The sequence below is a fragment of the Polaromonas sp. P4_H1 genome (assembly GCF_056400945.1).
In genome coordinates, this window is sequence record NZ_JBFUKG010000024.1 from 1 (window position 1) to 56,838 (window position 56,838).

Annotated in this window: 51 protein-coding genes and 1 pseudogene; 20 read left to right on the forward strand and 32 right to left on the reverse strand. The window is 62.8% G+C overall.

The window, feature by feature from the left end; translation table 11 throughout:
- Window positions 1–195: 195 nt before the first annotated feature.
- From AC1DS5_RS23135 to hutC, 10 genes are all read right to left on the reverse strand, one after another.
- On the reverse strand, window positions 196–477 hold the full coding sequence (locus AC1DS5_RS23135) for a hypothetical protein (RefSeq protein ID WP_477720600.1): 282 nt from the start codon (window positions 475–477) through the stop codon (window positions 196–198).
- Complete coding sequence (locus AC1DS5_RS23140) at window positions 474–2,864, reverse strand: heavy metal translocating P-type ATPase (RefSeq protein ID WP_477720601.1); 2,391 nt, start codon at window positions 2,862–2,864, stop codon at window positions 474–476. The genes AC1DS5_RS23135 and AC1DS5_RS23140 overlap by 4 nt, the downstream gene beginning before the upstream one ends.
- A gap of 245 nt (window positions 2,865–3,109) precedes the next feature.
- The gene (locus AC1DS5_RS23145; protein WP_477720602.1) at window positions 3,110–3,583 is read right to left on the reverse strand and encodes a hypothetical protein; all 474 of its coding nucleotides are present in this window, start codon (window positions 3,581–3,583) and stop codon (window positions 3,110–3,112) included.
- An 85-nt stretch (window positions 3,584–3,668) separates the two neighbouring features.
- The gene (locus tag AC1DS5_RS23150) at window positions 3,669–4,019 is read right to left on the reverse strand and encodes a chaperone modulator CbpM (protein ID WP_477720603.1); all 351 of its coding nucleotides are present in this window, start codon (window positions 4,017–4,019) and stop codon (window positions 3,669–3,671) included.
- Window positions 4,016–4,930, reverse strand: coding sequence for a DnaJ C-terminal domain-containing protein (locus AC1DS5_RS23155; RefSeq protein ID WP_477720604.1), 915 nt, complete (start codon window positions 4,928–4,930; stop codon window positions 4,016–4,018). Before AC1DS5_RS23155 ends, AC1DS5_RS23150 begins: the two co-directional genes overlap by 4 nt.
- A gap of 13 nt (window positions 4,931–4,943) precedes the next feature.
- Window positions 4,944–5,762 (reverse strand): helix-turn-helix domain-containing protein, encoded by an 819-nt coding sequence (locus AC1DS5_RS23160; protein WP_477720605.1) that lies wholly within the window; start codon window positions 5,760–5,762, stop codon window positions 4,944–4,946.
- A 24-nt stretch (window positions 5,763–5,786) separates the two neighbouring features.
- Window positions 5,787–6,176 carry a response regulator gene (locus AC1DS5_RS23165; protein ID WP_477720606.1) on the reverse strand — a complete coding sequence of 130 codons (390 nt, stop codon included), beginning with the start codon at window positions 6,174–6,176 and terminating at the stop codon, window positions 5,787–5,789.
- Between the two features lie 210 nt (window positions 6,177–6,386).
- Entirely contained in the window at window positions 6,387–7,226 is an 840-nt protein-coding gene (locus tag AC1DS5_RS23170) for a universal stress protein (RefSeq protein ID WP_477720607.1), read from the reverse strand.
- Window positions 7,227–7,448: 222 nt separating this feature from the next.
- Complete coding sequence (hutG, locus tag AC1DS5_RS23175) at window positions 7,449–8,306, reverse strand: N-formylglutamate deformylase (protein ID WP_477720608.1); 858 nt, start codon at window positions 8,304–8,306, stop codon at window positions 7,449–7,451.
- A 126-nt stretch (window positions 8,307–8,432) separates the two neighbouring features.
- Window positions 8,433–9,143 (reverse strand): histidine utilization repressor, encoded by a 711-nt coding sequence (gene hutC / locus AC1DS5_RS23180; RefSeq protein WP_477720609.1) that lies wholly within the window; start codon window positions 9,141–9,143, stop codon window positions 8,433–8,435.
- Between the two features lie 174 nt (window positions 9,144–9,317).
- Between hutC and hutU the strand changes: the two genes are divergently transcribed.
- From hutU to hutH, 5 genes are read left to right on the forward strand one after another with little or no spacing between them, the layout of a single operon-like run.
- On the forward strand, window positions 9,318–11,036 hold the full coding sequence (gene hutU, locus AC1DS5_RS23185) for a urocanate hydratase (protein ID WP_477720610.1): 1,719 nt from the start codon (window positions 9,318–9,320) through the stop codon (window positions 11,034–11,036).
- A gap of 3 nt (window positions 11,037–11,039) precedes the next feature.
- Entirely contained in the window at window positions 11,040–12,065 is a 1,026-nt protein-coding gene (locus tag AC1DS5_RS23190; RefSeq protein ID WP_477720611.1) for an ornithine cyclodeaminase family protein, read from the forward strand.
- 56 nt (window positions 12,066–12,121) lie between these two features.
- The gene (locus tag AC1DS5_RS23195; RefSeq protein ID WP_477720612.1) at window positions 12,122–12,958 is read left to right on the forward strand and encodes a phosphate/phosphite/phosphonate ABC transporter substrate-binding protein; all 837 of its coding nucleotides are present in this window, start codon (window positions 12,122–12,124) and stop codon (window positions 12,956–12,958) included.
- Window positions 12,958–13,968, forward strand: coding sequence for a Bug family tripartite tricarboxylate transporter substrate binding protein (locus AC1DS5_RS23200; protein WP_477720613.1), 1,011 nt, complete (start codon window positions 12,958–12,960; stop codon window positions 13,966–13,968). The genes AC1DS5_RS23195 and AC1DS5_RS23200 overlap by 1 nt, the downstream gene beginning before the upstream one ends.
- A gap of 59 nt (window positions 13,969–14,027) precedes the next feature.
- Window positions 14,028–15,662 (forward strand): histidine ammonia-lyase, encoded by a 1,635-nt coding sequence (gene hutH, locus AC1DS5_RS23205; protein WP_477720614.1) that lies wholly within the window; start codon window positions 14,028–14,030, stop codon window positions 15,660–15,662.
- 56 nt (window positions 15,663–15,718) lie between these two features.
- Here hutH and AC1DS5_RS23210 read toward each other — a convergent pair whose 3' ends face one another.
- Window positions 15,719–16,741 carry a YeiH family protein gene (locus AC1DS5_RS23210; protein WP_477720615.1) on the reverse strand — a complete coding sequence of 341 codons (1,023 nt, stop codon included), beginning with the start codon at window positions 16,739–16,741 and terminating at the stop codon, window positions 15,719–15,721.
- 305 nt (window positions 16,742–17,046) lie between these two features.
- On the opposite strand from AC1DS5_RS23210, the gene AC1DS5_RS23215 reads away from it, so the two are divergent.
- The 5 genes from AC1DS5_RS23215 to AC1DS5_RS23235 are packed head-to-tail and all read left to right on the forward strand — an operon-like array spanning window position 17,047 to window position 21,731.
- A complete protein-coding gene (locus tag AC1DS5_RS23215; RefSeq protein ID WP_477720616.1) occupies window positions 17,047–17,928 on the forward strand; it encodes a glycine betaine ABC transporter substrate-binding protein in 882 nt (293 codons plus the stop codon).
- Between the two features lie 41 nt (window positions 17,929–17,969).
- A complete protein-coding gene (locus AC1DS5_RS23220) occupies window positions 17,970–19,490 on the forward strand; it encodes an HAL/PAL/TAL family ammonia-lyase (RefSeq protein ID WP_477720617.1) in 1,521 nt (506 codons plus the stop codon).
- Window positions 19,491–19,497: 7 nt separating this feature from the next.
- Window positions 19,498–20,121: an ABC transporter permease gene (locus AC1DS5_RS23225; protein WP_011482108.1), complete on the forward strand. Its 624-nt coding sequence runs from the start codon at window positions 19,498–19,500 to the stop codon at window positions 20,119–20,121.
- Between the two features lie 15 nt (window positions 20,122–20,136).
- Entirely contained in the window at window positions 20,137–20,778 is a 642-nt protein-coding gene (locus AC1DS5_RS23230) for an ABC transporter permease (RefSeq protein ID WP_011482107.1), read from the forward strand.
- Window positions 20,775–21,731 (forward strand): ABC transporter ATP-binding protein, encoded by a 957-nt coding sequence (locus AC1DS5_RS23235; protein WP_477720618.1) that lies wholly within the window; start codon window positions 20,775–20,777, stop codon window positions 21,729–21,731. The genes AC1DS5_RS23230 and AC1DS5_RS23235 overlap by 4 nt, the downstream gene beginning before the upstream one ends.
- 232 nt (window positions 21,732–21,963) lie before the next feature.
- Here the strand turns inward: AC1DS5_RS23235 and AC1DS5_RS23240 are convergent, their stop codons facing one another.
- On the reverse strand, window positions 21,964–22,536 hold the full coding sequence (locus tag AC1DS5_RS23240; RefSeq protein ID WP_477720619.1) for a hypothetical protein: 573 nt from the start codon (window positions 22,534–22,536) through the stop codon (window positions 21,964–21,966).
- A 75-nt stretch (window positions 22,537–22,611) separates the two neighbouring features.
- Complete coding sequence (locus tag AC1DS5_RS23245; RefSeq protein ID WP_477720620.1) at window positions 22,612–22,833, reverse strand: CsbD family protein; 222 nt, start codon at window positions 22,831–22,833, stop codon at window positions 22,612–22,614.
- A gap of 258 nt (window positions 22,834–23,091) precedes the next feature.
- On the opposite strand from AC1DS5_RS23245, the gene AC1DS5_RS23250 reads away from it, so the two are divergent.
- Together AC1DS5_RS23250 and AC1DS5_RS23255 are read left to right on the forward strand one after the other, a co-directional pair.
- Window positions 23,092–23,508: a MarR family winged helix-turn-helix transcriptional regulator gene (locus AC1DS5_RS23250; protein WP_477720621.1), complete on the forward strand. Its 417-nt coding sequence runs from the start codon at window positions 23,092–23,094 to the stop codon at window positions 23,506–23,508.
- Between the two features lie 66 nt (window positions 23,509–23,574).
- Window positions 23,575–23,973: a tautomerase family protein gene (locus AC1DS5_RS23255; protein ID WP_477720622.1), complete on the forward strand. Its 399-nt coding sequence runs from the start codon at window positions 23,575–23,577 to the stop codon at window positions 23,971–23,973.
- A gap of 25 nt (window positions 23,974–23,998) precedes the next feature.
- Here AC1DS5_RS23255 and AC1DS5_RS23260 read toward each other — a convergent pair whose 3' ends face one another.
- Window positions 23,999–25,609 carry an ABC transporter permease gene (locus AC1DS5_RS23260; RefSeq protein ID WP_477720623.1) on the reverse strand — a complete coding sequence of 537 codons (1,611 nt, stop codon included), beginning with the start codon at window positions 25,607–25,609 and terminating at the stop codon, window positions 23,999–24,001.
- A 112-nt stretch (window positions 25,610–25,721) separates the two neighbouring features.
- Between AC1DS5_RS23260 and AC1DS5_RS23265 the strand changes: the two genes are divergently transcribed.
- Window positions 25,722–26,894, forward strand: coding sequence for an ABC transporter ATP-binding protein (locus tag AC1DS5_RS23265; protein WP_477720624.1), 1,173 nt, complete (start codon window positions 25,722–25,724; stop codon window positions 26,892–26,894).
- Here the strand turns inward: AC1DS5_RS23265 and AC1DS5_RS23270 are convergent.
- The 6 genes from AC1DS5_RS23270 to AC1DS5_RS23295 all read right to left on the reverse strand — a co-directional run bounded on the left by AC1DS5_RS23270 (window position 26,881) and on the right by AC1DS5_RS23295 (window position 31,615).
- Window positions 26,881–27,618: a lysophospholipid acyltransferase family protein gene (locus AC1DS5_RS23270; protein WP_477720625.1), complete on the reverse strand. Its 738-nt coding sequence runs from the start codon at window positions 27,616–27,618 to the stop codon at window positions 26,881–26,883. The genes AC1DS5_RS23265 and AC1DS5_RS23270 overlap by 14 nt on opposite strands.
- Before the next feature lie 18 nt (window positions 27,619–27,636).
- Window positions 27,637–28,935, reverse strand: a complete 1,299-nt coding sequence (locus AC1DS5_RS23275; RefSeq protein WP_477720626.1) for a dihydroorotase — start codon at window positions 28,933–28,935, stop codon at window positions 27,637–27,639.
- Window positions 28,936–29,122: 187 nt separating this feature from the next.
- Window positions 29,123–30,085: an aspartate carbamoyltransferase catalytic subunit gene (locus tag AC1DS5_RS23280; RefSeq protein ID WP_477720627.1), complete on the reverse strand. Its 963-nt coding sequence runs from the start codon at window positions 30,083–30,085 to the stop codon at window positions 29,123–29,125.
- A gap of 26 nt (window positions 30,086–30,111) precedes the next feature.
- Window positions 30,112–30,618, reverse strand: a complete 507-nt coding sequence (gene pyrR, locus AC1DS5_RS23285; protein WP_477720628.1) for a bifunctional pyr operon transcriptional regulator/uracil phosphoribosyltransferase PyrR — start codon at window positions 30,616–30,618, stop codon at window positions 30,112–30,114.
- Window positions 30,615–31,031: a Holliday junction resolvase RuvX gene (gene ruvX, locus AC1DS5_RS23290; protein WP_477720629.1), complete on the reverse strand. Its 417-nt coding sequence runs from the start codon at window positions 31,029–31,031 to the stop codon at window positions 30,615–30,617. Before ruvX ends, pyrR begins: the two co-directional genes overlap by 4 nt.
- Window positions 31,028–31,615, reverse strand: a complete 588-nt coding sequence (locus AC1DS5_RS23295) for a YqgE/AlgH family protein (RefSeq protein ID WP_477720630.1) — start codon at window positions 31,613–31,615, stop codon at window positions 31,028–31,030. Before AC1DS5_RS23295 ends, ruvX begins: the two co-directional genes overlap by 4 nt.
- Before the next feature lie 126 nt (window positions 31,616–31,741).
- On the opposite strand from AC1DS5_RS23295, the pseudogene AC1DS5_RS23300 reads away from it, so the two are divergent.
- Window positions 31,742–33,253, forward strand: a pseudogene (locus AC1DS5_RS23300) (cryptochrome/photolyase family protein).
- A 39-nt stretch (window positions 33,254–33,292) separates the two neighbouring features.
- Here the strand turns inward: AC1DS5_RS23300 and AC1DS5_RS23305 are convergent.
- From AC1DS5_RS23305 to AC1DS5_RS23330, 6 genes are all read right to left on the reverse strand, one after another.
- A complete protein-coding gene (locus tag AC1DS5_RS23305; RefSeq protein WP_477720631.1) occupies window positions 33,293–39,556 on the reverse strand; it encodes a hybrid sensor histidine kinase/response regulator in 6,264 nt (2,087 codons plus the stop codon).
- Window positions 39,557–39,624: 68 nt separating this feature from the next.
- Window positions 39,625–41,919 carry a methyl-accepting chemotaxis protein gene (locus AC1DS5_RS23310; RefSeq protein WP_477720632.1) on the reverse strand — a complete coding sequence of 765 codons (2,295 nt, stop codon included), beginning with the start codon at window positions 41,917–41,919 and terminating at the stop codon, window positions 39,625–39,627.
- Window positions 41,920–41,950: 31 nt separating this feature from the next.
- The gene (locus AC1DS5_RS23315) at window positions 41,951–42,481 is read right to left on the reverse strand and encodes a chemotaxis protein CheW (protein ID WP_477720633.1); all 531 of its coding nucleotides are present in this window, start codon (window positions 42,479–42,481) and stop codon (window positions 41,951–41,953) included.
- Between the two features lie 21 nt (window positions 42,482–42,502).
- The gene (locus tag AC1DS5_RS23320; protein ID WP_477720634.1) at window positions 42,503–42,868 is read right to left on the reverse strand and encodes a response regulator transcription factor; all 366 of its coding nucleotides are present in this window, start codon (window positions 42,866–42,868) and stop codon (window positions 42,503–42,505) included.
- Window positions 42,868–43,266, reverse strand: a complete 399-nt coding sequence (locus AC1DS5_RS23325) for a response regulator (protein ID WP_477720635.1) — start codon at window positions 43,264–43,266, stop codon at window positions 42,868–42,870. The genes AC1DS5_RS23320 and AC1DS5_RS23325 overlap by 1 nt, the downstream gene beginning before the upstream one ends.
- A gap of 81 nt (window positions 43,267–43,347) precedes the next feature.
- Window positions 43,348–43,521 carry a rubredoxin gene (locus AC1DS5_RS23330; RefSeq protein ID WP_477720636.1) on the reverse strand — a complete coding sequence of 58 codons (174 nt, stop codon included), beginning with the start codon at window positions 43,519–43,521 and terminating at the stop codon, window positions 43,348–43,350.
- A gap of 82 nt (window positions 43,522–43,603) precedes the next feature.
- Here AC1DS5_RS23330 and thiD point away from each other — a divergent pair, with 82 nt between their 5' ends.
- Together thiD and hemL are read left to right on the forward strand one after the other, a co-directional pair.
- A complete protein-coding gene (gene thiD, locus AC1DS5_RS23335) occupies window positions 43,604–44,569 on the forward strand; it encodes a bifunctional hydroxymethylpyrimidine kinase/phosphomethylpyrimidine kinase (RefSeq protein WP_477720637.1) in 966 nt (321 codons plus the stop codon).
- On the forward strand, window positions 44,550–45,878 hold the full coding sequence (gene hemL / locus AC1DS5_RS23340) for a glutamate-1-semialdehyde 2,1-aminomutase (protein WP_477720638.1): 1,329 nt from the start codon (window positions 44,550–44,552) through the stop codon (window positions 45,876–45,878). Before thiD ends, hemL begins: the two co-directional genes overlap by 20 nt.
- Window positions 45,879–45,969: 91 nt before the next feature.
- Here the strand turns inward: hemL and purH are convergent, their stop codons facing one another.
- Genes purH through dusB form a run of 3 tightly spaced genes read right to left on the reverse strand, consistent with a single transcriptional unit; the run spans window position 45,970 to window position 48,912 of the window.
- The gene (gene purH, locus AC1DS5_RS23345) at window positions 45,970–47,553 is read right to left on the reverse strand and encodes a bifunctional phosphoribosylaminoimidazolecarboxamide formyltransferase/IMP cyclohydrolase (RefSeq protein WP_477720639.1); all 1,584 of its coding nucleotides are present in this window, start codon (window positions 47,551–47,553) and stop codon (window positions 45,970–45,972) included.
- 55 nt (window positions 47,554–47,608) lie between these two features.
- A complete protein-coding gene (locus AC1DS5_RS23350; protein WP_011482085.1) occupies window positions 47,609–47,845 on the reverse strand; it encodes a Fis family transcriptional regulator in 237 nt (78 codons plus the stop codon).
- Window positions 47,842–48,912 carry a tRNA dihydrouridine synthase DusB gene (gene dusB / locus AC1DS5_RS23355; protein ID WP_477720640.1) on the reverse strand — a complete coding sequence of 357 codons (1,071 nt, stop codon included), beginning with the start codon at window positions 48,910–48,912 and terminating at the stop codon, window positions 47,842–47,844. Before dusB ends, AC1DS5_RS23350 begins: the two co-directional genes overlap by 4 nt.
- 169 nt (window positions 48,913–49,081) lie before the next feature.
- On the opposite strand from dusB, the gene AC1DS5_RS23360 reads away from it, so the two are divergent.
- Entirely contained in the window at window positions 49,082–49,564 is a 483-nt protein-coding gene (locus tag AC1DS5_RS23360; RefSeq protein WP_477720641.1) for a YqaA family protein, read from the forward strand.
- Between the two features lie 43 nt (window positions 49,565–49,607).
- Here the strand turns inward: AC1DS5_RS23360 and AC1DS5_RS23365 are convergent, their stop codons facing one another.
- The 3 genes from AC1DS5_RS23365 to AC1DS5_RS23375 all read right to left on the reverse strand — a co-directional run bounded on the left by AC1DS5_RS23365 (window position 49,608) and on the right by AC1DS5_RS23375 (window position 52,646).
- Window positions 49,608–50,354, reverse strand: a complete 747-nt coding sequence (locus AC1DS5_RS23365) for an rRNA pseudouridine synthase (protein ID WP_477720642.1) — start codon at window positions 50,352–50,354, stop codon at window positions 49,608–49,610.
- A gap of 133 nt (window positions 50,355–50,487) precedes the next feature.
- The gene (gene ychF / locus AC1DS5_RS23370) at window positions 50,488–51,579 is read right to left on the reverse strand and encodes a redox-regulated ATPase YchF (RefSeq protein ID WP_477720643.1); all 1,092 of its coding nucleotides are present in this window, start codon (window positions 51,577–51,579) and stop codon (window positions 50,488–50,490) included.
- Window positions 51,580–51,758: 179 nt separating this feature from the next.
- Complete coding sequence (locus AC1DS5_RS23375; RefSeq protein ID WP_477720664.1) at window positions 51,759–52,646, reverse strand: MOSC domain-containing protein; 888 nt, start codon at window positions 52,644–52,646, stop codon at window positions 51,759–51,761.
- Window positions 52,647–52,816: 170 nt separating this feature from the next.
- Here AC1DS5_RS23375 and AC1DS5_RS23380 point away from each other — a divergent pair, with 170 nt between their 5' ends.
- From AC1DS5_RS23380 to AC1DS5_RS23390, 3 genes are all read left to right on the forward strand, one after another.
- The gene (locus tag AC1DS5_RS23380; RefSeq protein WP_477720644.1) at window positions 52,817–53,938 is read left to right on the forward strand and encodes an FAD-dependent monooxygenase; all 1,122 of its coding nucleotides are present in this window, start codon (window positions 52,817–52,819) and stop codon (window positions 53,936–53,938) included.
- 47 nt (window positions 53,939–53,985) lie between these two features.
- Window positions 53,986–54,699, forward strand: a complete 714-nt coding sequence (locus tag AC1DS5_RS23385) for a DsbC family protein (RefSeq protein WP_477720645.1) — start codon at window positions 53,986–53,988, stop codon at window positions 54,697–54,699.
- A gap of 311 nt (window positions 54,700–55,010) precedes the next feature.
- Window positions 55,011–56,828: a M61 family metallopeptidase gene (locus tag AC1DS5_RS23390; RefSeq protein ID WP_477720646.1), complete on the forward strand. Its 1,818-nt coding sequence runs from the start codon at window positions 55,011–55,013 to the stop codon at window positions 56,826–56,828.
- Window positions 56,829–56,838 lie beyond the last annotated feature (10 nt).

Here is a 56,838-nt window from a genome sequence, read left to right on the forward strand (position 1 = left end):
CAACTCCGGACTCGTCAGAACGTTGAAGAATTCCACCGCCTGGGTCGATCTCGCCCGGCGTCCAATGCTGCTGCAACGTTGATGCAAGACGCTTTGGGCATTACGATCCATGGTGGCTGGCCTTTGGGAAGATGGTTTGGGTGCTTCGTAAACAACCATCCTATCGACCCTTTGGTCAGCCATCTCCCTTTGCTTTCAAGCACTTACGCACGTCGCCGAAGGCCAACCTGCCAAAGTAAGTGCCATTCCACTTAGGGCAATGCCCAGGACCCGTCCTTCCAGGCGTATCCATGAGCCGACAGCCTGGCCCTGCTGGCTGTCGGTCGCGATTTTCATCGCGGAGCCGGCCATCATCAGCGACGGCTTTTCCATGTGCGCGGCCAGCCGCCGGTGATCATCCAGAAAGGCAAACAGGTCCTGGGGGCTGGCCGGGATACCGGCCGTCGCCTCCCGATGGAACTGAAAGCGTGGACTCACAGCCGGCTCCGTCGCAGGCGCAGGGCGTTGCCGATCACCGACACCGAGCTGAAGCTCATAGCCAGCGCGGCGATCATCGGCGACAGCAGCCAGCCGGTCAGCGGGTACAGCACACCGGCCGCGATGGGAATGCCCGCCGCGTTGTACAGGAAGGCAAACATCAGGTTCTGCTTCATGTTGCCCACCGTGGCTTCCGACAGCGAACGCGCGATGGCGATCCCGCGCAAATCACCCTTGACCAGCGTGACCTGTGCGCTGTTCATCGCCACGTCAGTGCCGGTGCCCATGGCCACGCCAACATCCGCCTGGGCCAGCGCGGGCGCATCGTTGATACCGTCCCCGGCCATCGCCACCACGCGGCCTTCCTTCTGCAGGCGCTCCACCAGCCGTAATTTATCGGCCGGCTTGACCTCTCCATGCACCTCGTCAATGCCCAGGCGCGCGCCGACAGATTTGGCCGTGGTCAGGCCGTCGCCGGTCGCCATCACGATACGCAGGCCGGCCGCTTTCAATGTCACCAAAGCCTCGGGCGTGCTGGACTTGATCGGATCGGAAACAGCCAGCAAGCCGATCAGGCGTCCATCGGCGGCAAGGTGCATCACACTGGCGCCTTCCGCCCGCAGCGCTTCGGCCTGCCATACCAGGCTATCGACCGGAATGCCCATTTGCTGCATCAGGGTGGTATTGCCGAGCGCCATTTGACGCCCTGCCACCTGCCCGCGCACGCCGATTCCGGAGCCGGATTCAAAGTTATCCACCTTGTCCAGCGCCAGGCCACGCTCGCGGGCCGCAGCCACGATGGCGTCGGCCAGCGGGTGCTCGCTGCCCTGGTCCAGGCTCGCCGCGAGGCGCAGCACTTCTTCAGCATCCATTCCGGGGGCAGGGATTGCGCGGTCGAACCGCGGGCGTCCCTCGGTCAGGGTGCCGGTCTTGTCGATGATGAGCGTGTCGATCTTGCGCAGGTTCTCGATGGCCGCCGCATCGCGGAACAGCACGCCCCGCGTCGCGCCAAGACCCGTGGCCACCATGATGGACATCGGCGTGGCCAAACCCAGGGCGCATGGACAGGCGATGATCAACACCGCGACCGCGTTGATCAGGCCGTAGACCCAACGCGGCTCGGGCCCGAACAGCCCCCAGCCGAAGAACGTCAGCAGTGCAACCAGCACCACGGAGACCACGAAATAGCCCGCGACCACGTCGGCCATGCGCTGCATCGGGGCTTTGGAACGCTGGGCCTGCGCGACCATCTGGACGATTTGCGCCAGCATGGTGGCCGCGCCCACCCGCTCGGACCGCATCACCATGGCGCCACTGGTGTTGAGCGTTGCGCCTATGACCTTGTCACCCACGCGCTTGGTGACCGGCAGCGGCTCGCCGGTGAGCATGGACTCGTCCACCGAACTGCCGCCTTCGACCACCACGCCATCGACCGGCACTTTCTCGCCGGGCCGAATGCGCAGCAGGTCGCCGACATGGACGTGATTCAGCGGCACATCCTCCTCGCTGCCGTCGGCCCGGATGCGCCGGGCAGTCTTGGGTGCCAGGCCGAGCAGGGACCTGATCGCGGCCGAGGTTTGCGAGCGGGCCTTGAGCTCCAGCACCTGGCCCAGCAGCGTCAGCGAGATGATCACGGCAGCCGCTTCAAAGTACACGGCGACCCGCCCCATGGACATAAACGAGGCCGGAAACACCTGGGGTGCGACGGTCGCGACCACGCTGTAGACGAAGGCGGCACCGGTGCCCAGGCCGATCAGCGTCCACATGTTGGGGCTGCGATTCACCACCGATTGCCAGCCACGCTGAAAGAACGGCCAGCCGGCCCACAGCACGATGGGCAGAGACAGGACGAGCTCGACCCGGCTTTGCGTAGCCATGTCAAACCAGTTCAGCCTGTGGCCGAACATCGCCATCAGCGTCACGACCGCGGTCAGCGGCAGCGTCCACCAGAAGCGTCGCTGGAAATCGACGAGCTCCGCGTTCTCGCCCTCTTCGAGTTCGGGCAACAGGGGTTCGAGCGTCATGCCGCACTTGGGACAGTTGCCGGGATGGTCCTGACGTATCTCCGGGTGCATCGGGCAGGTGTAAATCGTGCCGGCGGGGGCCGGCGCCTCCTGTTCAGGCGCTGGCTCCGGGGCGACGAATCGAGCCGGGTCCGCACTGAATTTGTTCTTGCAGTGTGCGCTGCAGAAGTAATAGAGCCGTCCATCATGCTCGTGCCAATGGGTGGAGTGCGCAGTGACGGGCATGCCGCAAACCGGGTCTTTCAGGGGTGTTACCCCGGCGGACCCCGCCCCATGCGCATGCGGCACAACAGCTTGCCTGCTCCCTGCCGTTTCAGGACGCATGGGTTCCGGCGAACGCAAGGATTGCGGGTGAGGATTCATGTCAATGCCCGAAATTCATCACATCGCCTGCCAGGTATCCTGATCCAGGATTGTTTTTCGTATTCCTCGGCGCTGATGTCGCCGTTCGCCAGGCGACGGCGCAACACCTCGTAGGGTGTCTTACGCGGCTCCTGGCGTTCGGAAGCAGGCCGATGGTATAGCGCGAATTCCAGAAGCTCGTGATGGCCAATGCAATGCCTGCGCGAAGGGGTGGCAGAGGAGCCTGGCTCATGGTGGCCACGCCTTCATTTGGCGGCCGGCGCAGGCAGGCGATCCATCATCATCTGCATCATGGACTGCATCATGTCCATACGCTTTTCCATCATCTGCTGGCGCTCGTTCATGGTGCCCGCCATGGGTTTCCCGCCCGGCATGCCACCCATGGAGCCCATGCCTGGGCCGCCCATCATGTCCATCGTCGCCATGCCCTCCTGCATGGTCTTCATATGCCCGGCCATCAGCGCGTCGCGCTCTTCCGGCGTTTTCGCGCTGGCCATTTTTTCGTGCATCTCGCGCATGGCTTTCATCTGGCGGTCCATGGCGGCCATGCGATCGGCACCGGCCGGCCCGGCTGCGGGACCTGCCTGCGCCGCAGACGGCTGGTCGGCCACCGCAATGTCCGGGTGATGGTGCGCGTGTTCCGCAGCGGTGTGGGCCCTGGAGCCGACGCAGACTGCAGCCAGGGCGATGCCCAGTACGGTTTGACGAAGGGGTGACATGGTTAACTCCAATCGTGAAAGTCAAGGTGAACAGGCATCAGCCCCTGGGTGGCGACAGGCCGGCAGGCCGGCCCGGCGCTCAATTTCAGGTGTCTGCGCCCTCGCCGGCGTACCGTTCGTGCCCGGGCAACTGGGCCTGCAGCGACCGCACCTGGCGCTCCAGTGCCTCGATGCGATTGAGGTAACCGAAGAGCAGCGCCACGGTGAACAGGTCCAGGTCGAAGTCCATACGCAGCCTGCCGACGCTACGCAGCGGCATGACGTATTCGGCGCTGAAGAGACGCTCCACCCGGTGCTGCTCCAGCGGCCGCAGTGCGCCGTACTCCACCAGTTCGTCCAGTTCAGCCGCACTCAGACCGCAGGCCCGGGACAAGTCGGAGATCGTCACGGTTTCGCGGGCGTCCAGCCAGGTGTATTCAAGCGACTGTGTTTTCATGTTGCTTCTCCTTGTCCACGGCGTCGTGGGTTGAAGTGCGAGCTACGGGCCAACTCCTGGAACAACTCATGCTCCCGCGCGGTCAGGGTGGCGGGTACGTCAACATGGATGACGGCATACAGGTGGCCGCGCCCGCTGCGGCCGTTGGTGAGGCCCCGCCCGCGCAGGCGCAGCTTGCGCCCCGAGCGCGTGCCCGGCGGCACCGTGAGCATCACCGGCCCGTCCAGCGTGGGCACTTCCACATCGGCGCCCAGCGCCGCCTCCCACGGCGCAAGCGCCAGATCGAAGTACAAGTCGTGGTGGTCGGCGCGGAACACCGGATGGGGCGCCAGTGTGATGTGCAAATAAATATCGCCGTCGGCACCGCCATCACGGCCTTTACCGCCCTTGCCACGCAAGCGCAGCTTCTGGCCCTCACTCACCCCGGGCGGAATGGTTACCTCCAGAGTGCGCCCACCGCCCTCATCGTGCGCCAGATCCAGGTTGAGCCGGGTTCCCCGGTGCGCCTCTTCCAGGCCAATGCGCACAACCGTCTCGTAGTCGCGCCCATGCAGGGGCACCGGCCCACGCCGCGAGCCGCGATGCCCGCGGCCCAGCGCAGCCAGCAGGTCGGCCAGGTCGATGTCCTCGAACGACTGTCCGTCCGAGGCGTATTCATGGCTCCATTGCGGTGGCGGCGCAAACTCTTCACCGGCCGGGCGGCGACCGAGCTCGTCGTACGCAGCGCGCTTCTCGGCATCCTTCAGCGTCGCGTACGCCTCGGCCACCTCCTTGAACCGGGCTTCGGTGCCGGGCGCCGTGGAGACATCCGGGTGGTGCTGGCGCGCCAATTTACGGTAGGCCTTCTTGATCTGTTCGGCATCGGCGTCCCGCGGCACACCCAGCGCGGCGTAATAGTCCTTGTATTTCATACCGATGCCGCCTTCAGTGCACGTGCATCTCGAACACGCGCTTCAGGCCGTCCTGGTCTTTGATGCGGATGTGGCGCTTGTCAACTTCAAGCAGGCCCTGCTGCTGGAACGCCGAGAAAGTCCGGCTGACGGTTTCCAGCTTCATGCCCAGGTAGCTGCCGATTTCGGCGCGCGTCATCCGCAGGTGAAATTCGCTGGCCGAGTAGCCGCGGGCTTTCAGGCGCTGCGACAGGTTCAGCAGAAACGCCGCCAGCCGCTCCTCGGCGTTCATGCTGCCGAGCAGCAGCATCAGGCTGTGCTCCCGGATGATTTCAAGGCTCATCAGGCGGCTGACCATGTTTTGCATGGCGGGGTTACCGATGGCCAGCCGGGTCAGTTGCTCATAGGGAATGACGCAGACCTCGGTATCCTCCAGGGCGATAGCGCTGCTGGCGTGCTTGCCGTAGGCCACGCCGTCCAGGCCAATCAGCTCTCCGGCCATGTGAAAGCCACTGATCTGCTCGCGGCCATCGGCCAGCATCAGGCTGGACTTGAAGGTGCCGCTGCGCACCGCATAGATGAACTGGAAATGGTCGCCCTCGTCAAAGAGCGTCTGGCCGGCCTTGACCTTGCGGCGCCCGAACATCAGGCTGTCCAGGCGCTCCGCGTCGCCATCCGTCATGCCGCAGGGCAGGGACAGATCGCACAGGTGGCAGCTGGAACGGGGTGTCCTCAAAGGCGGGGCCTGCACATCCCCCATGGCCTGGCGAATTGGAATGATCCGCAGGGCGCCGGCAGGTGCTTCTTGCGTGCTTGCGGGTGCGGGTACGGGTGCGGGTATGGCGGTTGACATGATTTCCCTCCGGTGAGACGGTTGTCAATGCGCAAGGTGGCGCGATGCATTCGCAACAGCCCGCACAAGTTGATCGAATTCGGTGCTTTTGTCGAGGAAGCGGGCGGCGCCCTCCCGCAGATAGCGCATGCGGTAGGCCGGGGCCGCGTTGTTGCTGAAGACAATGAAAGCGATGTCGGGTGCCGCCTGGCGCACGGCGCGCAACACCTGCAGGCCCGAGCCGCCCTCCAGCTGAACGTCCAGCACCACCACATCCGGCGCCGTGGCCAGAATGCCGTCAATCGATGCCTGCGGCGTCTCGGCCTCACCGACAATGGTCATGTCACTGACGCCGAGCATCGTGGCGACACGACCGCGGATCAGGGCCGAATCGTCGGCCAGAAAAACCTTGACGGAGGAGGGGACATCAGCCATTGAGTCAGTGTGCTCGTGCCTGGGCCGATGCGCCATCGGCCGCGGCTGAATTCACCCGTCGGAAAAATCCGGAACAGCGACGTCCACTGCACCGAGGCCGCCTAGGAATTGTCCGAGCGTGTTCGAGCGGCAGGCAGGCTTGCCCGGGTCTGGGGCTGGCAGAGGGTCGGCACCGGCGCCCTGTGACCCGACGGCGAACCGGGCCGGTGGTCAGTGCGCCATCAGCACCGGCAGGGTCATGGACTGCAAAACTTCCCGCGAGGTGCCTCCCACCAGCCACTCGCGCGCGCGGCTATGGCCGTAACAGCCCATCACCAGCAGGTCAGCTGTGAGGTCGAAGGCGCGTGACAACAGCAGTTCGCCCAGCCGGTCGGGTTCGTCGCCCTGGCGGTGCCAGGTTGCCTCAACGCCATGGCGCTTCAGATAGCCGGCCAGGTCCAGCGCAACGCCACCGACGACGGGCTCATCGGCCGACCAGCTGACCACATGAACACGTTGCGCACTCTGCAGCAGGGGCATGGCCGCGGTGACAGCATGCGCCGCCTCCCGCGTCGGCTTCCAGGCGATCACCACCGCCTCGCCGACAGTCGGCGGCACCACGGCATAGGGCAGGATCAGGGCCGGCCTGCCACTGATCGCCATCACGGTTTCCGCGAAATCGGATGGCACGTCCGAGGACTCGATATCCGAAGGGTCGTGCTGGCCCAGTACCAGCAGGTCGGCATAAAACGCCTGCTGCGCGAAGGCACCGGCCACGGGATAGTCGGTCAGCTCGCCCCAGGAGACCGGTACGCCGGTCGAGGCCAGCGCGCGATCGAAGGCGGTGCGCGCCCTGGCCAGCCGCTCGTCGTCAACCTCGCGCAAGCTGACGGCGGTACCGGGGCCGAGCGTGGGCGCAAACGGCGGCATCGCGAAACTGGGTGTGACCGAATAGAGCGCGGCCACCGCGGCACCGTGCCGCCGCGCGAGCTGGCGTGCGAACTCCAGGCGCGGCGCCGCGCGTCGCGAGGCGTCAAAGTGAACCAGCAATTGCATCAGGGAGGATTTCATGGAAGCACTCCATCGAGAAGTTCCGGTCCCCCCACGATAACGCGCCCAGCACCGGCGCCTGTTGACAATCGTCAATCCCCTTCCCGAAAGTGGGAGCAGAACCCCCCAATGATGAGGGCGCAGCGCCGCGGACCGCCGCGCCCCGGCGTCACGGCATCTGCCCGGTTGCTCCGGGCCGGGCCTGCCGACCTGTAACCAGGCTTGTGCCGGCAAAAATTCGCTTCACTTTTGATGGCCGCTTCGGCAGGCAGAAAGCGCGCTGGAGAGCATATTTTTCAACAGAGGCTGGATGCGGGAAGCCAGCGCCTCGTCGTAGGCGAAGGGCGGCACTTCTTGCATGTACAGGCTCTGGCACATCTCCAGCTGCACGGCGTGCACATCGCTGGACGGCTGGCCATAGTGCCGCGTGATGTAGCCACCCTTGAAGCGGCCGTTGACGGCTGTCGTGATGCCGGAAAGCGCAGCACAGGCCTGTGCGACCGATGCGGTGATGGCTTCATGGGCGCTGGCGCCGTCGGCCGTCCCGATGTTGAGGTCGGGCAGCGTGCCTTCAAACAGCCAGGGAATCTGCGAACGGATGCTGTGGGCGTCCCACAGCAACGCATAGCCGTGCCGGGCCTTGAGGCGGGCCAGCTCGGCGGCCAGGGCCGCATGGTAGGGCTGCCAATAGGCCTCGCGCCGCCTTGCGCGCTCATCGGGGGTGGGCTCGCAACCGGGCTGGTAGAGCGGCGCACCCGAGAAGAACCGGGTGGGGCAGAGTTCGGTGTTGGATGCGCCGGGGTACATCGGGGCGTCATCCGGCGGGCGATTCAGGTCAATCACATAGCGCGAATAGTGCGGCGTCAACACGCTGGCGCCCATCTCCGGCAGGAAGCTGTAAAGCGTCTGCAGGTGCCAGTCGGTGTCTTCCACTTTCAGTGCCTCGGGCATGTAGGCCGCCTGCAGCTCCGGTGGAATGGCCGTGCCGATATGCGGCATGCTCACCAGCAGGGGAACCGTGCCGCGCCGCAAGGTACAGGCCGGGCTCTGATCCCCCTGCCCCACTGGATTCGCCTCGCTTGCCCCGCTGACTTCATTCATCTGATTCACTCCATTCATCTCACTGACTCCATTGATCATTGATATTGACAAGGTCACTCGTCCCGCGCATTTCACTGCTTCCTCTCACTGCTTCCTCAAATACAGTTCGACTTCGCGGCGGCGGTCTCATGCCTGGAACTTTCCGGCAAAGCTGTAGCGCGAACCGGGGTACACCAGCCGTGCCACGCTGGCAATGTGGGCGCCGCTCACGGTGCGGCGCATCATCGCCAGGCAGGCTTCGCCTGGCTTGATGTCGAGGTGCCTGGCCTCCAGTGCTGTCGGCAGGCAGGCTTCAATTGAATAGCTGGCTTCGGTGAGCGGCGCTTCTTCCAGCAGGTGATAGGTGGGCGTCGTCTGCGTGAAGTCGGTCTTCAGGTAGTTGGGTGCCGCCGCCGGGTTGACATAGCGGTCTTCGTACTGGATGGGTACACCGTTTTCCAGATGAATCAATATGGTGTGGAACACACGCCCGCCCGAGCGCAGGCCCAGGGTGCGCGCCACGTCGGCGCTGGCTTTTTCGGACTCCGCCCGCAACACCCGCGAGCTATGGGTGTGGCCCCGCTCAATGACTTCCTCATGAATATCACGAATGGTCAGCGTTGAAGAAATGCGGTGCAGCTCGGCCACAAAGGTTCCCGAGCCCTGGATTCGCGTGACCAGGCCCTCGCCCATGAGCTCGCGCAGCGCACGGTTGACCGTCATGCGGCTGACGCCAAATTGCGCCATCAGCACGGCCTCGCTGGGCACCGGATCACCGGGCCTCCAGGTGCCGGCACTGATGCGCGTTTTGATGAATGCCTTGACCTGCCCATAAGCGGGCAATGGAGTGGTTGCCATTTTTAGCCGGAGTAAGAAAAAACAATTGGCGCCCTCGAAAAGCGCTGCCGCAGGCCGTAGATTACTCCAGTTGACACAAGTTGTATAGACAACTACGATTTAACCAACCAAAGCCTGAAGCCCGGGCCCGAAGCTGCGCCAAAGTTTTTCTTTTTGTTACATGGAGCCTGTCTCATGTCGGATCTCATACCGGATCTTTCCAAAACCCCTTTCCAGGGCAGCCAGGCCCGCCCGGTCCGCGCTCCTCGCGGGAGCGCCCTCACCTGCGCCAACTGGCAGATCGAAGCGGCTTACCGCATGATCCAGAACAATCTGGACCCGGAAGTCGCGGAAAACCCCGACGAGCTGGTGGTGTACGGCGGCATTGGCAAGGCGGCGCGCAACTGGCCGGCGTTTGACGCCATCCTGGACTCGCTGCGCAAGCTCAAGGCAGACGAGACACTGCTGGTGCAGTCCGGCAAGCCGGTCGGCGTGTTCCGCACCCATGCGGGCGCGCCGCGCGTCCTCATCGCCAATTCCAACCTGGTGCCCAGATGGGCCACCTGGGAACACTTCAATGAACTCGACCGCGCCGGCCTCATGATGTACGGCCAGATGACGGCCGGCAGCTGGATCTACATCGGCACGCAGGGCATCGTGCAGGGCACGTATGAGACCTTTGTGGAAGCGGGCCGCCAGCACTTCAATGGCGACCTGGCGGGCCGCTGGGTTCTGACGGCGGGGCTGGGGGGCATGGGTGGCGCGCAGCCGCTGGCGGCCACCTTTGCCGGCGCCTGCTCCCTCAACATCGAATGCCAGCAGTCGCGCATCGATTTTCGCTTGAGGACGCGCTATGTGGACAAGCAGGCCGCCAGCCTCGACGAAGCGCTGGAGCTGATCCGGCACCACACGTCGCGCCGGGAGGCTGTCTCCATTGCGCTGTGCGGCAATGCGGCCGAGATCGTGCCGGAACTGGTCAGGCGCGCGCAGGCCGGCGGCATCCGCCCCGACATCGTGACCGACCAGACCTCGGCCCACGACATCATCAATGGCTACCTGCCGGCGGGCTGGACGGTGGCCCGCTGGCAGGCCGCGCAAAAGGACCCGGCGCAGCATGCCGCGCTGACGCAGGCCGCAGGGCAATCCTGCGCGGTGCACGTCAAGGCCATGCTGGCTTTCCATGAGATGGGCATTCCCACCGTGGACTACGGCAACAACCTGCGCCAGGTCGCCAAGGACTTCGGCGTGGCCAATGCCTTTGACTACCCCGGCTTTGTGCCCGCCTATATCCGGCCGCTGTTTTGCCGCGGCGTCGGGCCCTTCCGCTGGGTGGCGCTGTCGGGCGATCCGGAAGACATCCGCAAGACCGACGCGAAGATGAAAGAACTGTTCCCCGACAACAAGCCCCTGCACCGCTGGCTTGACATGGCCGAAGAGCGCATCAGCTTCCAGGGCCTGCCGGCGCGGATTTGCTGGATTGGCCTGGGCGAGCGCCACCGGGCGGGCCTGGCCTTCAACGAGATGGTGCAAAGCGGCGAGCTGAAGGCGCCCATCGTCATCGGCCGCGACCACCTCGACAGCGGTTCCGTCGCCTCGCCGAATCGCGAAACCGAGGCCATGCAGGACGGCAGCGATGCCGTGAGCGACTGGCCGCTGCTCAATGCCCTGCTCAACACGGCCAGCGGCGCCACCTGGGTCAGCCTGCACCACGGCGGCGGCGTGGGCATGGGTTACTCGCAGCACGCGGGCGTGGTCATTGTGTGTGACGGTACCCTTGAGACGGCCGAACGCATCGAGCGCGTGCTGTTCAATGACCCCGCCACCGGCGTCATGCGCCATGCGGATGCGGGCTACGAGATCGCCCGCCAGAGCGCCCGAGACAACCACCTGAACCTGCCCATGATGGGAGCCTGAAGCATGTCCGACAATAACGTTGACGATACGGTCGAAATCTACCTGACCTACCTGAACCACCCTGACGTGCAGGCACTGGCCCTGACCGATGCCGAAATCATCGGCGCCGTGGAGCAGGCGCTGCATGCGCAAGGCCTGCAGCAAACCACCATCGAGCCGCGCATGCACCTGGTGCCGGAAAAGGATTACCCGGGCCACTTCAATGTGCTGCGCGGCTACATCCGCCCGCTGGGCCTGGCCGGCGTGAAAGTGGTGGGCGACTTTTACCGCAACTATGAAATCGGCCTGCCGTCGGAGCTGGCGGTGCTCAACCTGTTCAACCCGAAAAACGGCTCGCCGATCGCCATCATCGACGCCTCCGACATCACCGACATGCGCACCGGCGCCATCACCGCGCTGGGTGCAAAACACCTGGCGCGCAAGGACTCTAAAGTGCTGGGCCACATCGGCGCGCGCGGCACGTCGTACTGGAATGTCCGCCTGCTCGACTCGATCTACCACTTTGACGAAATCCGCGTTCACTCGCGCCGGCCCGACAGCCGCAATGCCTTTGCCGCGCGGCTTGAAAAAGACCTGGGCAAGAAAATCACGGTGACGCAAGACTGGGAGTCCTGCGTGCGCGGGGCCGACATCGTGGTGGAGGCTTCGCGACTGGAAAAACCCGAACCGATGCTCAAGACCGAATGGATCAAGAAGGGCGCCTGCGTGATTCCCTACGGCACCATGAGCGCGGTGGAGCTGTCGCTCACCGACATCATGGACAAGATGGTGATGGACGACTGGGGCCAGGCCAAGGCCGGGCCTTTTGGCGCCCTGCGCGCCCACGTGGACAGCGGCAAGCTGTCGGAAAAGACGCTGCATGCCGAACTGGGGCAAATCGTCGCGGGCCTCAAACCCGGCCGCCAGAGCGATGAGGAGACCAATCTCTTCTGGCACCGCGGCCTGTCGCTGTCGGACATCGCCCTCGGCGCGTTCATGCTGGAAAAGGCCAAGCGCATGAACCTCGGGCAACAGCTGCGCTTTCGCTGAATCCCAAAACACCTACAACACCGGCATCCCAACATACCGTCAATCTCCACGCCGCCATGAACGCCATCAGCACATCACCCGTCGCCTCCCTGCCGGTGGCCAACGCCCGCATGTACTCGGCGACCCCATCGGTCAAGGCCGACTGGAAGCAGTTGCTGGACTGGGTGCTGGCCCGCGCCGGCCTGCCGTGGGACGTGATCGACTACGACGCGCCGGCGCCCCTGTCGGCGCTGTGGGCCCGCGATGACCTGGGCCTGGCGATGATGTGCGGCCTACCCTTTGCGCAACGCGCAGTCCGGCCCACGCTGGTCGCGGCACCGCTGCCGTCACCGGCCCGTTACGGCGGCCAGCCGGTGTATTTCACCGACATCGTGGTGCGCACCGGCGCGCCTTACCGGACGCTCGAAGACACCTTCGGCGGCGTGGTGGGCTACACGCTGGCCGATTCGATGTCGGGCGGCGTGGCCCCGCGCCACTACCTGGAGCGCTACCGCTCGGCCGCACGGCCGCGGCTTTACCGCCAGGCGGTGGGCGAGCTGATTCACGCCCGCGGCGTGATCGAGGCGCTGGCCGAAGGCCGCATCGACGTGGGCCCGCTGGACAGCTACTACCACGATCTGCTGCGGCAGCGGGAGCCGGACTTTGCCGCCCAGGTGCGCACGGTGGCGAGCACCCCGGCCCTGCCGATTCCCCCGCTGGTCGCCACCGCGGCCCTGACCGCAGGCGAACTCGCGCGGCTGCGTGCGGCCCTGCTGGCAACGGCCACCGCACCGGAACTGGCGCCGCTCATGCAGGGCTTGCTGCTGGCGGGCTTTGCGGTGCCCGACCCCGCCGATTACCAGCCCCTCGCGGCCATGGCCGCTGCGGCCGCCATCCCTTTCGAGGAACTCTGATGCGCCGCTTCCACTTTGACTTTCACTTTCGCTTTCCCTTCTTTCTGCCGGCACTGTTCAGTCTGCTGGCCAGCCTGCTGGTGACGGCGACGCCCTTCGGCGCGCTGGCGCAAACCTATCCGTCCCGGCCGCTGCATGTGATCGTGCCCTTTCCACCCGGCGGACCGACCGACGTGCTGGGCCGCGTACTGGCCCAGGGCCTGTCCGAAGCCCTCGGCCAGCCGGCCGTGGTCGACAACAAGGTAGGCGCGGCCGGCAACATTGGCGTCGAGCAGGCGGCCAAGGCCCCGCCTGACGGCCACACGCTGGCGATCGTGCCCCTGGGCAATATCGCGGTCAATCCCACGCTGTTTCCCAACCTGCCCTACAAGGCCTCGGATCTCGCGCCGGTTGCCATGCTGGCCACGGTGGACAACGTGCTGGTGGTGAATGCGGCGGTGCCGGCACGCTCGCTCCGGGAACTGCTGGCCCTGGCCGCACAGAAGCCGGATGCGCTCTCCTTCGCCTCGCCCGGTGCCGGCAGCCAGGCGCACCTGGCGGGCGAGTTGCTCGCGCTGCAGAGTAACGTGCAGCTGCTCCACGTGCCTTACAAGGGCATCGGGCCAGCTCTCAACGACCTGCTCGGCGGCCAGGTGTCGATGATGTTCGCGCAGATGTCCTCGGTGCTGCCCCACATCCAGAGCGGCAAGCTGCGCGCGCTGGGAGTGGCCAGCCTCAAGCGCTCGCCGGTCATGCCTGAAGTCCCGACCCTTGCCGAGCAGGGCCTGGCCCGCTTCGAGGCGGTGTCCTGGTATGCGCTGATGGTGCCCGCCGGCACGCCACGCCCGGTGATTGACCGGCTCAACACGGAAACCGCGCGCCTCCTCGCCCGTCCCGAACTGAAAGACAAGCTGGCCGCGCTGGGCATGACGCCTGGCGCCGGCAAACCGTCGGAACTCGCCGCCACCATTCAGGCCGACACCGTGCGCTGGGCCGAAGTGATCCGGCAAAAGAACATCAAACCCGAATGAGGTAATACCTACACTTCCAGCTGTCACTGCCGCTGTCACTGCTTGCCAACGAGTCACCCATGAACATCCAGCCAGGCTTTTTAACCTTGGCGCAACTGCGCCAGATCCACGCAGGCAGCGAGCCGCTGACGATAGATCCGTCAGCCACCGCCGGCATTCGTGCCAGCGCCCAGCTCGTCCGGCAGGCCGCGCAGGGCGGCGCCGCCGTCTATGGTGTGAACACCGGTTTCGGCAAGCTGGCCAACCAGCGCATCGCCCAGGTCGACCTGAATACCCTGCAGCTCAACCTGTTGCGTTCGCATGCCGTCGGTGTGGGCGAACCCATGCCGGAGCGGGTGGTGCGGCTGGTGCTGCTGCTCAAGGCTGCCAGCCTGGCGCGCGGCTTTTCGGGCGTGCGTGAATGTGTCATCGACCTGCTGCTGGCCTTGTACAACCACGGCTTGACGCCGGTGATTCCCTGCCAGGGATCGGTCGGCGCCTCCGGCGACCTTGCGCCGCTGGCGCATTTGTGCCTGCCGCTGATTGGCGAAGGCGAGGTGTTTTATCGCGGCGAGCGCCTGCCCGCCGCAAACGCGCTGCAACATGCCTCGCTGGCGCCGATACAGTTGTCGGCCAAGGAAGGGCTGGCCCTGATCAATGGCACGCAGGTCTCCACCGCGCTGGCGCTGGATGCCCTGCTGGCGACCGAGCGCCTGTTCGAAGCCGCCGTGATTTCCGGGGCTGTCACGCTCGACGCCGCACGCGGTAGCGACGGGCCGTTTGATCCCCGCATTCACGCCGTGCGCGGCCAGCCCGGACAGATCGACTGTGCCGCCGCCTACCGCGCGCTGATGGTCGGCAGCGAGATCCGCCGCTCCCACCTGGAGGGCGACGACCGCGTGCAGGACCCGTACTGCCTGCGCTGCCAGCCTCAGGTCATGGGCGCCTGCCTGGATCAGATGCGCTATGCCTCGCAGGTGCTGATGCGTGAAGCCAATGCCGTCACCGACAACCCGCTGGTGTTCGCATCCACCCGGGAAGTTGCATTGCAAGCAGGGGCCGGGGAACCGGCTTTGCCGGGCCACAGGAGCCGCCCCCTTGAGGGAGAGATGGCCGCAGGCCACGTCGGGGGGGAGCTTTTATCCGGCGGCAATTTTCATGCGGAACCGGTGGCGCTGGCTGCCGATGCGCTGGCCGTGGTCATCGCGGAAATCGGCGCCATCACCGAGCGGCGCATTGCCATGCTGGTCGATACGGTGGCGTCTCGCCTGCCGGCCTTTCTCACGCCCGAGCCCGGGTTGAATTCGGGTTTCATGATCGTGCACGTGACCGCCGCCGCGCTGGCGTCAGAAAACAAATCGCTGGCCCATCCAGCGAGTGTGGACAGCCTGCCCACCTCGGCCAACCAGGAAGACCACGTGAGCATGGCGACCTTTGCGGCCCGCCGGCTTCAGCCCATGCTGCGCAACACGGAGTACATCGTGGCCATTGAGTTGCTGACGGCGGCGCAGGGGATTGAATTTCTGCGGCCGCTGAAAAGCGCCGCTGCACTGGAAGGCGTGCTGCAACTGGTGCGTTCAGTATCGCCGGCCATGATGCACGACCGCAGCCTGGCGCCTGACATCGGTGCGGTGCACCAGTTGGTGGCACAGGGGCGTATCGGCCTGGCGGGAGAGGCGAAAATTACCGAGCTGACCGCCTTGCGTCTGGTGTAAAGCCGCGGATAAGCCACGGATAAGCCGCGGACCTCATCCGGCAGGCAGCCCCGCAGCTACAGGCCCAGCCGCAGCGTCACAATGGCGGCCAGCACCAGCGAGGCGATGAACACCGTCTCACCCACCAGCATGGCAACCGGTTGCCAGCCGAGTTTGAGCAGGTCTTCAAAGCTCGTCTTGATACCCGCCGCCGCAATGGCCGTGACCAGCAGCCAGCGCGAGGTGCTGCTCGCCAGTTGCGTCATGTCGGGTGTGAATGTGCCGATGCTGGCCAGCAGCACCAGCACAATGAAGGCGAGCAGGAAGCCCGGAACCAGCGGCACTTCATCATCGGTCGCCTTGGTATCCGGATGGTTTCGGTAGCTGATGGCGACGAACACCACAATGGGCATCAGCAGCATGACGCGAAACAGCTTCACCACGGTGGCGGTGTCGCCCACTGCGGGGCCCAGCATCATGCCGGCAGCCACCACCTGCGCCACATCATGGATGGTGCCACCCAGGAAAATACCCGCCTGCTCAGGGGGAAGGCCGATGGCCTTGAGCGCGAAGGGGTAGATCACCATGCTCAGGGTGGACAGCACCGTCACGCCCACCACCGCCAGCAGCGTGAAGCGTTCGTTCTCCCTGGTTTGCGGCAGGACGGACGACAGGGCCAGCACCGCCGATGCGCCGCAGATGGCCACGGCGCCGCCGGAGAGCAGGCCCTCCTCGCGGGGACGTTTCAACCACCGGGCCAGCAGCAATCCAAAAAAAATCGTCAGCGCCACCCCCACCGCGATGACCACCGCAGATTCGAGGCCTAGCTTGGCGACCTGGGTCAAGGTAATGCGCACGCCGAGCAGCGCCACGCCGATACGCAGCAGGCTTCGGCCACAAAAGTCAACGCCTGGCCTGACGCGGGGATTGCTGCACAGAAAATGAAATGCCAGACCGATCAGCAAGGCATACAGCAGTTGCGGCCCGCCGTAATGCTCAGATAAGAACGTGGCCGCCAGGGCGATGACCACGCACACCAGGGTGCCAGGAAGTCGGAGGGTCAGGGAGGCAAAAAGTGAAGACGGTGAGGAAAAAGGCACTTGCTGGAGTCCGTTTTGAGGTCTGGCATGTCTGCGAAAAAACGGCTGTTGCAGAGTGATTTTTCGTCTTGCACAGGCAATTTTCGTATGCTACTATTATTCTCTTGTATATACAAGTTGGCGCGCCGGAATGGGTGATTTTCAGGGGCGCAGGAGCGCCGGGATTCCAGGCACGATTCAGGAAAAACAGTTAATGTCCGCTGTCACTGCCGCAATATCTGACGCTATTCTTCTCACTATTCCTCCGATATTCATCCCGATATTCCTCTCACCATTCCTGTCGCCATCCTCAAACGGAGATCATCATGAAGATTCGCAAATTTCTGGCCTTTTGGGCGCTGGCCTTCGCCGCCGTGGTGCCCCTTGCTTCGCAGGCCCAGCAAGTGGTCCGCGTGGGCTCCAAGAATTTCACCGAGCAGTTTGTGCTCGCAGAAATTTACGCCCAGGCCCTGGAAGCCGCAGGCATCAAGACCGAGAAAAAGCTCAATCTGGGTGGCACGCTGATTGCGCAAAAGGCCATGGAAGAGAAACAGATCGATTTCTACCCCGAGTACACCGGCACCATGCTGCTTGCCGTGCTGAAGCAGGAGCCCATGACGGACCCCAAGGCCGTTTATGACAAGGTGAAAGAGGCCTACGCCAAGATGGGCTTTGCCGTGCTGAACCAGTCCAACCTCAACAACGGGTATGTGATGGTCGTCCGCCCGGAGACCGCACAGAAGTACAAGCTGGAAACCCTCTCGGATCTGGCGAAAGCCGCCAAGGACCTGAAGATCGGCGCCGGCCCTGAATTTCGCGATCGCAAGGACGGGCTGCCTGGCCTGAAAGCCAAATACGACATGGTGTTCGGGGAAGACCTGCAGATGGCCATTGGCCTGCGCTACCAGGCGCTCAAGAACGATCAGATCCAGGTGGTGAACGGCTACTCCACAGACGGCATGATCAGCGCCATGAAACTGAAGCGGCTGCGCGACGACAAAAGCCTGTGGCCACCGTATTTCGTGGTGCCTGTCATTCGCCGCGAAGTCCTCGATGCCAACCCCAAAATTGGTGAGGTCCTGAACCGGGTCAGCGCCCTGCTCGACGAAACCACAATGGCCCAGATGAACTACCAGGTCGATGGCGAAAAGCTGGAACCCAAAGATGTGGCACGCGATTTCCTCAAAGCCAAGGGGCTGATCAAGTAAGCCCACAGGTCACAGCATCGGCGAATGAGAGCTGACATTCCATGACGATTGAAGTCGGCGACACCTGGGTGGGCATAGCCGATCTGGTGCGCGTCGCCCGCCAGGGTGAAGCCGTCGCACTGGCCTCCGCAGCCCGGGCGCGGGTTACCGCGGCGCGCGATGTGGTGGTCCGCCTGGCGGCGTCCGGCGCGCCTGTTTATGGCCTCAATTCCGCGCTGGGCGCCAACACCGGCGCGCTGCTGGCGGAAGATGATCTGGAAGACTATCAGCGACGGGCCGTGCGTGCCCGCGCGGTGGCGGTCGGACCGGCTTATGAGCAGTCCAGCGTTCGCGCCATGCAATTTGCCCGCATCGCCGGCCTGGCGCGCGGCGGCTCCGGCGTGTCACCCGGCGTGCTGGATGCCTGTATTGCGCTGCTGAACCACCGGGTGCACCCAGTGGTGCCACGCTTCGGCTCCATCGGTGTGGCTGACCTGCCCCAGCTGTCACATCTGGCCCTGCCCCTGTTCGGCGAAGGCGAGGCCGAATTTGGCGGCGAGGTGCTCAAGGGCGGCGTCGCCCTGGAGCGCGCCGGGTTGCAGCCCGTCAAGCTCGGCGCCAAGGACGGCCTGGCGCTGATCAGCTCCAACGCCGCCACCACCGCGCGTGCCGCACTGGTGCTGCATGACGCCACTGCCGCACTGGATGCCTGGCTGGCCGCGGTGGCGCTGGGATTCGAGGGCTTTCGGGCCAATCTTTCCCCGCTCCATCCCAGCGCGGTCATGGCCAGGCCTGCGACCGGCCAGGTGGAAGTCGCCAGCCAGCTGCGCGCGCTCCTGAAGGGCAGCGCGCTGCTCGCGCCGGGTGCCGCCCGCCGCGTTCAGGACCCGGTCTCGCTGCGTGTCGTGGCCCAGGTGCATGGCGCCGCCCGGGGCACGATAGCCCTGGCCCGGGAGCAGGTCGAAGTGGAGCTCAACAGCGCCGCCGACAGTCCGCTGGTGCTGGCAGACGACGGCATCATGCTGTCCAACGGAAACTTTCACGTGCCGGCCCTGGCGCTCGCGCTGGATGCCTGCGCGATTGCGCTGGCACAGGCCGCCAGCATGTCTGTGGCCCGCTGCCAGCGCTTCATGTCCCCCGCGCTCACCGGCCTGCCCCTGCAGTTGACACGTCACGGGCCGGCCCATTCCGGCTTCGCCACGGTGCAAAAAACCTTGACCGCCCTGTGGGCCGAGATACGGTTGCGCGCCAACCCCGGCTCGCTTGATTACCTGCCGGTCTCCGAAGGGCTGGAGGATCATGCCTGCATGGCGCTGGGCGTTGCCGAAAAACTGGGCGAACTGCTGGAGCGCGTCCACTACGTCATTGCCATTGAACTCCTGATCGCCGCCCAGGCCGTAGACCTGCGTGAAACCGATCAGGCCGCCATGGGGGAAGGCGCGCGCGCGACCTACCTGCAGCTGCGCGACCTGGTCGCCATGCTGGACGAAGACCGTCCGCTGGGCCCGGACATTGACCGGGTCCAACGCGCCGTAGCCTCGGGCTTGTTCAGTTCATGGGCCGTCAGTCCAGGGGCCGCGTGACACCCCTATGAAATGGTTCCTGCGCAACTGGACTGACATTGTGTATGCCCTGTGGGAACACATTGCCATCTCCCTGACGGCGCTCACGATTGCATTCGCCCTGTCGCTGGTGATTGGCCTCGTGGCCGCCCGGCGCGAACGGCTGTACGGGGCCGTGATGACGGTCTCCGGGATTTTGTACACCATTCCGACACTGGCCTTTCTCGCCTTCCTGATTCCGCTCGTCGGGCTGGGCCGTACCAATGCCATCATCACCATGGTGGCGTTTTCCTTGATGATCCTGATCCGCAGTGTGGCGACGGGCATTCGGGAGGTTCCGGCAGACGTGATCGATGCCGCCCGTGGCATGGGCATGAGCGCGGCCCAGATCATGCGGCGCATCGAATTGCCGCTGGCGTTACCGGTGATCGTGGCGGGTCTGCGCGTATCCGCCGTGACGGTCATCAGCGTGACCGTCGTCGCGGCCTACGTCAACGCAGGCGGGCTGGGCACGCTGATCTTCAACGGCATTGCCAGCGATCACCCCGCAAAAATATGGGCAGGCGCCTTGACCGCGTGCGCCCTGGCGGTCAGCGTCGACCTGCTGCTCGCACTGCTCGAACGGCAGCTTAAACGCCGGCGTGCGGCCTGACCCCCAGGAAAAACAATGCTGGCCGACACCTGGAACTTCCTGGCGACCCATCCGACCCAGTTCTACCGGGCGCTGGGCGTGCACATTGCCCTGTCAGGGTCAGCGCTGTTTTTGGCCGCGCTGATCAGCATACCTGCCGGTATTGCCGTGGCACGGCGTGGCGGCCTGGCGCTGGCCGTGGTCAACGCAGCGAATGTCGGACGCACCCTGCCGTCGCTGGCCGTGCTCGCGCTGGTCATGCCGCTTCTGGGGACCGGCTTTGCGCCTGCGCTGTTCGCCCTGACGCTGATCGCGCTGCCGCCCATCGTGACCCACACCATCGTCGGCATGCGTGGCGTGGACGCCGACGCCGTCGACGCGGCGGTTGGCATGGGCATGACGCGGACCCTGCTGTTGCGGCAGGTCGAGCTGCCGATGGCCCTGCCGGTCATCTTTGCGGGCCTGCGCACCGGCGCGGTGCAGGTGATTTCCGGTGCGGTGCTGGCGGCCTTTATTGGCGGCGGCGGGCTTGGCGACTTCATCACCGCGGGCATTGCCATGATGGCCATCCCCCAACTGCTGGTGGGCGCCATCCCGGTGACCCTGCTGGCGCTGGGCACTGATTTTCTTTTTGGCGCCTTGCAGCGCCGCATGACCCCTCAAGGCCTTCGCGCATGATCACACTCGACCGCCTCACCAAGAGCTTCGGAACCAGCGGCCAGACTGCCGTCGACGGACTGTCGCTCACCATCAATGCGGGCGAAATCTGCGTGCTGATCGGCCCCTCGGGGTGCGGCAAGACCACGACCATGCGCATGATCAACCGCATGGTGGAACCCGATTCGGGGCGGATTGAAGTCGACGGACAGGATGTGACCCGGATAGACGCGGTAGAGTTGCGCCGCTCGATCGGCTATGTGATCCAGCAGGTGGGACTCTTCCCCCACATGACCATCGGCGAGAACGTGGCGACCGTACCGAAAATGCTGGGCTGGGACGCGCCGCGCATAGCCCGGCGTGTGGATGAACTGCTGGCGCTCGTCCACATGGAACCCGGCCTGTACCGGGACCGTTTTCCGCGGGAGCTCTCCGGTGGCCAAAAGCAGCGCGTGGGCGTGGCACGGGCGCTTGCCGCGGACCCGCCGGTGATGCTGATGGACGAGCCCTTCGGGGCCATCGACCCCATCACCCGCGCGAGTCTGCAGGACGAGTTCCTGCGCATCCTGCGCGAACTCGGGAAGACCATTGTCTTTGTCACGCACGACATCGACGAAGCCATCAAAATGGCCACGCGCATCGCCATCCTGCGTGCCGGAAAAGTCGTTCAGTACGACACGCCGGAACGCATCCTGGCGCTTCCTGCAAATTCGTTTGTCCAGGCTTTTGTCGGCGAAGACCGGTCGCTCAAAAGACTGTCACTGCTGACAACCGGGCTGTGCACCGATGCAGGTACACCTGCCAGCAGTGCGCCGCGTGTGCCGGCTGGCGCACCGCTGCGCGATGCCCTGTCTGCAATGCTTGACAGCGGTGCCGATGAGGCCGCGGTTGTCAACGCGGGCGGCGATATCGTGGGCCGCGTGACGCTGGACGCCATTCGCCAGGCGGCGAGCGTGAATGGCGCTGAAACATAGTCTCTGAAATCGGACCCTGCCGGCGCTGCTGGCAAATGAGGTCCGCGCGCCTGCACCTTCAGGTGGCTGGTCAGTCACCGTGACCCCTCTCTGCGGGGTTTTCGCCGCAAGCCGGCCCAACGAAAAATCCCGCCAGGCTCGCACCTGACGGGATCTCCTTTGCACCTTTGCATCAGGGGCGCGGGGCTCTGCATCGCCTGCCCTACTGATGGCCTTTCAGCCTTTCAGCCCTCTATTTCATGCCGTATTTGCTCTTGGCGTCACTCTGGCAGGTGTCTTTGGCCGCGCCAGCCAGGCTGTCGCAGCGCTCCTTGGCCGCCTTGTAGTCCGCTTCACGTTTTTCTTCAGCGGCGTCCTTTTTCACATCAGCCATTTTTTCGGTTTTCTTTTTGCTGGTGTCGGCGCCAGCCTTCATCACCTTGGCATCTTCTTTGGCCTTCACATGGGCAGCCTTGGCGTCCTTCACGCAGACGTCCTTGGCATTACCCGACAGGTCGTCGCATTTTTCCTTGGCGGTATCGTAAGCGGCATCGGCTTTGGCGAAAGTCACTTTCTCGTCATTCTTGGGACTGGGTTTGTACTGCGCTTCCAGTTCCGCCTTGGCCACTTTTTCTGCACCTTTTGCCTCGGATACGCAAATGTCCTTGGCGTTGGCTTTCATGGCATTGCATTTTTGCCAACCCGCCTTGTAATCGGCCGAGATCCGGTCTTTCTGTGTTTTGTATTCCTCTTTGGTCATGGCCACAGCGTTGCCGGCAAAAGCACAAGACATCACCACAGTGAGCATTAGCAATTTGGTTTTCATGATGATTCCTTTGGTAAGTTTTAATCATTGATCAGATGGAAATCAGCCATTCATGACGACTCGATAACGTTCGGCTCAGTAGCGTTCAAAGAAGTTGGTGGGGTTGCGCTCATGCCACGCCTTGAACTGCTCTTCAGCCTCTTCCTTGCTGAGGCCGTGCCGCTCCTGAATCTTGCCCAGCAACTGGTCGCGCTTGCCGGCAATCACATCAAGGTCGTCATCGGTGAGCTTGCCCCATTGCTCCTTGATCTTGCCCTTCAACTGAAGCCAGTTGCCTTCTAGCTGGTCCTGGTTCATGGTTATCTCCTGAGGATGTTGACGAACTCCGTCTGACGGCTTGCGCAGCTATAAACCGCAGTAAGCACGTTACGGGTGAATAAACTTTACTCTCGGGGCGGCGGGCGAGCCGTAGTCCCGCGCATTTGCTACGCGTAGGCTCATACTTACAGGCTCCCGCAGCGCCGCACCTGTGCCCCCCGGAAATTCCATAAATCCCGGAATGATTTGCGAAGTAACTAGTTGCATAGCTAACTATTAAATGCTAAGCTGCACCGCATGTTCGATCACTGCCTTTATTTCAATACCACCGCGCTGGCCCGCCTGGTCGACAAGGAATGGACACGGGCCTTCAAGCCATTCGGTGTGACACCTTCCCAGGGCTTCCTGTTGCGGCTGGTGCTCAAGCACCCGGGCATGATGCAACACGAGATTGCAGATGAGTTGACCATTTCACGACCCACCGCCACGCGCCTGCTGGACGGGCTGCAGGCGCTCAAGCTGATTGAGCGCAGGGGCACGCAAGCCGATGGACGGCATTGGGTCGTCTACCCCACAGGCCGGGCCGAAGCGCTCCATGCAGGTATCAACAAGGCCAGCGGCGAAGTCACCCGCCGCATTCAGCAACAAATAGGAAAGGAGAACTTCGATGAGACCGTCGCCCGGGTCAGAAGCGTGTCTTCCGCCTTGAAATAACGCGTTCACTGCCCCGTCTTTTTTTTAATGTTTTAGTTGCATAGCTAACTATATGGAGTTCTTCAAATGCCTATCCTGAATGTCAAGATCAGCCAGCCCGCCAGTACCGCCCTCACCCATGCGGTCTCGGAAACCCTGCTCGAGCTGACCACCAGAATCCTGCGGAAAAAGCGCGAACTCACCGCCATCGCGATTGACTACGTCCCGCCCGAGCACTGGATCGTTGGGGGCCGCTCGCTGGCCGAGCAGGGGAAAAACAGCTTTTACTTCGACATCAAGGTGGTGGACGGCACGAACACCAAGGACGAAAAAGCCCAATACATCGCCGAGGCGTTTTCAGCACTCGGCAAGCTGCTCGGCAATGTGCATGAAGAAAGCTACATCCACGTGCAGGATGTGCGGGCGGAAGCCTACGGTTTTGGCGGCCTGACCCAGGAATACCGCTACATCAAGGCCAAAACCTGAAGCCGAGAGCCGGCCTGCCGCCGGCCTACCTCGACCGCAAGGTGCGGCTCAGCAACGCCACCGGCAGCAGCCCCACCAGCACCAGTGCCAGTGCCGGCAGGGCGGCCTCCCCGAGCCGCTCGTCCCGTGCCAGCTGGTAGGTCACGACGGCCAGGGTGTCGCTGTTGAAAGGGCGCAGCACCAACGTGGCGGGCAACTCCTTCATGACATCGACAAACACCAGCAAGCCGGCAGCCGCCACTGAGCGCTTGAGCAGCGGCCAGTGCACCCGGGCAAGAATGCCGGCGCCTGTCGTGCCCAGCATGCGCGCACTGTCATCAAAGCTGGCGGGAATGCGTGAATAACCGCTTTGCATGGTCTGCAGCGCTACCGCACTGAAGCGAACCAGGTAGGCCCAGACAATCCCGAGCACCGTGGCGGTGACCCAATAGCCCGCGCCGGTCTGCGGGGCCGCCGCCTGCAGCCAGCCCACGGGCAATAGCAGGCCCACCACAATCACCGCGCCCGGAACGGCATAACCCAGGCTGGCCAGGTGCACCGCCAAGCGGGTGAGCACATGGGGCTGGCGGCGCACGGCAAACGCCAGGCTGACGGCCAGCGCGGTGGCCAGCAGCGCGCTCAGCCCGGCCAGCCAGACACTGTTCAGCGTCCAGCCGAGAAATTTGTCCCACAGCAGACTGTCCCAGCCCAGCACCAGCGGGCGCAGCATGAAGAGCACGGGCAGGAGGAAACCCATCGCGATGGGCAAGGCGCAGACCAGCCACGCCAGGGCGGCACGGCTACCCCGCAGCCGCACCGGCGCGGCGTCCTGGGCGCCGGCGCGCGCACCCCGGCCTGCGGCAAAACGCATCCGTTTTTGTGCACTGTGCTCAATTCTCAGCAGCATGGCCACAAAAATCAGCAGCACGGTAGCCAGTTGTGCCGCGGCAATGCGGTTGTCCATGGACAGCCAGGCCTTGTAAATCCCGGCGGTGAAGGTCTGGATGCCGAAATAGCTGGACACGCCAAAATCAGCCAGGGTTTCCATCAAGGCCAGGGCCACCCCGGCGGCCACGGCAGGACGCGCCAAAGGCAGGGCCACAGCGCGGATACGGCGGGAAAGCGGTGCACCGAGCAGGCGGGCCGCCTCCATCAGGTGCACAGCCCGCTCTGACAGGGCTGTACGCGCCAGCAAATACACGTAGGGATACAAGGCCACGGTGAATACCAGCACGGCGCCACCGAGGCTGCGCACCTCAGGCAGCAGGCGGCCCTGAAGACCAAAGGCGGCACGCAGCCAGGTCTGCAGCGGGCCCGCGTACTGCAGGAAGTCGGTGTAGGCGTAGGCCACCACGTAGGCCGGCATGGCCAGCGGAAGCAGCAGGGCCCACTCAAAAATGCGTCGGCCGGGAAATTCGAACAGCGTGACCGCGCTGGCAGTGGCCATGCCCACCGCCGCAACACCGAGGGCCACACACAGACACAGCAGCAGCGAGACGCCGGTGTAGGCGGGCAACACCGTTTGCAGCATCTGGACCAGGATGGACCTGGCTTCGTCGTTGAACTGCAGCCATGAGAAGGCCACGGCCAGCACCGGCAAGGTCAGCAGGCTGACCAGCGCAAAAAGAAGCGCGGAGGGTAGGAAACGGCGGAGCATGTAGACCCGAAAAAAGGCCTCTGCCGGAGCGGGCTGTGCCCAAACCAGCGTGCGCCATGGTTTTTGCAGTCAGTCACTGCAAATGAGAATTGTAAGCATCTACAATCAACCCATGTTCTTGGATGTCTCCCAGTTGGGTGTGCACTACGCGGGCCGCTCAAAACCGGCTGTCGACAGCGTGACCTTTGGCCTGCGGGCGGGCGAAATCGGGGTGTTGATCGGACCTTCCGGCTGCGGAAAAACCACCCTGCTGCGTGCGGTGGCCGGCCTGGAACGCGCGCAGGCGGGCACCATCAAGCTGGCACAGCAAATCGTCAGTAGCCCTGATACCCATGTGCCTGCGGAGTCGCGCCGCATCGGCATGGTGTTTCAGGATTACGCGCTGTTTCCGCACCTGAACGCGGCGCACAACGTGGCTTTTGGCCTGACCCATCTCCCCGCTGCCAAGCGGGACCAGCGCGTCAACGCGGTGCTGGAGCTGGTGGGCCTGGGCAATGTGCACAAGCGTTTTCCGCATGAACTCTCCGGGGGGCAGCAGCAGCGTGTGGCCCTGGCGCGGGCGCTGGCACCGGAGCCGCGCCTGCTGCTGCTGGACGAGCCGTTTTCCAACCTGGACGTGGACCTGCGCGAGCGCCTCGCACATGAGGTGCGCGGCATCCTCAAGGCGGCTGGTGCCACGGCCTTGTTTGTCACCCATGACCAGCTGGAGGCATTTGCCATCGGCGACCGCATTGGCGTGATGCATGAAGGGCATTTGCACCAGTGGGAAGACGCCTACGCCCTGTATCACCGGCCGGCCACCCGCTTTGTCGCCGACTTCATTGGCCACGGGGTGTTCGCGCAGGCGCACATTGAACAGCGTGGCAAAGAGGTGGTGGTGCACACCGCGCTCGGTGACCTGACAGACATCCGCGAATGCCCCCTGCCCGAGGCCTATCCCGACGGCTTGTGTGATGTACTGCTGCGCGCCGACGATATCGTGCATGACGACAATGCGCCGGTCAAAGCGCAGATCCTCCGCAAGGCCTTCCGCGGGTCGGAATTTCTGTACACGTTGCGGCTTTTGACGGGCGAGACGGTAGTGGCCCATGTGCCCTCACACCACGACCATGCCCTGGGCGAGTGGATCGGCATTCGCGCCGAGGTCGATCACGTGGTGACCTTTGAGCGGGAGGCTGTGGCGGTCACGGGCGCCTCCGCTCCCCCCCTGACCTCAGCGACCCCCCTGCCCTCCACCAGCACTGCCGGGCCTTTGCAGCGCCCCCCGCACGCTACACCCGTCTGAGGCGCTCAATGTCCTCGCGCAGGGCCTGGGCCCACAGGCGCCGGGTCTGCCCCTCGGCGCCCTGAGCCACCCCAAAAGTCACCACAGCCCTCAGCCCCTCTGCCGTCAGGGTTCGCCAGATCGATCCGATCAGGGTTTCATCGCCCACATAGCTGGGTGCCAGACTCGTCGCACCCGTTGCCGGATCAACAAATTTGAGCGCCACCGGCTGCACCGGCACAGACGCCTCGATGGCGGCCTGGATCAGGTTGGCGTGAAAGGGCATGAGCGTGATGCCATCCCCGGTGGTGCCCTCAGGAAACACCGCAAGGATGTCACCCGCACGCAGGCGTTCCGCCATTTGCACCACCACCCGGTGCGCATCGCGGCGCGACTCACGCTCAAGGTACAGCGTGCCGGCCCCATCGGCCAGCGTGCTGACAAAGGGCCAGCTCTTGACATCGGACTTGGAGACAAACCGGCAATGGCGTGATGCGTGCATCACCACAATATCCAGCCACGAAATATGGTTGGCCACCAGCAGCACCGGTCCTGCCGCGGGCGGCGTGCCGTTCACCACCAGCTCGATGCCCACGATGCGAAGCAGCTCCCCCGCCCACACCTGCACGCGTGCTTCGCGATGGGCCTGGCTCAATCGCGGAAACAATATCTTGATGGTCAGGAAACCCACCACCGCGTGGGCCGTGGCTCGCAGCAGCTTCCAGCAAACGCCCAGCAGCTTCATGCAGTCCGGGACGTGTGATTAACGCGAAGCTTCATAAGCCAACTGCCCGCCGACCACCGTCCAGCGCACGCGCACAGGGAGCTGATAGCCCGAAAAAGGCGTGTGCTTGCCCTGGCTGCGCAAGGCCTGCGGCTCAACCATCCACTCCCCGGCCGGGTCGAACACGCACAAATCCGCCATGCCCCCTTTGACCAGCCGGCCGGCACTGGCCTGCAGCGTGCCCAGGGAGTTGCCAAGTACGCGTGCCGGCTCGCTCGTCAGCACCGCCAGTGCACGGGCCATGCCAGCCTGACTGTCAGCACCCCATTTGCAGGCCAGGCCCAGCAACAGTTCCAGGCCGGTCGCGCCTGCTTCGGCCTCGGCGAACGGCAGGGTTTTGGCATCCTCGTCGACCGGGTTGTGGTCGGACACCAGTGCATCAATCGTGCCGTCTGCCAGGCCCTGACGAATGGCATCCCGGTCGCGCTGCTGGCGAAGGGGCGGGTCCAGCCGCATGCGGCTGTCGAAGTAGCCGATATCGACATCGGTCAAATGCAGGCTGTTGATGCTGACGTCGCAGGTCACGTCCAACCCCTCCGCCTTGGCCTTGCCCACCAGCGCCACCCCTGCGGCGCTGCTGATCCGGCACAGGTGCACCCGCGCGCCGGTGGCGCGCATCAACTCGAAAATAGTGTGGAGGGCGATCGTTTCGGCGGCCACGGATACACCGCTCAAACCCAGGCGGGTCGCCAGCGCGCCGCTGGCGGCCACGCCCTGACCCAGGTGCATTTCCTGCGGACGCAGCCAGACGGTGTAGCCAAAGGTGGTCGCGTATTGCAAGGCGCGCATCAGCACCTGGGTGTTGGCCAGCGGCACTTCGGCCTGGCTGAATCCCACGCAACCGGCTTCGGTCAGCTCCACCATTTCGGTCAGCGCCTCGCCTTTCAGGGCCCGCGTCAGCGCGCCCAGCGGGAACACACGCGACTGGTGCAGCTTTTCGGCACGAAACTTGAGCATCTCCACCAGGCCAGGTTCATCGAGGACCGGGTCGGTATCCGGCGGGCAGACCAGGCTGGTCACACCGCCGGCAACCGCCGCGGCCAGCTCGCTCTCCAGCATGCCTTCGTGCTCATAGCCAGGCTCGCGCAGCCGGGCCGACAGGTCGATCAGGCCGGGCGCCACGATACAGCCCGTGGCATCCAGGGTTTTGTTGGGGGAAAAATCGGCCGCCGTGTGGTTCAGCGAGACAATGCGCCCCGCCGCAATGGCCACATCACAGACTTCATCCAGCCCCGAAGCGGGGTCGATCACTCGGCCGTTTTTAATGAGAAGTTTCATTTTGTTTTTCCGAAAAAAGGCCGCTGTGCCGGGCCGCCCCAAGCCAGGCCAGCCCCCTTGGTGGGCAGAGTAGTACGCGAAGCGACAAGCGTGGGGGTCACGAACGAAGCGCCGGGCCGCCCCAAGCGAAGTTCAGCCCCCTTGGGGGGCAGCGCAGTACACGAAGTGACAAGCGTGGGGGCCATATTCATGCTTCATTCCCTGCAACGATGCCCATGACAGCCATGCGCACTGCGATACCGAAGGTGACCTGCGGCAGGATGACGCTCTGCGTGCCATCGACCACCGCCGAGTCAATTTCAACACCCCGGTTGATGGGCCCCGGGTGCATGACGATGGCATCTGGTTTGGCCAGTTGCAGCTTTTCGTTGGTCAGGCCGAAGCTCTTGAAGAACTCCTGGCTGCTGGGCAGCAGGGCGCCCGACATGCGTTCGTTTTGCAGCCTGAGCATGATGATCACGTCAGCGTCCTTGATGCCCTCTTCCAGCGTGTTGCAGACGCGCACACCCATCTGCGCCATGTCAGCAGGCACCAGTGTCTTGGGGCCCACCACGCGCACTTCGGGGCAACCCAGCGTGGTGAGCGCATGAATGTCAGAGCGCGCCACGCGCGAATGCAGCACATCGCCCACGATGGCCACCGTCAGGTTGCTGAAGTCTTTCTTGTAGTGGCGAATGGTGTACATGTCCAGCAGGCCCTGCGTCGGGTGGGCATGACGGCCATCGCCGGCATTGATCACATGCACGTGCGGTGCGACATGCTGGGCGATCAGATAGGGCGCACCGGATTCGCCGTGGCGCACCACAAACAGGTCGGCGGCCATGGCGCTCAGGTTGGCGATGGTGTCCAGCAACGACTCACCCTTGGAGGCCGACGAACGCGCAATATCGAGGTTGATCACGTCGGCCGACAGGCGCGTGGCCGCAATTTCAAAGGTGGTGCGGGTGCGGGTGGAGTTTTCAAAAAACAGGTTAAAAACGCTCTTGCCGCGCAGCAACGGCACTTTTTTGACCTCACGGTTGTTCACGCTGACAAAGTTGGCGGCGGTGTCCAGAATCTGCGTCAGGATCGCCTTGGGCAGGCCTTCTATCGACAGCAGGTGGATCAGCTCGCCGTTCTTGTTGAGTTGTGGGTTTCGTCGGTACAACACGCTTGGGACTCCTCTTTTTCTTTAAATTACCGGTCCTGGACCTGAAAGCTGAAGCGGCCGTCTTCAGCACGCGCCAGCTCAAGGGTTTGCGAAGCAGGCAGGGCCACCCGCGCCACGGCCAAGTCGGGTTGCACCGGCAATTCGCGCCCGCCCCGGTCCACCAGCACCACCAGCCTGACGCTGGCGGGCCGGCCGTAGTCAAACAGCTCATTGAGCACCGCGCGGATGGTGCGGCCGGTATAGAGCACATCGTCCACCACAATCAGGTGGGCACCGTTCACATCAAAGGGCAGCAAGGTTTGCCCACTGGAGGCCAGGCCGCGCTGGGAAAAATCATCACGGTGCATCGATGAAGACAGAATGCCGGCCTCTTGCGCCAAGCCCAGGTCTTTTTGCAAGCGCTGTGCCAGCCAGGCCCCGCCTGAGGCAACCCCCACCAGCAGCGGTGGCTGGTCGTAGGAGGTCAGTTGCAGTCGCAGGCCCCGCAGCAAATCGCTGTACAGCGCCTCAGCGTCCAGTGTCAGACTGCTCATGGAAGACTCCTTAAAAATTGCTCAAGAATTATGCAGGCAGATGCCGCATCAGCATCCGCCGCGCCGCCGGCCAGGGCCTCGGTCGTGCTGTAGCGCTCATCGACCTCGAACACCTTGAGGCCGAAGCGTGCCCGCAACTGGCGGGCAAATTTTTGTGCGCGTCGGGTATTTTCGTGGCTCGCGCCATCCGGATGAAACGGAACCCCAACGACGAGCGCATCTGGCTGCCATTCCCTGATCCGGAGTTCAATCGCCTTGAGGCGGGCATCGCCCGTGGCGACAATGGTTGCCTGGGGCGTGGCGGTGCGGGTCAGCACATTGCCGGTCGCAACGCCAGTACGTTTGAGGCCGAAGTCGAAAGCCAGAAATGTTTGAAGACGCGCAGTCGAAAGAGGCACGGCCGCCAGGCTCATGCGTGACCGGCGTCGGGAGACAGCATCCAGCTCTGCAGGCCCAGCAGCATCAGGGCCTTGTCGTAGCGCTGCTCCACCGGCGTGTCAAAAATCACCGCCACATCGGCAGGCACGGTCAGCCAGCTGTTGTCCGAGATTTCCGATTCCAGCTGACCCTCGCCCCAGGCTGAATAGCCGAGCGAGACAAACACCTTGCGCGGGCCGGCGCCGGTCGACAGCGCCTCCAGAACATCCTTGGAGGTGGTCATTTCCAGCCCCCCGGGAATCGTCATGGTCGACGCATACACCGACTCGCTGCCGGGCATCATGGATTCGTGGAGCACGAACCCCCGCTCGGTTTGCACGGGGCCACCCTGAAACACCGGCGCCTCGGTGAGGTCGTCGCGGTGTAGCGGTAACTCAACCTTGTCAAACAGGTTCTTGAGGTTGATGTCGCTGGGCTTGTTGATGACCAGGCCCAATGCCCCGCGGTCGCTGTGTTCGCACATGTACACGACGCTTTTGGCAAAGGCTTCATCCTCCAGCCCGGGCATCGCGATCAGGAAATGATGCGTCAGGTTGATCAGTGCGGAATCCGTAGCCATGCCATGATTTTACGCGCACTCTAATGGAAAACACCGAGTTGGCGGCAGGCTCCGCGGAAAACCCGCCGGCAGAGCCCGCCTGCCCCAACTCGCCCCAGTTCGCCCTACTTGGCTACCATCGATTCCATGTCAAAAAAATACCGGACCGGCCTGATGTGGTTCAAGCGGGATTTGCGTGCCGAGGACAATGCCGCGCTCTACCACGCCCTGAAGTCGTGCCAGCAGGTGTTTTGCCTGTTCCTGTTTGACCGGGACATCCTGGACGGCCTGCCCCGGGCTGACCGGCGCGTGTAATTCATCCGGGAATCCCTGGTCGACCTGAGCGGGCAATTGCACGGCCTGGCCCGCCAGGGCGGGTGCGCCGCCGGGACCGCCTTGCTGGTGCGCCATGCCAGGCCCAGCGAGGCCCTGGGAACGCTGGTTACAAAGCTTTCCGTCGATGCGGTGTTCGCCAACCATGACGACGAGCCCCAGGCCCTGGCGCGCGACGCCGCGGTGCAAGCGCTGCTGGCCAGCCAAGGCGTGGCGTTCCACAGCTTCAAGGATCACGTCATTTTTGAGCGCACGGAGGTGCTGACGCAGGCCGGCAAACCCTACAGCGTGTTCACCCCCTACAAAAATGCCTGGCTGAAAAAGGTCGACAGCTTCTATGTGAAGCCCTATCCGGTGGCCCGGTATGCCGATGCCCTGGCCCCCCTGCCGGGCGGTGAGCCGCCTGCTATTCCATCGCTGGATACGCTGGGATTTGTGAAAACCAACCTGTCGGCGCTGAAAATCCCCACAGGAAGCCAGGGTGGAACTGCGCTTTTTGAGGAGTTTCTGGGCCGCATCGGGCGCTACCGGGACACGCGCGACTTTCCGGCCCTCAAGGGACCAAGCTACCTGGGCGTGCACCTGCGTTTTGGCACGGTCTCGATCCGCAAGATGGCTTCAACGGCCTTGCAGCAGCAAAACGAGGGAAGCGAAGGCGCCGCCACCTGGCTCAGCGAATTGATCTGGCGGGATTTTTATGCCCAGATTCTGAGCAACTTCCCCCATGCTGCAACCCGTGCGTTCAAGCCCGAATATGACGCCATCGTGTGGGAAAGCTGCGAAATAGCCACCGCCCGCTTCCAGGCCTGGTGTGATGGCCGCACGGGCTACCCACTGGTAGACGCGGCCATGGCGCAAATCAACCAGACGGGCTACATGCATAACCGCCTGCGCATGGTGACCGCCAGTTTTCTGGTGAAAGACCTCGGCATAGACTGGCGCTGGGGTGAGCGCTACTTTGCCGAAAAACTCAATGATTTTGACCTGTCAGCCAACAACGGAGGCTGGCAGTGGGCTGCCAGCACAGGTTGCGATGCACAGCCTTATTTCCGCATCTTCAATCCGGTCAGCCAGAGCGAAAAATTTGACGCGGAAGGCAAGTTCATCCGCAAATACCTGCCGGCCCTCGAAAAACTGCCTACCCCATGCCTGCACAGTCCCTGGCTGGCCAAACCGGTTGAACTGAGCGTGGCGGGCGTGTTGCTCGGGCAAAACTACCCAAGGCCCATCGTCCAGCACGATGAAGCGCGGGCACTGACACTACAGCGCTACGCGGTGGTCAAAAAAACCCTGACCCTGCTCCGCTCTAATCCGCTCTGTTTTTGACAGCTTCCCATGCCCTCCCGGCATGGGCAAGGCTGCCTTTTATGCGGACGCAGGGATGTCTGCTGCGCAGTAATGACGCACCAGGCTCATCAACTCTTCTTCCGAATAAGGTTTGCCCAGGTAGTGGTCCACCCCCAGCTCCTTGGCATGCTCGCGATGCTTCTCGGCAATCCGCGAAGTGATCATGATAATGGGCAGGCTGTTGAGGCGTACATCGGCACGGATGTTACGCGCCAGGTCAAAACCATCCATGCGCGGCATTTCAATATCCGACAAGACCACCGTAGGCCGCTCTTCCTGCAACCTTTCGAGGGCCTGCAGACCGTCGGCCGCCATGGCCACCCGGTAACCTTCGCGCTGTAACAGGCGCTGCGTGACGCGCCGCACGGTAATCGAGTCGTCAACCACCAGGATCAGGGGGATTTGCGGCGCGGCAGGAAGCAGTGCAACCGCCTTGTCGGCGCCGCTACCCAGCTCCTCGAGCATGTGCGGCTCCGCCCGGTCAGTACTCCAGGCCCGTGCCTGCTGGCCATACACGGAAGCCAGCGCGACCGGGTTGTAGATCAGCACGACGGCACCCGAAGCCAGCACAGACATGCCCGCCAAACCCGGCAGGCGCGACAGCTGCGGCCCCAGGTTTTTCACCACGACCTCCTGGTTGCCCAGCACTTCATCGACATGCAAGGCCATGCGCTGGGCCGCACTTCGGAAAATAACCACCGGCGTGGTCTTGCCCTGGGTCTCGCTGCTGTGGTGCGAAGCTTGCAGCAATGCGCCCGACCAGAAGAAGGGGACGGCTTCGCCAGCGACCTCAAGCGTGCCGCTGTTATATGCTTGCTGCAGTTCCTTGGCAGTAGCGCGGCGCACGGTTTCGACCACATTGGCCGGCACGCCCACCGACTGCTTGCCGGCTCGAATCATCACCACCTGGGTCACTGCAGTGGTCAATGGCAGCACCAGTTTGAAGTGCGTCCCCTTGCCGGACACCGTAGTGGTTTCAATCCGGCCGCCCAGTGCGTTGACCTCCGCGCGAACCACATCCATGCCGATGCCACGCCCGGCAAGTTCGGTCACCTGTGCGGCAGTCGTAAAACCTGCCGTGAAAATCAGGTTGGCGGCTTCCTGGTCATCCAGGAATTGTTCTGGCGTCACCAGCCCGAGGCTCACGGCCTTCTCGCGAATGCGCTGCAGATTCAGGCCGGCGCCGTCATCGCTGAAGTCCACCGAAACGTCGTTGCCTTCATGGCGCAGATGAACGGTGATGAGCCCCACAGGGTCCTTGCCGGCTTCGGCACGAACCTGCGGGTCTTCAATACCATGCGCCACACAGTTGCGCAGCAAATGCTCAAACGCGGGTGTCATGCGGTCCAGCATGCCGCGGTCCATCTCGATGGTGCCGCCCAGCAGGTCCAGCTTCACCTGCTTGCCGGTTTCCTTGGAGGCTTGCCGCACCACACGGTACAGACGCTCGGAAATCCCTTCAAACTCCACCATGCGCGTGCGCAGAAGGTCGCGCTGCAATTCGCGGGTCTGGCGGGCCTGTGCAATCAGGTCATCCTCGGTGGCTTCCACCGTGCGCTGCAGGGTACGCTGCACGGTCGCCACGTCATTGACCGACTCGGCCATCATGCGCGTCAACTCCTGCACGCGGGTGAACCGGTCAAACTCGAGCGGATCAAATCCGGCCTGGGCCTCCTTGGCCTGCGCCAGTCGCGACTGCATCTGCGTTTCAGCCTGCAATTCAATGTCACGCAGCTGCTGGCGCAAACGGTTCAAGTTGCCGCTCATGTCATTCAGCGAACCGCGCAACTGGCCGAGTTCGGCTTCCAGGCGGGACCGAGTGATCATGACTTCACCCGCCTGGGTGACCATCCGGTCAAGCAACTGGGATCGCACACGGATGGAAGCTGTTGCCGCCTGGCGCAGGGGCTGCATGGCCATGGCTTGCGGCGCGGGGATGGCCAGTTTTCCGGCGCTGGCGCTGGTACTACTGGTACTGATGCTGTTGCTTGCGTCAGCTGCAGCAGGCTCGGTGGCTGGGGACTGCTGGGCGTCTTCCGAAATTGTTGACGCCACAGGGGCTGCGGCCTCGGCTGGCGGCTCAACGGCAGCCAGGGGAGTCAAGGGCACTGCAGCAGCCGCGGCGTCTGCACGTCGCAATTCTTCGAAAGTGGCCTGCATGGCGTCAAAACGCGTCAACAGCGATTCGAAATCCTGGGTGACTGCGGCGTCGGAGCCCAGATGCTCGATTTCCGATTCAATGCGGTGAGCCATTTCACCCAACCGCAAGGCGCCCGCCAGACGGGCACTGCCCTTGAGCGTATGCAGAGCGCGCAAAACCTCCATGCGCGCACCCAGGTTGTCGGGCCGGGCCGACCATTGCCGCAGCGCGCCGCCCAGTTGGGGCATGAGCTCTGCGCCTTCCTCTTCAAAAATCGGAAACAGATCGGGATCGATGGCGTCGATCGCGTCGATGTCGTCTTCGTCTTCCTCATCCCGGCGTGCGGCGGCTGCGGCGGCCATGGAGGCCCTGGTCGCAGTCGACACCAAAACAGGCGCTGGTGGCACCAGCCGCACCGGCGAAGCGATGACTACTGGGGAAGCCGGGGGTGGCACGACCGGAGCTGAAGCCACCGCCATGCCGACGTCCGCGATTTCAGCTTCCTGAGCCGACTCAACGCTGACCTCCTCGGCCGGCGGGGCTTCAAATGGGAAGTCAAGCTCGGAAGATTCGCCCGCAGGGGGCAGAACCGAGTCAAAAAAGTCAAGTTGCCGCAAGCGTTCAAGCACGCCGCTGTCGGACTCCTTGAGGAAGCCGGCGGCAAACTGGTGCAGCAACCGGCGTATATCTTCCGCCGCATCCACGAAGACCTGGCCATACTTGGTGGCGCCATTGCGGTGGTGAGCCTGGGACTGCTGCAGTGCATGCTCGAGCGCCCGGGCCATTTCCGACAACGCATAAAACCCGACTGTCGCAGAACTGCCCGCGAGGGAGTGGGCAAGCGCCACAGTGGAATCACTGACCGGCTGGTGACGCTCAATCACCCATTCGGCGACTTCCATGACCAGTCGGCGCGACCACTCATCAGCCTCGTTCAAATAGACGTTGTAAAGAGGGATGCCTATGCGCAGCGCCCCAATGACCTTGACCTGCTCATCACCATTGCCGTCGACCTGCAAAAGATCACTGAGGGAATCCTGAAACGCCGCAATGTCCAGCGCCGCCGGGGCTTCGTCAATTTGCGGCGGGGCAGGCTCAACCACCTCGAAACTCGCGGTGGCATCAACGACCTCAGGCACGGCGGCCATCAGTTCGGCAGGAGGAATTTCAAACCCGGCAGGCATGGCCTGATCGGGCATCAGAATGTCCACAACCTCTACAGCATCCACAGCGTCCAGATTGAAGTGCTTGTCAAAATCTTCCACCGACAATTCAACCGCCTGCCCGGACTCGGACTCGGCTTCGAGCGACAGGTCCAAAAACTCACCCTCAGCCACACGCTGGGCAGAATCGGCCGGCGCATCGCTCTCCGCAGAAAGCGCAGAAAGGCTGTCGAAATCAATGCCTTCGATATCGATATCCATTGCAGGTGCGGCTGCCTGTCCGGCAGCCACGACGACCGGCGCTGCGGCAGCAATGGCATCGTCAAAGTCGAGATTGAACTCAAAAGGAGATTCAACGGCTACGTCGGCAGGTGTTTCACTGCCGACGCTGACAGGGTCAGGTGTGCCTGACTCCAGTTGAAGTTCTGGCAGTTCAAGCGTTCCAGCCGTTGCCGCGTCATCGACGGTTGGGGCAGGGCCAGGCGCTTCAACCGACACAAACAGGTTCAAGGGGACGTAGCGCCCCGAGGTACGCATGGCGTCAGCACTGCCGCTGAAGGCAGAGGCGGACCACGAAGCATCCTCGTTCGCGGCAATATCTTCAATCCACTTTGCAAAGCCGGCCATGGCCTCCGCGGCCAGGCTCTTGAACGCATCGGTAGCCGTTTTTTGGTCCGCCAACCAGCTATTGAGCATTTGTTCGAGCGACCATGCTGCTTCACCGAACTCGTTGAGTCCGACCATTCGCGAGCTGCCTTTGAGCGTGTGAAATGCGCGCCGCAGCACCGTCAGTTGGGAAACATCGCCGGGATCGCTTGCCAACGCCAAAAGCGCTTCCTGGCCGTTGCCGACGACCTCGCGCGCCTCTTCAAGGAAAATATCGCGCAAGTCATCTTCTTCAAAATCTGCCGAAGCGAGCGGACCGGCCGGCGCGGCTGGCGCCTCCTGCATCACCGAGGATGCCAGCGATGTCAACGCGACAGCGGTGGCGTCGGCATTGTTGGCCGACACGGCCTTCGCCGCCTCACGGGCGCTCTGGGCCAAGGCAGGCTGTTCGGCCAGCGCCGCATGCGTGGCCAACGCATCCAGTCTGCCCGTGAGGTTTCCATCGCCCCCGCCACCCCCCGCGTCCTGCACCACCGAGATCAGTTCGCGCGACAGCAGATCGTTGTTCACCGTCACGGCAGAAGCTGCGCTCGCCGGGCTTTGCGTGCGGCCCATCAGCGGCTTGAGTTCGCCTTTTTCTTCATCATAGACAAACAGCTTTTTCGCCAGCACTGGCTGGTAATTGAGCATGTCAATCAGAAAACTCAGGGCACCGAGGTTATTGCCGAGATGATCAAATGTGCCGGCGGACCGCACCAATTGCTCGTCGATTTCGGTGACGAGCATTTGCTCCACGCTCTCCTTCATGCGTAAAACCGCATGGGATGCCTGGTCAAGCCCCAGCACCGACAACACGCCACGCATCTGTGAGAGCTGCCCGGGTACCGCCTGCAGTGCGGTCTTGTCCTGTGGGTTGCGAAAGAACACATCCAGTGACTTTTCGAGCTCGCCCAGAGATATGCGCAACTCACCCACCACACTGCCCATGGTCTGCTTGTCGCTGACACGGCGGTATAACTCCTCCATCCAGCCTTCCATCGGCTGAGGCTCACCACCGGCCCGGACACCCTCCAGACGTTCTGCCAGATTGGCCGTTCGCACGGTCAACTGGGGATCGTTGGGATCCAGGTCGTCAAAGGCGGCTTCCAGATAAAGCACCGAGGTCGCCACCTCCATGGCCAACTCAATACCCGGTGGCTGGCCGGAGCGAACCGTGGTCTCGATCGCACGGGTCAGGGCTTTTGCAAAAGGCTCGCTCGGTGGATGGAGTTTGAGCAGGGAATCGGTCACCAGGCTGAATTGGTCGACCACCGACTTGAATTTGCTGGCATCCCCGGCAGAAAGTGACGACCATGTCTCCTTGGCCGAGGTGATCCGTTTGCGCGCTTGAGCCAGCAGTGCCGGATCGAAGCGGCCAAACTGAACAAGTTCGTAATCGACCGGTTTGAACCGGTTGAGACCATACACCGATCGAACGGCGGACAGTATCGGGGTATCAGCGGCCTGAGTGGAAACCGCCTGCGCGCAGAAAAAGAGCAGATCCAGCACCAACCGCTCCGATATCGCAACATCGCCTTTTCCCAGCGAGGCATATTGAAGCAATATCCGGGACGCAGCGCGCCGGACATACAGATCAGAGCCCAGCAAATCATGCTCGACAGCTTCAAAGTAAGCTGCCGCAATTTTCCAGAAAATCCGGGGCTGGCGATCGGCCTGCCTGGCAGCAAAGCCAAGACTCAAGTCCTTGAGATTCCGGGCAGCCTCGGGCGCCTTGCCCTTCATGAGCTGAAGCACCGACTGGTCCAGCAAGGCACGCGCGCCGCTGTCGTAGTTCCGGGGTTCAGCCATAGCGGCCAGCTCAGGCTCCAGCCAGCGCCACTCAAAGGGCCACAAGTCGGCAGGGTGAATGCGGTCCGCACGCACCAGTTCCTGGACTTCGCGATACTGCGGGAACAGTGAAACCGCAGACACGGGCTTGTCCGCCAGCACACCTTCGAGGTATTCCGTCAACGCAAAGCTGGCACGCTCAATCCTGGCAGCGGCATCCTGACTGCATTGCTCAGGTTGCTGCACAAACTTCTGCACCGCGGCTTCCATGGCACGCAGCACCAGCGCGGGCCCTGGCAGCCCCACCATCTCCAGCGCACCTACAGCCTGGTGCAACTGCTGGCGCGCGATCCGCAACTGGTTCGCGTCAATCGCCGCGAGATCGGAACCCCGTGCGGCCTCGGCGTCCCGAACAAAGCGCTTGAGCGCCTTGGCCGCACCCTCCAGTGACTTGCGAAGTTCGTCCAGCACCCAAGCCAGTGGACCCAGATCGTTGACGGCGAGGTCAGGCTCGGCAGCTTTTGAATTCGGGACGTTGGATTGCATAAGTAACGGGCCGGTTCAGGAGTAAGTGGCAAAGGCTGGGGTTGCTGTCAACGCACAACAGGCTGTGATCAGGCGATTTTGAATCGGGACACTGACTGGCGCAGCTCTTCCGCCATGCGGGAAAGGTCACGCACCTGCTGTGCCGTAGAACGGGTACCTTCTCCGGTTTGCTCCGTCACGGCAAAAATGTGCTGGATGTTACCGGCCACCACGTTGGCCGATGCGGCTTCCCGGGATGCTGAATTGGAAATCTGCTCAATCAGGTCGGCAAGGCGACGTGACACCTGGTCAATTTCAGTGAGTGCCGTACCGGCGTTATCGGACAGCTTGGCTCCCTCAACCACACCCTGCGTGGAACGCTCCATGGCGGCTACCGCATCCTGGGTGTCGGTCTGAATCGCTTTCACCAGCGCCGAAATCTGGCGCGTCGCATCGGCAGAACGTTCGGCCAGTCGCTGCACCTCTTCGGCAACCACCGAGAAGCCACGTCCGGCTTCACCGGCTGACGCCGCCTGAATGGCAGCGTTCAGCGCCAAAACGTTGGTCTGCTCGGTAATGTCCGAGATCAGCTCGGTAATCTCGCCAATCTCCTGGGACGATTCACCCAGCCGCTTGATCCGCTTGGAGGTTTCCTGAATCTGGTCCCGGATGGAGTTCATACCACCGATCGCGTTTTGCACCGCCTGCAAGCCGGATTCAGCCGCCGTCAGCGATTGGCGCGCCACCTGGGAAGATTCCTGCGCCTGGGTGGACACTTCGTTGATTCGGGACGCCATGTCAAGCACCGACTGGCCAGTCTCGCGAATCTCGCGCAGCTGTTCAGTCGACGCTGCCAGCAGCTCCGTGGATGTGCTTTCCACCTGCGCCGTCGTCTGCGCCACCCGGGTCGCCGTGTTCTGCACGTTACCCACCAGCTGGCGCAACTCCTCCACCGTGTAATTCACCGAGTCAGCAATGGCGCCGGTAATATCCTCGGTCACCGTCGCTTCCTGGGTCAGATCGCCCTCAGCCACCGTCTGCAACTCGTTCATCAGGCGCAAAATGGCAGCCTGGTTCGCGTCGTTGACGCGCTTGGCGTCCTGCTCCTGGCTTTTGGCTTCCTGTCGCTGCGTCTCGGCAACCGCCTGCCGCTGCTGGCTGTCTTGCACCTGCAAACGGGCCAGACCTGCCGCGCACAGCAGCGCGAAGGCCGCCGCAATAACCAGGATCGTCAACGCCCCGACGCCCAGGCCGGTCTGGGAAGACAGCTTGCCCTGCAGATCCTCAAGGCCACGACGCAGCGGCTCACTGTCCGCAATGATCGAAGACTGGGCTTCGCGGGCCGACACCAGACCCTGCAAATTGCCCAAAATGGCGCCCGCCTGCACGCGCGTCTGCTCATAAAGCGCCATCAAGGCCTCCAGCCGCTCGCGGGTCTGCGGGTCTTTGGAGCCGGTCAGGCGCAGTTCGGGACTACCGTCCTGCAGACCCTGGGCAATTTCCTTGAAGGAGTTCAAATCCTTGCCCAGCAGGAACACAGCCTCGGGGCTCACACCTTCCATGGTCAGGAACTCGTTGGCAGACTTGCCGATCCGCTGGGTCAACATCACCAGCTGGCCAGACGCTGAAATTTCAGCGGGCGCCGCATTCTGCTGGAGCTTGAGCGAAGATACGGTTTCGGCGATTTCCAGCAAATCGGAAGACTGACGGTTAATGGTGCGCAGCGCGTTGCCCACCTGCGTCAGGATGTTTTGCTGACCCATCACGGTTTTGGCATTTTTCTCGGCCCGCTCCATGAAGGGCGTGACCTTTTCAACGTCCGGCTGCAGTACATCGGCAACCGGCGCCAGGCGCAAGCTGTCCTCGCCGGACTTCAGGCCGCGCACGGTTTTGGCCAGCACGTCCGAGCTTTCGCGCACATCGGGGAAAGCCTGGGCACTGCCCACCAGAGCCTGCGATACAGACTTCGCCAAACGCTGCGACTGCATCAGTGACTGGCCGGTTGCCGCCACCTGCTGGGCGACCTTGTCGGCCTGGTTCAGCGCCAGGAAGGTCACGGTACCCAACACCACCACCGCCAGAGCCAGCAAGCCCACCAGAATTCTCTGGTGCTGGCCTATGGTACGGCGACCCAGCAGGGGCAGCGAGAGCAGGTCGGGACTTTCCACCGACTCGCCCTCCTCGGTTGCCGCCACCCGGCTCGGTGCAAAGGCATCCAGGTTGCCGTCCATCTGGCGCATGGTTGCGGCATTGAGGGAGGCGGCTCCGCCCACGGTGGAGCCAAGGGGATCACCGGGCATACCCACGGAAGCCATGTCCATGCTGTCTTCGGGCTGGACAGACTTCGGTTTAAACAGCTTCTGGATATTTTCAATAACAGACATGGGGGAGCCTTCCGGGAGAAACACGTGCGCGCTATGCGCCGATCGTCAAAAAATGAGCTTGCTGGGCAAGCAGCTGAAGATTGATTTCCTGCCAGCTTGCACCATTGAGGTCAACGTACTGGTTGCCAAAAAATTCGGGCGCGTCAGGCGCCTTCTCGGAGAAATCGATGAAGGCATCCTGCTTGCGCAAACCGGCCAGCCTGTCGATCAGCAGGGCGCAATTGACTTCAAGTGCACTGTTGAGCGCAACAAGCCTCGACTCCGTGCGCGCAAGTTCGGTCTTCGGAGGCGGTGCCTCGCCGCTCACATAGCTTGCCAGGTCAACCACGCCAAAGAGGCCGCCGCGCAAATTGGCAACACCGGCAAACCAGGCCTGGGTGTAAGGGACCGTCTGCGTGTGAACCCATGGAAAAATTTCACCGGACTGGCTCAGGGGAAACAGGTAGTTCCTTCCGCCAGCCTCCACGGCCAGCCAGGATGCAGCAACGCCCTGCGTTCGCGCAACCTGCAACCTGTCGGCCAGCCGGGTTTGTAGCTCTCTGAGGGCTTGTCTGTTCGCCATGCTCTGGTTTTATGCGTGTGATCAGCCAAGGGCTTTGATTTTGGCCATCAACTCATCCGCATCCACAGGCTTGGTGATGTAGTCGCGAGCCCCCTGACGCATGCCCCACACCCGGTCGGTTTCCTGATTTTTACTGGTGCACATCATGATGGGGATGTCCGAATAAAGGGGATCGCGCGTGATGGCGCGCGTCAGCTGGAAGCCGTTTTGCCCCGGCATCACCACGTCCATCAGAATCAGTTCCGGCTTGTCTTCGGCCAGGCGGCGAAAGGCATCTTCCGCATTTTCTGCGGTTTTGACGGTAAAACCATTCTTGACCAGCAGATCGGTCAGATACATCAACTCAGTCTTGGAGTCATCAACTACCAATATTTTCTTAATCGCCATCAAACTACTCCTTGTTTTGCACTGCCAAGCGCCTGAACGGTTTGCAGCAGCTGATCTTTGGTAAAAGGCTTGGTCAGGTAGTCCTGTGAACCCACCATGCGACCCCGCGCCTTGTCGAACACGCCATCCTTGGAGGACAGCATCACAATGGGTACACCCGAAAACTTCGCATTGCGCTTGATAATCGCACAGGTTTGATAGCCATCCAGTCGAGGCATCAAAATGTCGCAAAAAATCAGGTCGGGCTCGTAGTCGTTGACCTTGGAGAGGGCGTCAAAGCCATCTTCGGCCAGCAATACTTCGTGACCTCCCTGCTTGAGGAAGATTTCGGCGCTGCGCCGGATCGTATTGCTGTCATCGATGACCAGGACCTTCAATCCGGAATTGGGAATGCTCACTGCCTTTGCTCCTGTTTTTGCGGACCCCCGGCACGATAGCACCAGGCGGCGACTGGACTGTTCAGGCAGGTGCCCAAACGCCTATATCTGAACCATTTCGAAATCTTCTTTACGCGCTCCGCATTCCGGGCAGGTCCAGTTCATGGGCACTTGGGCCCACGGTGTTCCCGGGGCAATGCCATGCTCGGGCGCACCAGCAGTTTCATCATAAATCCACCCACAGATCAAACACATCCACGTCATTGATTGAGTCACAGCTTAAGTTGCCTTCGAATAGAATGCAACAATTGTATCGAGGCGGCGTTGCTTATTCGCGTACAAGGCAAAATCGCAGCCTATGGCAAACCCCAACACCTCTTCACTGGACAGTCGGCAACTGCAAACCGAGGACAGCGACGCGTCTCCGGCATGCGTCATGACATTCAATGCCAACGATCCGAGCGGAGCGGGCGGACTGACGGCCGACATAACGGCGATTACATCCGCAGGGGCTCATCCGCTGGCCGTCGTCACCGGCACCTACGTGCGCGACACCGCCGAGATTTTTGATCATTTTGCATTCGACGAAGAGGCTGTCACCGACCAGGCGCGATCCGCACTCGAAGACATGCCGGTGTCGGCCATCAAGGTCGGCTTTGTCGGCAGCCCGGAAAACATCAGCACCATCGCCGAGATCGCGACCGACTATGCCGATGTACCGCTTATCGCTTACATGCCCAACCTGTCATGGTGGGACGAAAGCGAGATTGACAGCTACCTCGATGCCTTTCGCGAGTTGATGCTGCCGCAGACGACGGTGTTGGTCGGCAACCACAGCAGCCTGTGGCGCTGGTTGCTGCCTGACTGGCCGGGCGAGCGCAACCCCTCGGCCCGCGACATTGCCAAGGCTGCGGCCGACCTGGGCGTGCCCTACACGCTGGTGACCGGCATTCCCCTGCCGGACCAGTTCATAGACAACGTGCTGGCCACGCCGCAAGCGGTCCTGTACAGCGAAAAATTCGAGCGCTTCGAGGCGGTATTTTCCGGTGCCGGCGAAACGCTGTCTGCCGCCCTTTCGGCCCTGCTGGCCAATGGCCACGATCTGCAGGCCGCCACCGCCGAAGCCTTGACCTACCTTGATCACAGCCTGGATGCCGGCTTTCACCCCGGCATGGGCAACATCGTGCCGGACCGTCTGTTCTGGGCACAGGCCGATGTCGATGATGAAGAATCCGAAGACGAAGCAGGCGACACGCCAGACGATGCCGCACTGACGTCCAAGCCCCCTTTTGACCTGCCGCCCAATGGAACCACGAAACATTAAGCCCCACACTCCCGAGCACTCCCGCAACACCGCGTTGTTTGAGCGCGCCAAAAAGCTGATTCCCGGAGGCGTGAATTCACCGGTCCGGGCGTTCAAGGCCGTGGGGGGCACGCCGCGCTTTGTGCAGCGCGCCCAGGGCGCCTACTTCTGGGATGCCGACGACCAGCGCTACATCGACTACATCGGCTCGTGGGGGCCGATGATTCTGGGGCACGGACATCCCGCCGTGCTTGCGTCCGTCCAGAAAGCGCTGCTGGACGGTTTCTCGTATGGCGCACCGACGGAGCGCGAAGTGGAACTGGCCGAGGAGCTTGTGCGCCTGGTGCCGTCCCTCGAGATGGTGCGGCTGGTGAGTTCGGGTACCGAAGCGGCCATGAGCGCCATTCGCCTGGCGCGCGGCGCGACCGGCCGCAGCAAAATCATCAAGTTTGAGGGCTGCTACCACGGCCACGCCGACGCCCTGCTGGTAAAAGCCGGCTCCGGCCTGGCCACCTTCGGCAACCCGACCAGCGCCGGTGTACCGCCTGAGGTGGTGCAGCACACCCTAGTGCTCGAATACAACCACCTGGCCCAGCTGGAAGAGGCTTTCGCCCTGCATGGCAACGCCATCGCCTGCCTGATGATCGAGCCGATTGCCGGCAACATGAATTTCGTGCGGGCCAGCATTCCTTTCATGAAACGTTGCCGCGAGCTATGTACCCAGCATGGTGCGCTGCTGGTATTTGACGAAGTCATGACCGGCTTTCGCGTGGCCCTCGGTGGCGCGCAAAGCGTGTACGCCAAAAGTATTCCCGGCTTCAAGCCCGACATGACGGTGCTCGGCAAGGTGATTGGCGGCGGCATGCCGCTGGCGGCCTTTGGCGGAACCCGCGCCGTGATGGAACAGCTGGCGCCGTTGGGTCCGGTCTACCAGGCCGGTACGCTGTCGGGCAACCCGGTGGCCACCGCTTGCGGCCTGGCCACCTTGCACGAGATACAGAAACCCGGGTTTTACGAAGCACTGGGGGAGCGCACGCGCAGCCTGGTCGCAGGCCTCACGCAGGCGGCCAACAAGGCGGGCGTGCCTTTTTGCGGCGACAGCGAGGGAGGCATGTTCGGCTTTTTCCTGCTCGGGCAACTGCCTCAAAACTACGCCACGGTCATGACGACCGACGGCCCAGCCTTCAACCGCTTTTTTCATGCGATGCTGGCCAGCGGTGTGTACTACGCGCCGGCGCTGTACGAAGCCGGCTTTGTCAGCTCGGCGCACAGCGCGGCGGATATTGATGCCACGGTGGATGCTGCCGCAAAGTTTTTTGCTGCAGGCTGAGCCGGCCTCGTGTTTGGTGCTCGGGGTTGTGACTTTTACCCAACCCTAGAGACCCACCTAGAGACCCAAATCATTTCAAAAAAACGGCTGCTCAATGCCTGAAGTGCCGCACACCGGTCAGCACCATCACCACCTCGCGGTCGTTGGCCGCGGCGATCACCTCATCATCGCGCATGCTGCCACCTGGCTGGATGACGCAGGTCGCCCCCGCATCCACCACCACATCCAGCCCGTCGCGGAAAGGAAAGAACGCATCGCTGGCAACCGCTGAACCCTGCAGCGTCAGGCCGGCGTTTGCAGCCTTGATCGAGGCGATGCGTGCCGAGTCGATACGGCTCATCTGGCCCGCACCCACACCCAGCGTCATGCCGCCCGAGCAGAACACGATGGCGTTGGATTTCACGTATTTCGCGACCTTCCAGGCAAACAGCATGTCATGCAGTTGCTCCTGCGTCGGCTGCAGCTTGCTGACGACCTTCAGCTCGCCGATAGCCAGCGCGTGGTTGTCCGCAGTCTGCATCAGAAGGCCTGAACCCACACGCTTGACGTCGATCAAATTGCGGCCCTGCTTCCACGCCGTGTCGCCGCCGGGCGGCAGGTCAATCTGCAGGATCCGCACGTTGACCTTGGCCTTGAACACTTCCAGCGCTTCGGGCGAAAAGGCCGGCGCCATCAGCACTTCGACAAACTGCTTTGAAATTTGCAGCGCGGCGTGCTCGTCGAGAGGACAGTTCAAGGCGATGATGCCGCCGAACGCGGATGTGGGATCGGTCTTGAAGGCCTTGCTGTAGGCCTCCAGCCCGTCCTTGCCCACGGCCACGCCGCAGGGGTTGGCATGCTTGACGATCACGCACGCGGCACCATCCTTGAGGAAATCAAAGCTCTTGACACATTCCCAGGCGGCGTCGGCATCGGCAATGTTGTTGTAAGAGAGTTCCTTGCCCTGCAACTGCCTGGCCGTCACGAGGGAGCCTGGCGCCGGGTACAAATCCCGGTATAGCGCGGCCTGCTGGTGCGAGTTTTCGCCATAACGCAAATCCTGCACCTTGATGAAACGGCCGTTGGCCTGGCCCGGGAACAGGCTGTGCGTGCCATCGGCCTGAATGCCGGAAAGATAGTCGCTGATGGCGCCGTCGTACTGGCTGATGCGGTTGAAAGCCGCCACCGACAGGGCGAATTTAGTCTTGTCCGTCAGCTTGCCGCCGGCCTTGAGTTCGTCCAGCACCCCGGCGTACTGCGAGGCATCGGTCAACACACCCACGTCTTTCCAGTTTTTGGCGGCCGAGCGCACCATGGCCGGGCCACCGATGTCGATGTTTTCAATCGCGTCTTCCAGCGTGCAGCCGGCCTGGGCCACCGTCGCCTCAAACGGATAGAGGTTGACCACCAGCAGGTCAATCGTGTCGATCTGGTGCGCTTTCAGGGCGGCCATGTGCTCGGGCACATCGCGCCGCGCCAGCAGTCCGCCATGCACCTTGGGGTGCAGTGTCTTGACGCGACCGTCGAGCATTTCCGGAAAGCCCGTGAGTTCCGCCACCTCGGTCACCGGCAGGCCGGCATCGGCCAGCAATTTTGCCGTGCCGCCGGTGGAAATCAGCTTGATGCCCAGCGCATGCAGCGACTGGGCGAATTCGAGGATGCCGGTCTTGTCGGAGACGGAAATCAGTGCGTTCATTTTTTGTCTTTGAAGAAATGCAGGCCCGGAAAACCGGACGGTGAAAGTGAAGGGCTTATTTGATGAGCTTGTGCTCGACCAGCTTCTTGCGAAGCGTGTTGCGGTTCAGCCCCAGCCATTCGGCGGCGCGCGACTGGTTCTGCTCCGCATGCTGCATGACCACTTCCAGCAGTGGCTTTTCAACCACCCGGACCATCATGTCATACATGCCGTCGGGATCGGTACCGCGCAAGTCCCTGAAATACCCCTCCAGACTGGTGCGTACGCATTCTTCTATGTGCTTTTTGCTCATGCAGCAGCTTCCTCCTGATTTTTATCTTTGTTCGTCCATGCCTGCCCCGGCCCGCCCCCGGCGTCCCCGACTGCCGGAATGCGGTCCATCCGGTCGCCAAGCTCCTCGAAAAACTCCCCGACTGCGCGCAACTGCGCATCGCAGTCCTCCAGCAGATTCATCTTTGCGCGAAACACTTCACCACCCGGCAAGGTCTTGACATACCAACCGATGTGCTTGCGCGCCGTGCGCACGCCGGTGTAGCCGCCATACAGATCATAGTGATCCAGCAAGTGGTCGAGCAACAGGCGTTTGACTTCCGCGACCAGCGGCGGCGCAAGATGCGTGCCGGTGGCCATGAAATGTGCAATCTCGCGAAAAATCCAGGGCCGTCCCTGCGCCGCGCGACCAATCATCACGGCATCGGCACCGGTGTAAGCCAGCACATCGCGGGCCTTTTCGGGGCTGCTGATGTCGCCGTTGGCCACCACCGGAATACGCAAGGCAGACTTCACCGCGGCAATGGTGTCATATTCGGCCAACCCCTTGTAGCCCTGCTCGCGCGTGCGGCCGTGCACGGTGACCATCTGCACTCCGGCACTTTCAGCCGCGCGCGCAATCACCAGGGCATTTTTGTGGGCCTGGCACCAGCCGGTGCGCATCTTGAGGGTGACGGGAACGCCATGGGGCGCGCAGGCGGCAACGACGGCCTGCACAATCTGCAGCGCCAGCGTTTCGTCCTGCATCAGGGCCGAGCCGGCCCATTTGTTGCACACCTTCTTGGCCGGGCAACCCATGTTGATGTCGATGATTTGTGCGCCGCGATCCACGTTGTAGGCCGCGGCTTCGGCCATCATCTGCGCGTCGGTGCCGGCAATCTGTACCGCAATCGGCGCAGCTTCGCCCGCATGGTTGGCGCGACGCGAAGTCTTGAGGCTATCCCATAGATCGCGGCGCGAGGTCACCATCTCGCTGACCGCATAGCCCGCCCCCAGCTTTTTGCACAGCTGGCGGAACGGCCGGTCCGTCACACCAGCCATGGGCGCAACAAACAGTCTGTTTGCCAAAGCGTAGGGGCCAATGTTCATGGAAAAAATGGGGGCGCTGATTGCTGAAAACCGAAGGCATGATTGTAGCTGCCTAAAATTTCAGCAATTGAAATTGCATGCGGGATTTTGTAAGCGCCCTGCCGACAGGCCTGCCTGCAGGACTTGCGCTGGCTGCTGCCTATACTCCAACGCTTATGCTCCAACGCTTATGGAAACCTGGATCCGCCACATCGTAGAACTCCTTGCGTTGCCGGAATACGGTCTGAGCACGGTGTTTGTGGTGTCGTTCATCTCCGCTACGCTGTTGCCGCTCGGTTCCGAGCCCGTGGTGTTCGGGCTCGTCAAGCTCAACCCTGAGATGTTCTGGGCGGTGGTGCTGGTCGCCAGTGCCGGCAACACCCTGGGCGGCGCCGTTGACTGGTGGATGGGCTACGGTGCGCACAAGGTGGTCGACAAATACAAACATTCGTCACACCATGGACACGCCATTCGCTGGCTGGAAAAACTCGGCCCCAAAGCCTGCCTGTTCGCCTGGCTGCCTGTTGTGGGAGACCCGCTGTGCGCTGTCGCCGGTTGGCTCAAGTTTCCCTTCTGGCCCTGCCTCGCCTACATGGCAGTCGGCAAGTTTGTACGCTACTTTTTGATGACGGGCACCTTGATCTGGGCATTTCCCGGTGTGATCGGCCCCTGAACGGCGGCCACCCCGCCTGTCACCCGAGGCCATCGGGCCCGCCTCAAAACCGCTCGTGGGGCAACAGGTAGCGCCATTGGCCGGGCTGCAGGTTGCTCATGGGCACACGGCCGATGCGCAGGCGCTTCATGGCCACTACCCTGAGCCCGACGCTTTCGCACATATAAGCAACCTGCCCGGGCCGCTCGCCCTTGAGCGCAAAACGCAGGCGCGCCTCGCTTTGCCAGCTCACCTTGGCCGGCGGCAACAGCACGCCCTGGAAGGTGAAGCCATGGTCAACGCGGTTCAGGCGCTCCAGGCCGCCGGGCTTGATCTCGCCCGTCACCTCCACAATCACCTCGTGCTCAAGCACACCGGCATCTTCGCGAAGCTTGCGTGCCACGCGCCAATCCTGGGTGAACACCACCAGCCCGCTGGCCGCCGTCGCCAGGGGCGTGACCAGCTCAGCGGCAGAAAAATGTTTCTTGAGCGGACGAATGCCGGACCGGTCGTCCGGCGACTGGTTCGCGGCAACCAGAAGCCCGGCGGCGGAGGGGACGCCGCGGCCTGCCGGTGCGTCCAGCGCTGCCTCGTGGCCCGCCGGTTTATGCAGCAGCAAAGTGACCGGCGCCAGGGCCAGCAGGCTGGCGTCTTTTGACAATTCAATGGTCTGGTTCAGCACGCGGAACTGGGGCTCTTCCACCACCACGCCGTCTACCGTGACCCAGCCGCCTTCGATGTACTGCTCGGCCTCGCGGCGCGAACAGGACAGCATTTCAGCAAGGCGTTTGGCGAGGCGTACAGGTTCCATGGAAAAAATTGTCCCGGTGAGTACGGTGGGCGGCTAGCGCCCGATGGCCATCAAAAATCAGCTTTCGGCCCTCGTTCTGACGACCATGGCAAGAGGCTTGAACGATTTCCTGCCGGTCAGCAATCGGCCAGTTTCAGCTGCTGAACAGGAAGTTCATCACGTCGCCATCCTTGACGACGTAATCCTTGCCTTCACTGCGCATCTTGCCAGCGTCTTTGGCGGCCTGCTCGCCCTTGAAGGTGATGAAGTCATCAAATGCAATCGTCTGGGCACGAATGTAGCCCTTCTCAAAATCGGTGTGAATCACGCCGGCGGCTTGCGGGCCGGTATCGCCCACATGGATGGTCCAGGCACGCACTTCCTTCACGCCCGCCGTGAAGTAGGTCTGCAGGCCCAGCAGCTTGTAGGCAGCCATGATCAGCCGGTTCAGCCCGGGCTCGTCCTGGCCGATTTCAGCGAGGAACATTTTTTTGTCTTCCTCGTCCATGTCGGCCATTTCGGCTTCCATCTTCGCGCAGATCGCCACCACGGGGGCCTTTTGCGCGACTGCGTAGGCTTTCAGGCGATCCAGAAATGGATTGTTCTCAAAACCATCTTCCGCCACGTTGGCCACGAACATTGCGGGCTTGGCGGTGATCAGGAAAAACTGCGCCAGCAGCGGCAGTTCTTCCTTGCTGAAATCCACGGCGCGCACGGGCTTGCCCTCATTGAGCGCAGCCTGGCATTTTTCAAGGATGGCCACCAGCTTGACGGACTCCTTGTCGCCCGAGCGTGCAGTCTTGGTCACCCGATGCAGGGCTTTTTCAACCGCCGCCAGATCAGCCAGGCACAGCTCGGTCTGGATCACTTCAATATCGGAAATCGGGTCCACCTTGCCGGCCACGTGAATCACGTTGTCGTCTTCAAAGCAGCGCACCACATTGACGGTGGCGTCGGTCTCGCGAATGTGCGCCAGGAATTTGTTGCCCAGGCCTTCACCAGTGCTGGCGCCTGCCACCAGGCCGGCAATGTCCACAAACTCGACGATTGCGGGAACAACACGTTCGGGCTTGACGATTTCAGACAATTGGGCCAGCCTGGGGTCAGGCACTTCCACGATGCCGACGTTGGGCTCAATCGTGCAAAAAGGATAGTTTTCGGCCGCGATCCCCGCTTTGGTCAACGCATTGAACAGGGTGGATTTTCCGACGTTAGGCAAGCCTACGATGCCGCACTTCAAACTCATGACAAACCTTCAAAAACAGATCCAGAAGTGTATTCGATGACCGGTAACGGACGTTCCTCGAGCCTCATCTGAGGGGGCGGTGGGGCCCGCCGCGGCCCTGCGCCCCGGAATGAACCCGACCGGCCGCCCGGTGAGACCGGTGGTGGTTTTCAGGCGAAAACCGGACTACTCAAAAAGCCTCAATCAAAGCGGTAGTTGGCGCTGACCTTCTGGCCGACCCTGAGCAGGTGATCGGTGCCGCGCAAAACGATGGCATTCACGCCGAAGGTCAGCGCGCCATTGACCCGTGCGTCCTGGCGGTAGGTTTGCAGCATGTCCGTGACCTCCGGGCTGGTGATGGCGGTGGCCGGGTCAATGTTGGGAATCGGGCAGCGCGGGCAAGGCTTGACCGGCCTGAGCTGCACCGTGCCTTGTTCCGTAGCGATCTGCAGCAAGTCGAGCCGGTCTTCGTCGTGCGGCCCGAATTCGCTGTCGCCTGCCTTGCCCAGCACAATATTGGGCCGAAAGCGCGCCATCCCCACTGCGGCAGCGCCCGAGGCGCGCAGCCTTGCATTGAGGTTGTCCAGCGACGCCTCGCTCAGGACCAGCAGCGAATAACCGTCGCTGAACTGGTTGAGCGCCTCCACATCGCCGGTCCACTGACGGCTGGAGACTCTTTTGTGCTCGGGGTCAAAGCGCACCAGCCGTGCCGGGGTGCCGAGAAAATCGGTGAACCACTGGGCCGCGATGGCGCCCATGTCATAAGCGGCGACCTCATCGTCCCAGACCCGCACCCGCACCGGGCCCTCCACCTCGTCCAAAGCGACGTGCAAGGCCAGCATGCCGGGGGCACGCAACACCATTTCGTGGTACTTGAGCTGAGGTTGGATCAGCGCCATGCGCGGCAATTCGCGTTGCGTGAGGAACGCGCCCTCCCCGTCCACCACCATCCAGGCCCTGTCAAATTCCAGGCCCGTTTCGGTCAGGATGGCTTCCTGCACACTCACCCCGGCGCAGGATTTCACCGGGTACACACATAGCTGCGAAATGACCGCGGTCATGTCCGACGGTGTATCGGCAGTGTTCATCCCTGCGTCGTTCAATGAATCGCTCACTTTGATCAGTCCTTTTGAATTCGGGATGAATACCCGCTAAATGCCCGTCGAATACCTGCTCGAAGCCTGCTTAATGCCGGGTTTGACCCATCTGCCAGGCATGCTTTGAACCATCAATTTTGCACTGCCTTCTAAAATGAGGGATGTCCAAGCCCTTTGATGTCTGTATTCGCGGCGACGGTGTGGTGGGTCGCACACTGGCCTTGCTGCTGGCGCGCGAGCGTTTGCGCGTGGCGCTGGTCACACGGCCCGACAGGGCGCCCGCAGCGCAGGCCGCAGCCGATGTGCGGGCGTACGCGCTGAACAGCGCCTCCCGCCAGGTGCTGGAAACACTGCGGGCCTGGCCCGAAGCGCCTTTTGCCACGCCGGTTCTGGAGATGCAGGTGTGGGGGGACGACGGCGGCAAGCTGGATTTCACGGCGCTAAGCCTGGACGCCGGCGAAACGGAACGGGCACTGGCCTGGATCGTCGATGTACCGGCACTCGAGGAGCAACTGATCCAGGCGGTGCGCTACCAGCCCCAGATTGAAATGGTGAAGACGCCAGTCAAAGCGGCGCTCACCGTGATCTGTGAAGGCCACAAAAGCAGCAGCCGCGATGAATTCGGCGCGCACTGGACCGTCAAGCCCTATCCCCAAAAAGCCATCGCTGCCCGGCTCGACTCGGACAAACCGCATGGCGGCATCGCCCGCCAGTGGTTTGCCCATGGCGACATACTGGCGCTTTTGCCTTTATCTGGTGCGGCGGGGAACTCTGTGGCGCTGGTGTGGTCTGTTTCTGTGGAGCGCGCGGGCGACCTGGAAAAACTGCCGCCGGAGGAATTCTGCACTGCCCTGCAAGCCGTCTGCGGCCAGGAGGCGGGTACCTTGCGTTTAACAAGCGAAAGGGCCAGTTGGCCCCTGGCGCTTTCCAACGCCGCGCATTGGGTTGGACCAGGCTGGGCACTTGCGGGCGATGCGGCGCACACCGTGCACCCGCTGGCCGGGCAGGGCCTGAACCTCGGTCTGGCCGACGCAGCCATGCTTGCCAGGGTGATTGCGGAGCGCGAATATTGGCGCGGGCTGGGAGATGAAAAACTGCTGCGCCGATACGAAAGGGCACGCAAGGCGGACGTGGCCGCCATGGGCGCCGTGACAGATGGCCTGCACGGACTTTTTGCGCAGACCGATGGGCGCTGGCAGGCGTTGCGCAACTGGGGCATGAAGGGGTTTGCCCGCAGCGCCCTTCTGAAAAACTGGATCGCGCGGCAGGCCGCGGGTAGATGACGCCAACCGGAACCAACCGAAGTAACTGAAACAAGCAGAGGCAAAAAATGAAGTTCGTAAAAACAATCGCCGTTGCCGGCCTGATAGCGTGCAGCCTGGGTGGTGCGCTGGCGCAGGAGGCGGCTATCCGCAAAAACCTGGCTGAAAGACTGCCCGCATTCTCGAAAATCGACGAAATCAGCAAGACCCCCATGAATGGCTTGTATGAAATTCGGGTCAATGAAACCGAAATTTTCTACACCGATGCGGAAGGCAACTTTTTGCTGCAGGGCCACCTGCTTGACACCCGTGCCAAACGCAACCTGACCGAAGAACGCGTTGAAAAGCTCACGGCGATAGATTTTGACGCCCTGCCGTTCAAGGACGCGTTTACCGTGGTGCGCGGCAATGGCAAACGCAAGATGGCGGTTTTTGAAGACCCCAACTGTGGCTATTGCAAGCGCTTTGAACGTGACCTGCAAAAAGTCAACGATGTGACGGTTTACATGTTTTTGTACCCCATCCTGGGCCCTGATTCGACCGACAAGTCCAAAAACATCTGGTGCGCCAAAGACAAGGCCAAGGCCTGGGTGGACCTGATGGTGCGCGACCAACCCGTGGCCAAAGCCAGCTGCGACACCGCGTCGATTGACCGCAACATCGACTTCGGCAGGAAGCACAAGATCACGGGAACACCCACCCTGGTTTTTGCCAGCGGCTCCCGTGTGCCCGGCGCCATCAGCGCGCAACAGGTCGAAAAAGCCCTCACCGACGGCAAGTAGGGCCTGCCACCGCTGCTGACCTCGGCTGACGACCCACCTGCAAACGACCGCAGTGGTCACACAGCAAGCGCTGCAGTGCTCTGAGCCGTGCCTGCTGAAGGCCCGGAGACACACCCTGGCGCCCTGTGCAGCGCCCCCTATCCAGCCTCGCTGCACAAGGTTGCTGCACATAGCCGATTCCACGTTGCGCCCGCAGGAGCAGCGTAGAAGCCGCCTACTTCTTTGTCCTCGATTGAAAGGGTGGAGAAAGAATGGAGAGGGGGCAGACGTAAGGGTGGAGTATTCTTTTGCCTGACACGCCAGGCCTCAACATGAAAAACAAAACACTTCCGTCTACATCCATTCATTACCGCGTCGAGGTAGCCGATCCCAATGCCCACCTGTTTCGCGTGACACTCACCATCCCGTTACCGGCAGCCGGGCAACGGGTGGCCCTGCCGGTGTGGATACCGGGCAGCTACCTGGTGCGCGAGTTTTCAAAAAACCTTCAGTGCCTGGAGGCCCGACAGGGAAGCCGCAGGCCCCTGCCGGTGGAGCAAGTGGACAAATGCACCTGGCACATCCAGTGCGACCCGACCCAGCCACTGGTGCTGACCTATGAAGTCCATGCACGCGACAACTCGGTACGCGCCGCCTGGCTGGACACCGACCGTGGCTTTTTCAATGGCACCAGCCTGTGCCTGAAAGTGGAGGGGCAGGAGAAAGCGCCGCATGCGCTGGAGCTGCCGGCGCCCAAGGCGCTGGCCGGCTGGGCGGTGGCCACGGGATTGACCGCACAAAAGGTCAACAAACGCGGCTTTGGCACGTACGTGGCAGCCGATTACGACGAGCTGGTCGACTGCCCGGTGGAGATGGGCGCCTTCTGGAGCGGCAGCTTCAGCGCCTGCGGCGTGCCGCACCGCTTTGTAGTGGCCGGTGCCGCCGCCACATTTGACGGCGACCGGCTGCTGGCCGATACCCGGAAAATTTGCGAAGCGGAAATCCGTTTCTGGCACGGCGGCAAAAAGCCACCGTATAAAAACTACCTGTTCATGCTCAACGCGGTGGACGACGATTATGGCGGACTGGAGCACCGCAACTCCACGGCATTGATCTGCAACCGCAAAGACCTGCCGCGGCTGGGCGAACCCAAACCATCCGAGGGCTACACCACGCTGCGCGGCCTCATCAGCCATGAGTATTTTCATACCTGGAATGTCAAGCGCCTGCGCCCCGCAGAATTTGAAAACCACCACTACGACCGCGAGAACTACACCGGGCTGCTGTGGTTCTTTGAGGGCTTCACCAGCTATTACGATGACCTTCTTTTACGCCGGGCGGGCCTGCTGGACAACGCGGCCTACCTGAAACTGCTCAACAAAACCATTAACCAGGTGATGCAGACGCCGGGCCGGCTGGTGCAGTCGGTCGCCCAGGCCAGTTTTGACGCGTGGGTGAAGTACTACCGGCCAGATGAAAACACGCCCAATGCCACCGTGAGCTACTACACCAAGGGCGCGCTCGTGGCCCTGTGTTTTGACCTGACATTGCGCAGTGAAAGCCGGCCTGCCGAAAACGCCAACGCGGGCGCGACGCTCGACGACGTGATGCGCACGCTCTGGCTGAACTGCAAGGCCGGCCCCATGCGTGAGGCTGATTTTGCGCAGGCTCTCCTGGCCCTGGGTCATCGCTCCTTCGCGCCCGAACTGACACGCTGGGTGCACGGGCGGGCCGAGCTTCCCTTGAAAGAACTGCTGCAGCAGCACGGCGTGGCCGTATTCGAAGAACCGGCCCAGCTGGCACAGCGGCTGGGCCTGCGGGTCGGCGAAGGCCAGAGTGTGCAAATCAAGGCCGTGCTGCGTGGCGGGGTTGCCGAGCAGGCTGGTTTCGCGGCCGGCGATGAATGGCTGGGACTGGAACCCGCCGGCAGCGCGCGGGCGCGCCATGCCGGCCAACCTGGCGGCTGGCGCATGAGCCGGCTGGACGACCTGCTGCTCTACGCAGGGACGGCCAAAAAAGTTGTGGCGCTGGTGTCGCGCGACAAGCGACTGATGCGGCTGGAGCTGGCCATGCCGGCCGCCCTCACCACCTGGCGGCTGGCAGTGCAGGATGCCGGACTGGTTGATCGGTGGCTGGCGCCCAAGGCCTGAAGCTCCGCGG

Coding starts and splice junctions, on each gene's coding strand:
- AC1DS5_RS23150 (WP_477720603.1), bottom strand. CDS start 4,019: ATGAAAACACAGTCGCTTGAATACACCTGGCTGGACGCCCGCGAAACC.
- AC1DS5_RS23140 (WP_477720601.1), bottom strand. CDS start 2,864: ATGAATCCTCACCCGCAATCCTTGCGTTCGCCGGAACCCATGCGTCCT.
- AC1DS5_RS23250 (WP_477720621.1), top strand. CDS start 23,092: ATGTTCGATCACTGCCTTTATTTCAATACCACCGCGCTGGCCCGCCTG.
- AC1DS5_RS23155 (WP_477720604.1), bottom strand. CDS start 4,930: ATGAAATACAAGGACTATTACGCCGCGCTGGGTGTGCCGCGGGACGCC.
- ruvX (WP_477720629.1), bottom strand. CDS start 31,031: ATGAGCCTGGCGGCCGTGCCTCTTTCGACTGCGCGTCTTCAAACATTT.
- pyrR (WP_477720628.1), bottom strand. CDS start 30,618: ATGAGCAGTCTGACACTGGACGCTGAGGCGCTGTACAGCGATTTGCTG.
- AC1DS5_RS23385 (WP_477720645.1), top strand. CDS start 53,986: ATGAAGTTCGTAAAAACAATCGCCGTTGCCGGCCTGATAGCGTGCAGC.
- hutU (WP_477720610.1), top strand. CDS start 9,318: ATGTCGGATCTCATACCGGATCTTTCCAAAACCCCTTTCCAGGGCAGC.
- hutC (WP_477720609.1), bottom strand. CDS start 9,143: ATGGCAACCACTCCATTGCCCGCTTATGGGCAGGTCAAGGCATTCATC.
- thiD (WP_477720637.1), top strand. CDS start 43,604: ATGGCAAACCCCAACACCTCTTCACTGGACAGTCGGCAACTGCAAACC.
- AC1DS5_RS23390 (WP_477720646.1), top strand. CDS start 55,011: ATGAAAAACAAAACACTTCCGTCTACATCCATTCATTACCGCGTCGAG.
- hutH (WP_477720614.1), top strand. CDS start 14,028: ATGAACATCCAGCCAGGCTTTTTAACCTTGGCGCAACTGCGCCAGATC.
- AC1DS5_RS23235 (WP_477720618.1), top strand. CDS start 20,775: ATGATCACACTCGACCGCCTCACCAAGAGCTTCGGAACCAGCGGCCAG.
- AC1DS5_RS23365 (WP_477720642.1), bottom strand. CDS start 50,354: ATGGAACCTGTACGCCTCGCCAAACGCCTTGCTGAAATGCTGTCCTGT.
- AC1DS5_RS23350 (WP_011482085.1), bottom strand. CDS start 47,845: ATGAGCAAAAAGCACATAGAAGAATGCGTACGCACCAGTCTGGAGGGG.
- AC1DS5_RS23190 (WP_477720611.1), top strand. CDS start 11,040: ATGTCCGACAATAACGTTGACGATACGGTCGAAATCTACCTGACCTAC.
- AC1DS5_RS23275 (WP_477720626.1), bottom strand. CDS start 28,935: ATGAAACTTCTCATTAAAAACGGCCGAGTGATCGACCCCGCTTCGGGG.
- AC1DS5_RS23380 (WP_477720644.1), top strand. CDS start 52,817: ATGTCCAAGCCCTTTGATGTCTGTATTCGCGGCGACGGTGTGGTGGGT.
- AC1DS5_RS23200 (WP_477720613.1), top strand. CDS start 12,958: ATGCGCCGCTTCCACTTTGACTTTCACTTTCGCTTTCCCTTCTTTCTG.
- AC1DS5_RS23245 (WP_477720620.1), bottom strand. CDS start 22,833: ATGAACCAGGACCAGCTAGAAGGCAACTGGCTTCAGTTGAAGGGCAAG.
- AC1DS5_RS23215 (WP_477720616.1), top strand. CDS start 17,047: ATGAAGATTCGCAAATTTCTGGCCTTTTGGGCGCTGGCCTTCGCCGCC.
- AC1DS5_RS23375 (WP_477720664.1), bottom strand. CDS start 52,646: ATGAACACTGCCGATACACCGTCGGACATGACCGCGGTCATTTCGCAG.
- AC1DS5_RS23240 (WP_477720619.1), bottom strand. CDS start 22,536: ATGAAAACCAAATTGCTAATGCTCACTGTGGTGATGTCTTGTGCTTTT.
- AC1DS5_RS23255 (WP_477720622.1), top strand. CDS start 23,575: ATGCCTATCCTGAATGTCAAGATCAGCCAGCCCGCCAGTACCGCCCTC.
- AC1DS5_RS23145 (WP_477720602.1), bottom strand. CDS start 3,583: ATGTCACCCCTTCGTCAAACCGTACTGGGCATCGCCCTGGCTGCAGTC.
- purH (WP_477720639.1), bottom strand. CDS start 47,553: ATGAACGCACTGATTTCCGTCTCCGACAAGACCGGCATCCTCGAATTC.
- AC1DS5_RS23360 (WP_477720641.1), top strand. CDS start 49,082: ATGGAAACCTGGATCCGCCACATCGTAGAACTCCTTGCGTTGCCGGAA.
- AC1DS5_RS23295 (WP_477720630.1), bottom strand. CDS start 31,615: ATGGCTACGGATTCCGCACTGATCAACCTGACGCATCATTTCCTGATC.
- AC1DS5_RS23170 (WP_477720607.1), bottom strand. CDS start 7,226: ATGAAATCCTCCCTGATGCAATTGCTGGTTCACTTTGACGCCTCGCGA.
- AC1DS5_RS23270 (WP_477720625.1), bottom strand. CDS start 27,618: ATGAAGCTGCTGGGCGTTTGCTGGAAGCTGCTGCGAGCCACGGCCCAC.
- hemL (WP_477720638.1), top strand. CDS start 44,550: ATGGAACCACGAAACATTAAGCCCCACACTCCCGAGCACTCCCGCAAC.
- AC1DS5_RS23305 (WP_477720631.1), bottom strand. CDS start 39,556: ATGCAATCCAACGTCCCGAATTCAAAAGCTGCCGAGCCTGACCTCGCC.
- AC1DS5_RS23265 (WP_477720624.1), top strand. CDS start 25,722: ATGTTCTTGGATGTCTCCCAGTTGGGTGTGCACTACGCGGGCCGCTCA.
- hutG (WP_477720608.1), bottom strand. CDS start 8,306: ATGAATGAAGTCAGCGGGGCAAGCGAGGCGAATCCAGTGGGGCAGGGG.
- AC1DS5_RS23315 (WP_477720633.1), bottom strand. CDS start 42,481: ATGGCGAACAGACAAGCCCTCAGAGAGCTACAAACCCGGCTGGCCGAC.
- AC1DS5_RS23160 (WP_477720605.1), bottom strand. CDS start 5,762: ATGTCAACCGCCATACCCGCACCCGTACCCGCACCCGCAAGCACGCAA.
- ychF (WP_477720643.1), bottom strand. CDS start 51,579: ATGAGTTTGAAGTGCGGCATCGTAGGCTTGCCTAACGTCGGAAAATCC.
- AC1DS5_RS23320 (WP_477720634.1), bottom strand. CDS start 42,868: ATGGCGATTAAGAAAATATTGGTAGTTGATGACTCCAAGACTGAGTTG.
- AC1DS5_RS23230 (WP_011482107.1), top strand. CDS start 20,137: ATGCTGGCCGACACCTGGAACTTCCTGGCGACCCATCCGACCCAGTTC.
- AC1DS5_RS23165 (WP_477720606.1), bottom strand. CDS start 6,176: ATGGCTGATGTCCCCTCCTCCGTCAAGGTTTTTCTGGCCGACGATTCG.
- AC1DS5_RS23220 (WP_477720617.1), top strand. CDS start 17,970: ATGACGATTGAAGTCGGCGACACCTGGGTGGGCATAGCCGATCTGGTG.
- AC1DS5_RS23195 (WP_477720612.1), top strand. CDS start 12,122: ATGAACGCCATCAGCACATCACCCGTCGCCTCCCTGCCGGTGGCCAAC.
- AC1DS5_RS23260 (WP_477720623.1), bottom strand. CDS start 25,609: ATGCTCCGCCGTTTCCTACCCTCCGCGCTTCTTTTTGCGCTGGTCAGC.
- dusB (WP_477720640.1), bottom strand. CDS start 48,912: ATGAACATTGGCCCCTACGCTTTGGCAAACAGACTGTTTGTTGCGCCC.
- AC1DS5_RS23225 (WP_011482108.1), top strand. CDS start 19,498: ATGAAATGGTTCCTGCGCAACTGGACTGACATTGTGTATGCCCTGTGG.
- AC1DS5_RS23310 (WP_477720632.1), bottom strand. CDS start 41,919: ATGTCTGTTATTGAAAATATCCAGAAGCTGTTTAAACCGAAGTCTGTC.